This window comes from Pantoea sp. SOD02 (assembly GCF_024707505.1).
Taxonomy (GTDB): Bacteria; Pseudomonadota; Gammaproteobacteria; order Enterobacterales; family Enterobacteriaceae; genus Pantoea; species Pantoea symbiotica.
In genome coordinates, this window is sequence record NZ_CP102604.1 from 3,393,205 (window position 1) to 3,449,737 (window position 56,533).

At 56.0% G+C, this 56,533-nt stretch carries 57 protein-coding genes and 1 pseudogene (2 of these 58 running past the window's edge); 26 read left to right on the plus strand and 32 right to left on the minus strand.

Going from position 1 to position 56,533, the window contains the following annotated elements:
• The 5 genes from endA to ruvX all read left to right on the plus strand — a co-directional run.
• Positions 1-524, plus strand: the 3' portion of a protein-coding gene (endA, locus tag NR302_RS15630) for a deoxyribonuclease I (RefSeq protein ID WP_258143890.1). 184 nt of this gene lie to the left of the window's left edge; only the last 524 of its 708 coding nucleotides appear in the window; its start codon lies beyond the left edge, outside the window; its stop codon occupies positions 522-524.
• A gap of 74 nt (positions 525-598) precedes the next feature.
• Positions 599-1,330, plus strand: coding sequence for a 16S rRNA (uracil(1498)-N(3))-methyltransferase (gene rsmE, locus NR302_RS15635; RefSeq protein ID WP_008107252.1), 732 nt, complete (start codon positions 599-601; stop codon positions 1,328-1,330).
• A 77-nt stretch (positions 1,331-1,407) separates the two neighbouring features.
• Positions 1,408-2,352 carry a glutathione synthase gene (gene gshB / locus NR302_RS15640; protein ID WP_008107250.1) on the plus strand — a complete coding sequence of 315 codons (945 nt, stop codon included), beginning with the start codon at positions 1,408-1,410 and terminating at the stop codon, positions 2,350-2,352.
• 82 nt (positions 2,353-2,434) lie between these two features.
• The gene (locus tag NR302_RS15645) at positions 2,435-2,998 is read left to right on the plus strand and encodes a YqgE/AlgH family protein (RefSeq protein WP_008107249.1); all 564 of its coding nucleotides are present in this window, start codon (positions 2,435-2,437) and stop codon (positions 2,996-2,998) included.
• A complete protein-coding gene (gene ruvX / locus NR302_RS15650; protein WP_061720236.1) occupies positions 2,998-3,414 on the plus strand; it encodes a Holliday junction resolvase RuvX in 417 nt (138 codons plus the stop codon). The genes NR302_RS15645 and ruvX overlap by 1 nt, the downstream gene beginning before the upstream one ends.
• Positions 3,415-3,498: 84 nt before the next feature.
• Here the strand turns inward: ruvX and NR302_RS15655 are convergent, their stop codons facing one another.
• The gene (locus NR302_RS15655; protein WP_258143891.1) at positions 3,499-4,491 is read right to left on the minus strand and encodes a type IV pilus twitching motility protein PilT; all 993 of its coding nucleotides are present in this window, start codon (positions 4,489-4,491) and stop codon (positions 3,499-3,501) included.
• 16 nt (positions 4,492-4,507) lie between these two features.
• Here NR302_RS15655 and NR302_RS15660 point away from each other — a divergent pair, with 16 nt between their 5' ends.
• The 4 genes from NR302_RS15660 to hemW are packed head-to-tail and all read left to right on the plus strand — an operon-like array spanning position 4,508 to position 7,543.
• Positions 4,508-5,215 carry a YggS family pyridoxal phosphate-dependent enzyme gene (locus NR302_RS15660; protein WP_258143892.1) on the plus strand — a complete coding sequence of 236 codons (708 nt, stop codon included), beginning with the start codon at positions 4,508-4,510 and terminating at the stop codon, positions 5,213-5,215.
• A 12-nt stretch (positions 5,216-5,227) separates the two neighbouring features.
• Positions 5,228-5,782 (plus strand): YggT family protein, encoded by a 555-nt coding sequence (locus NR302_RS15665; protein WP_008107240.1) that lies wholly within the window; start codon positions 5,228-5,230, stop codon positions 5,780-5,782.
• 20 nt (positions 5,783-5,802) lie between these two features.
• Positions 5,803-6,396, plus strand: coding sequence for an XTP/dITP diphosphatase (locus NR302_RS15670; protein WP_154155286.1), 594 nt, complete (start codon positions 5,803-5,805; stop codon positions 6,394-6,396).
• A complete protein-coding gene (hemW, locus tag NR302_RS15675; protein ID WP_258143893.1) occupies positions 6,389-7,543 on the plus strand; it encodes a radical SAM family heme chaperone HemW in 1,155 nt (384 codons plus the stop codon). Before NR302_RS15670 ends, hemW begins: the two co-directional genes overlap by 8 nt.
• Positions 7,544-7,578: 35 nt before the next feature.
• On the opposite strand, the gene NR302_RS15680 is transcribed toward hemW, so the two are convergent.
• The 3 genes from NR302_RS15680 to trmB all read right to left on the minus strand — a co-directional run bounded on the left by NR302_RS15680 (position 7,579) and on the right by trmB (position 9,443).
• The gene (locus NR302_RS15680; protein ID WP_258143894.1) at positions 7,579-8,295 is read right to left on the minus strand and encodes a DUF2884 domain-containing protein; all 717 of its coding nucleotides are present in this window, start codon (positions 8,293-8,295) and stop codon (positions 7,579-7,581) included.
• A gap of 102 nt (positions 8,296-8,397) precedes the next feature.
• The gene (locus NR302_RS15685; RefSeq protein WP_008107231.1) at positions 8,398-8,724 is read right to left on the minus strand and encodes a YggL family protein; all 327 of its coding nucleotides are present in this window, start codon (positions 8,722-8,724) and stop codon (positions 8,398-8,400) included.
• On the minus strand, positions 8,724-9,443 hold the full coding sequence (trmB, locus tag NR302_RS15690) for a tRNA (guanosine(46)-N7)-methyltransferase TrmB (RefSeq protein WP_258143895.1): 720 nt from the start codon (positions 9,441-9,443) through the stop codon (positions 8,724-8,726). The genes NR302_RS15685 and trmB overlap by 1 nt, the downstream gene beginning before the upstream one ends.
• 154 nt (positions 9,444-9,597) lie before the next feature.
• Between trmB and mutY the strand changes: the two genes are divergently transcribed.
• From mutY to mltC, 3 genes are read left to right on the plus strand one after another with little or no spacing between them, the layout of a single operon-like run.
• The gene (gene mutY / locus NR302_RS15695) at positions 9,598-10,683 is read left to right on the plus strand and encodes an A/G-specific adenine glycosylase (RefSeq protein ID WP_258143896.1); all 1,086 of its coding nucleotides are present in this window, start codon (positions 9,598-9,600) and stop codon (positions 10,681-10,683) included.
• Positions 10,683-10,955, plus strand: a complete 273-nt coding sequence (locus tag NR302_RS15700) for an oxidative damage protection protein (protein WP_007890330.1) — start codon at positions 10,683-10,685, stop codon at positions 10,953-10,955. The genes mutY and NR302_RS15700 overlap by 1 nt, the downstream gene beginning before the upstream one ends.
• A gap of 54 nt (positions 10,956-11,009) precedes the next feature.
• The gene (gene mltC, locus NR302_RS15705) at positions 11,010-12,089 is read left to right on the plus strand and encodes a membrane-bound lytic murein transglycosylase MltC (RefSeq protein ID WP_008107227.1); all 1,080 of its coding nucleotides are present in this window, start codon (positions 11,010-11,012) and stop codon (positions 12,087-12,089) included.
• A 92-nt stretch (positions 12,090-12,181) separates the two neighbouring features.
• Here mltC and NR302_RS15710 read toward each other — a convergent pair whose 3' ends face one another.
• Positions 12,182-14,329: an ornithine decarboxylase gene (locus NR302_RS15710; RefSeq protein ID WP_258143897.1), complete on the minus strand. Its 2,148-nt coding sequence runs from the start codon at positions 14,327-14,329 to the stop codon at positions 12,182-12,184.
• A 208-nt stretch (positions 14,330-14,537) separates the two neighbouring features.
• Here NR302_RS15710 and NR302_RS15715 point away from each other — a divergent pair, with 208 nt between their 5' ends.
• Positions 14,538-15,521, plus strand: coding sequence for an MDR family oxidoreductase (locus NR302_RS15715; RefSeq protein WP_179452185.1), 984 nt, complete (start codon positions 14,538-14,540; stop codon positions 15,519-15,521).
• A gap of 76 nt (positions 15,522-15,597) precedes the next feature.
• Here the strand turns inward: NR302_RS15715 and NR302_RS15720 are convergent, their stop codons facing one another.
• The 5 genes from NR302_RS15720 to NR302_RS15740 are packed head-to-tail and all read right to left on the minus strand — an operon-like array spanning position 15,598 to position 21,587.
• Positions 15,598-16,377, minus strand: coding sequence for a heme ABC transporter ATP-binding protein (locus NR302_RS15720; protein WP_258143898.1), 780 nt, complete (start codon positions 16,375-16,377; stop codon positions 15,598-15,600).
• Positions 16,374-17,372 (minus strand): iron ABC transporter permease, encoded by a 999-nt coding sequence (locus NR302_RS15725; protein WP_258143899.1) that lies wholly within the window; start codon positions 17,370-17,372, stop codon positions 16,374-16,376. The genes NR302_RS15720 and NR302_RS15725 overlap by 4 nt, the downstream gene beginning before the upstream one ends.
• Positions 17,365-18,186, minus strand: a complete 822-nt coding sequence (locus NR302_RS15730; protein WP_258143900.1) for a hemin ABC transporter substrate-binding protein — start codon at positions 18,184-18,186, stop codon at positions 17,365-17,367. Before NR302_RS15730 ends, NR302_RS15725 begins: the two co-directional genes overlap by 8 nt.
• On the minus strand, positions 18,183-19,205 hold the full coding sequence (locus NR302_RS15735) for a hemin-degrading factor (protein ID WP_258143901.1): 1,023 nt from the start codon (positions 19,203-19,205) through the stop codon (positions 18,183-18,185). Before NR302_RS15735 ends, NR302_RS15730 begins: the two co-directional genes overlap by 4 nt.
• Before the next feature lie 48 nt (positions 19,206-19,253).
• Positions 19,254-21,587 carry a TonB-dependent receptor domain-containing protein gene (locus NR302_RS15740; protein ID WP_258143902.1) on the minus strand — a complete coding sequence of 778 codons (2,334 nt, stop codon included), beginning with the start codon at positions 21,585-21,587 and terminating at the stop codon, positions 19,254-19,256.
• A 221-nt stretch (positions 21,588-21,808) separates the two neighbouring features.
• On the opposite strand from NR302_RS15740, the gene NR302_RS15745 reads away from it, so the two are divergent.
• Positions 21,809-22,096: a SelT/SelW/SelH family protein gene (locus NR302_RS15745; protein WP_154192485.1), complete on the plus strand. Its 288-nt coding sequence runs from the start codon at positions 21,809-21,811 to the stop codon at positions 22,094-22,096.
• A gap of 57 nt (positions 22,097-22,153) precedes the next feature.
• On the opposite strand, the gene NR302_RS15750 is transcribed toward NR302_RS15745, so the two are convergent.
• The 3 genes from NR302_RS15750 to NR302_RS15760 form a co-directional block, all read right to left on the minus strand.
• Positions 22,154-22,693, minus strand: coding sequence for a PadR family transcriptional regulator (locus NR302_RS15750; protein WP_154155262.1), 540 nt, complete (start codon positions 22,691-22,693; stop codon positions 22,154-22,156).
• Positions 22,694-22,782: 89 nt separating this feature from the next.
• Complete coding sequence (locus tag NR302_RS15755; protein WP_258143903.1) at positions 22,783-23,565, minus strand: siderophore-interacting protein; 783 nt, start codon at positions 23,563-23,565, stop codon at positions 22,783-22,785.
• Between the two features lie 243 nt (positions 23,566-23,808).
• Positions 23,809-23,952: a hypothetical protein gene (locus NR302_RS15760; RefSeq protein WP_162129952.1), complete on the minus strand. Its 144-nt coding sequence runs from the start codon at positions 23,950-23,952 to the stop codon at positions 23,809-23,811.
• Here NR302_RS15760 and NR302_RS23740 point away from each other — a divergent pair, their 5' ends adjacent.
• The gene (locus NR302_RS23740) at positions 23,953-24,009 is read left to right on the plus strand and encodes an SEC-C metal-binding domain-containing protein (RefSeq protein ID WP_137386906.1); all 57 of its coding nucleotides are present in this window, start codon (positions 23,953-23,955) and stop codon (positions 24,007-24,009) included.
• Positions 24,010-24,203: 194 nt separating this feature from the next.
• Here NR302_RS23740 and NR302_RS15765 read toward each other — a convergent pair whose 3' ends face one another.
• The 4 genes from NR302_RS15765 to NR302_RS15780 all read right to left on the minus strand — a co-directional run bounded on the left by NR302_RS15765 (position 24,204) and on the right by NR302_RS15780 (position 27,891).
• Entirely contained in the window at positions 24,204-25,070 is an 867-nt protein-coding gene (locus NR302_RS15765) for a helix-turn-helix domain-containing protein (protein ID WP_008107201.1), read from the minus strand.
• Between the two features lie 224 nt (positions 25,071-25,294).
• Complete coding sequence (locus NR302_RS15770) at positions 25,295-25,462, minus strand: DUF2474 domain-containing protein (protein ID WP_008107199.1); 168 nt, start codon at positions 25,460-25,462, stop codon at positions 25,295-25,297.
• A 1-nt stretch (position 25,463) separates the two neighbouring features.
• Positions 25,464-26,468 (minus strand): cytochrome d ubiquinol oxidase subunit II, encoded by a 1,005-nt coding sequence (gene cydB, locus NR302_RS15775; RefSeq protein ID WP_008107197.1) that lies wholly within the window; start codon positions 26,466-26,468, stop codon positions 25,464-25,466.
• A 1-nt stretch (position 26,469) separates the two neighbouring features.
• Positions 26,470-27,891 (minus strand): cytochrome ubiquinol oxidase subunit I, encoded by a 1,422-nt coding sequence (locus tag NR302_RS15780; protein ID WP_176971509.1) that lies wholly within the window; start codon positions 27,889-27,891, stop codon positions 26,470-26,472.
• A gap of 564 nt (positions 27,892-28,455) precedes the next feature.
• Between NR302_RS15780 and yghX the strand changes: the two genes are divergently transcribed.
• Positions 28,456-29,346 carry a YghX family hydrolase gene (yghX, locus tag NR302_RS15785; protein WP_258143904.1) on the plus strand — a complete coding sequence of 297 codons (891 nt, stop codon included), beginning with the start codon at positions 28,456-28,458 and terminating at the stop codon, positions 29,344-29,346.
• 77 nt (positions 29,347-29,423) lie between these two features.
• Here yghX and NR302_RS15790 read toward each other — a convergent pair whose 3' ends face one another.
• Positions 29,424-29,786: a helix-turn-helix domain-containing protein gene (locus tag NR302_RS15790; RefSeq protein WP_008107191.1), complete on the minus strand. Its 363-nt coding sequence runs from the start codon at positions 29,784-29,786 to the stop codon at positions 29,424-29,426.
• 97 nt (positions 29,787-29,883) lie between these two features.
• Here NR302_RS15790 and NR302_RS15795 point away from each other — a divergent pair, with 97 nt between their 5' ends.
• Complete coding sequence (locus NR302_RS15795; protein WP_258143905.1) at positions 29,884-30,738, plus strand: SDR family oxidoreductase; 855 nt, start codon at positions 29,884-29,886, stop codon at positions 30,736-30,738.
• A 323-nt stretch (positions 30,739-31,061) separates the two neighbouring features.
• Complete coding sequence (treF, locus tag NR302_RS15800; protein ID WP_052026007.1) at positions 31,062-32,720, plus strand: alpha,alpha-trehalase TreF; 1,659 nt, start codon at positions 31,062-31,064, stop codon at positions 32,718-32,720.
• 87 nt (positions 32,721-32,807) lie between these two features.
• Here the strand turns inward: treF and NR302_RS15805 are convergent, their stop codons facing one another.
• Positions 32,808-33,626, minus strand: coding sequence for an alpha/beta fold hydrolase (locus tag NR302_RS15805; protein ID WP_258143906.1), 819 nt, complete (start codon positions 33,624-33,626; stop codon positions 32,808-32,810).
• A 216-nt stretch (positions 33,627-33,842) separates the two neighbouring features.
• Here NR302_RS15805 and NR302_RS15810 point away from each other — a divergent pair, with 216 nt between their 5' ends.
• Positions 33,843-35,432, plus strand: a complete 1,590-nt coding sequence (locus NR302_RS15810) for an MFS transporter (RefSeq protein ID WP_258143907.1) — start codon at positions 33,843-33,845, stop codon at positions 35,430-35,432.
• On the opposite strand, the gene NR302_RS15815 is transcribed toward NR302_RS15810, so the two are convergent.
• Positions 35,433-36,341: a LysR family transcriptional regulator gene (locus NR302_RS15815; RefSeq protein ID WP_258143908.1), complete on the minus strand. Its 909-nt coding sequence runs from the start codon at positions 36,339-36,341 to the stop codon at positions 35,433-35,435.
• Positions 36,342-36,487: 146 nt separating this feature from the next.
• Between NR302_RS15815 and NR302_RS15820 the strand changes: the two genes are divergently transcribed.
• Entirely contained in the window at positions 36,488-38,356 is a 1,869-nt protein-coding gene (locus NR302_RS15820) for an amidohydrolase (protein WP_374990630.1), read from the plus strand.
• 90 nt (positions 38,357-38,446) lie between these two features.
• Here the strand turns inward: NR302_RS15820 and NR302_RS15825 are convergent, their stop codons facing one another.
• Complete coding sequence (locus tag NR302_RS15825; protein ID WP_008107179.1) at positions 38,447-39,394, minus strand: sensor domain-containing diguanylate cyclase; 948 nt, start codon at positions 39,392-39,394, stop codon at positions 38,447-38,449.
• Between the two features lie 352 nt (positions 39,395-39,746).
• Here NR302_RS15825 and NR302_RS15830 point away from each other — a divergent pair, with 352 nt between their 5' ends.
• From NR302_RS15830 to NR302_RS15845, 4 genes are all read left to right on the plus strand, one after another.
• Positions 39,747-42,971, plus strand: coding sequence for a response regulator (locus tag NR302_RS15830; RefSeq protein ID WP_258143909.1), 3,225 nt, complete (start codon positions 39,747-39,749; stop codon positions 42,969-42,971).
• A complete protein-coding gene (locus NR302_RS15835; protein ID WP_258143910.1) occupies positions 42,968-43,672 on the plus strand; it encodes a response regulator transcription factor in 705 nt (234 codons plus the stop codon). The genes NR302_RS15830 and NR302_RS15835 overlap by 4 nt, the downstream gene beginning before the upstream one ends.
• A gap of 131 nt (positions 43,673-43,803) precedes the next feature.
• A complete protein-coding gene (gene uxuA / locus NR302_RS15840) occupies positions 43,804-44,868 on the plus strand; it encodes a mannonate dehydratase (protein ID WP_008107171.1) in 1,065 nt (354 codons plus the stop codon).
• 153 nt (positions 44,869-45,021) lie between these two features.
• Positions 45,022-45,435, plus strand: coding sequence for an ester cyclase (locus tag NR302_RS15845; protein WP_154155238.1), 414 nt, complete (start codon positions 45,022-45,024; stop codon positions 45,433-45,435).
• On the opposite strand, the gene NR302_RS15850 is transcribed toward NR302_RS15845, so the two are convergent.
• The 11 genes from NR302_RS15850 to NR302_RS15900 all read right to left on the minus strand — a co-directional run bounded on the left by NR302_RS15850 (position 45,418) and on the right by NR302_RS15900 (position 54,757).
• Positions 45,418-45,840 carry a MarR family winged helix-turn-helix transcriptional regulator gene (locus NR302_RS15850; protein WP_179452167.1) on the minus strand — a complete coding sequence of 141 codons (423 nt, stop codon included), beginning with the start codon at positions 45,838-45,840 and terminating at the stop codon, positions 45,418-45,420. The two genes, NR302_RS15845 and NR302_RS15850, sit on opposite strands and share 18 nt — an antisense overlap.
• Positions 45,841-45,958: 118 nt before the next feature.
• A complete protein-coding gene (fabF, locus tag NR302_RS15855; protein ID WP_258143911.1) occupies positions 45,959-47,221 on the minus strand; it encodes a beta-ketoacyl-ACP synthase II in 1,263 nt (420 codons plus the stop codon).
• 36 nt (positions 47,222-47,257) lie between these two features.
• A complete protein-coding gene (locus NR302_RS15860) occupies positions 47,258-47,800 on the minus strand; it encodes a helix-turn-helix domain-containing protein (protein ID WP_036649142.1) in 543 nt (180 codons plus the stop codon).
• 127 nt (positions 47,801-47,927) lie between these two features.
• Positions 47,928-48,620, minus strand: coding sequence for an amino acid ABC transporter permease (locus NR302_RS15865; RefSeq protein ID WP_061720264.1), 693 nt, complete (start codon positions 48,618-48,620; stop codon positions 47,928-47,930).
• A gap of 15 nt (positions 48,621-48,635) precedes the next feature.
• Entirely contained in the window at positions 48,636-49,322 is a 687-nt protein-coding gene (locus tag NR302_RS15870) for an amino acid ABC transporter permease (RefSeq protein WP_154155525.1), read from the minus strand.
• Between the two features lie 100 nt (positions 49,323-49,422).
• On the minus strand, positions 49,423-50,238 hold the full coding sequence (locus NR302_RS15875) for a transporter substrate-binding domain-containing protein (RefSeq protein ID WP_154155229.1): 816 nt from the start codon (positions 50,236-50,238) through the stop codon (positions 49,423-49,425).
• Between the two features lie 20 nt (positions 50,239-50,258).
• Entirely contained in the window at positions 50,259-50,996 is a 738-nt protein-coding gene (locus tag NR302_RS15880; RefSeq protein ID WP_154155227.1) for an amino acid ABC transporter ATP-binding protein, read from the minus strand.
• 10 nt (positions 50,997-51,006) lie between these two features.
• Positions 51,007-51,573, minus strand: coding sequence for a peroxidase-related enzyme (locus NR302_RS15885; RefSeq protein WP_258143912.1), 567 nt, complete (start codon positions 51,571-51,573; stop codon positions 51,007-51,009).
• Positions 51,570-52,052: a CMD domain-containing protein gene (locus tag NR302_RS15890; RefSeq protein WP_258143913.1), complete on the minus strand. Its 483-nt coding sequence runs from the start codon at positions 52,050-52,052 to the stop codon at positions 51,570-51,572. Before NR302_RS15890 ends, NR302_RS15885 begins: the two co-directional genes overlap by 4 nt.
• Positions 52,049-53,503, minus strand: coding sequence for an NAD(P)-binding domain-containing protein (locus NR302_RS15895; protein WP_258143914.1), 1,455 nt, complete (start codon positions 53,501-53,503; stop codon positions 52,049-52,051). Before NR302_RS15895 ends, NR302_RS15890 begins: the two co-directional genes overlap by 4 nt.
• 294 nt (positions 53,504-53,797) lie before the next feature.
• Positions 53,798-54,757 (minus strand): LysR family transcriptional regulator, encoded by a 960-nt coding sequence (locus tag NR302_RS15900; protein WP_258143915.1) that lies wholly within the window; start codon positions 54,755-54,757, stop codon positions 53,798-53,800.
• Between the two features lie 212 nt (positions 54,758-54,969).
• Between NR302_RS15900 and NR302_RS15905 the strand changes: the two are divergent.
• Both NR302_RS15905 and NR302_RS15910 read left to right on the plus strand, forming a co-directional pair.
• Positions 54,970-55,114 (plus strand): annotated as a pseudogene (locus NR302_RS15905) (tartrate dehydrogenase); the annotation flags it as partial.
• Between the two features lie 414 nt (positions 55,115-55,528).
• Positions 55,529-56,533 carry the 5' portion of an MFS transporter gene (locus tag NR302_RS15910; protein ID WP_258143916.1) on the plus strand. 402 nt of this gene lie beyond the right edge of the window, so 1,005 of the gene's 1,407 nt are visible here — the first part of the coding sequence; the start codon lies at positions 55,529-55,531; its stop codon lies off the right edge, out of view.

Consider the following 56,533-nt stretch of genomic DNA (forward strand, 5'->3'; position numbering starts at 1 on the left):
GCGTGCCCGATTTAAACAGCTGCGGCTACAGCGTGCGCAAAAACGCCAATCGCGCCGAACGTATTGAGTGGGAACATGTGATGCCCGCGTGGGAGTTCGGTCATCAGCGTCAGTGCTGGCAAAACGGCGGCCGCAAAAGCTGCAGCAAAGATGCCGATTACCGCCGCATCGAAAGCGATCTGCATAACCTGCAACCCGCGATTGGTGAAGTGAACGGCGACCGCAATAACTTCCAGTACAGCCAGTGGAACGGCGGCGAACAGCAGTACGGTCAATGCGGCATGAAGGTCGATTTTAAGCAGAAACTGGCGCAGCCGCCGGAGCGTGCGCGTGGTGCCATTGCCCGCACTTACTTCTATATGCGCGACCAATATCATCTGCGCCTGTCGCGTCAGCAAACTCAGCTGTTTACCGCGTGGGATAAGCAATATCCGGTGACGACGTGGGAGTGCGAGCGTGACAATCGCATCGCTAAAGTGCAGGGAAATCATAATTCCTACGTACAGCAGGCTTGCCAGCGCTAAAAGCGCTACCCTACACTAGCTTTTTTTCGATTGCGCCGTGTCTGCTGACACGGCATAACGCTGGCAGGAACCGCATGCGTATACCTCGCATTTATCATCCCGAATCTCTCGAAGTTAACAGTGAAGTCTTCCTCGACGAGGATGCCGCTAACCATGTCGGACGCGTGCTGCGCATGACGGCCGGTCAGCAAATTGAGCTGTTTGATGGCAGTAATCTGACTTTTAGCGCCGAAATCACCCAGGCTGATAAAAAGCGTGTAAAAGTAAGGGTCCTTGCCAGTCAGGCTGATGACCGTGAATCCCCGCTGCATTTACACCTCGGCCAGGTGATGTCGCGCGGTGAAAAAATGGAATTCACTATCCAGAAATCGATCGAACTTGGCGTGAATGTGATTACGCCCTTGTTTTCTGAACGCTGCGGCGTAAAGCTGGATGCCGAGCGACTGGCGAAAAAAATTCAGCAATGGCAGAAAATCGCGATTGCCGCCTGTGAACAGTGCGGCCGTAATCGTGTGCCGGAAATTCGCGAACCGATGACGTTACAAGCCTGGTGCGCGGAAGCCGAAGACGGTTTGAAGCTCAATTTGCATCCGCGCGCCAGCCACAGCATCAATACGCTGCCGCAGCCGGTTGAGCGCCTGCGCTTACTGATTGGGCCGGAAGGTGGCTTAACAGCCGATGAAATTGCCATGACCGCGCAGCAGGGTTTTACCGATATTCTGCTTGGACCACGCGTGTTGCGCACCGAAACCACCGCACTCACCGCCATTACGGCACTTCAGGTGAGGTTTGGTGACCTCGGTTAAGCGATACTTTCGGGTTCGAACGTAACTTCACAGCACAACGCTTTCGGGGTAGTTGCTTCCCCATTTAGGAGAGAATAATGATTAAGCTTGGCATCGTTATGGACCCAATTTCGTCCATCAACATTAAAAAAGACACCAGCTTCGCCATGTTGCTGGAAGCACAGCGCCGTGGTTACGAAATTCATTACATGGAGATGAGCGATCTCTCCCTGCGCGGTGGCGTGAGCTATGCGCGCACCCGTCTGCTGAGCGTTGAGCAGAACTACGACAACTGGTACACGTTTGGCAGCGAGCAGAATATCCCGCTGGCCGATCTCAACGTGGTGCTGATGCGTAAAGATCCGCCGTTCGACACCGAATTTATCTACGCCACTTACCTGCTGGAACGCGCAGAAGAGCAAGGCACGCTGATCGTCAACAAACCGCAGAGCCTGCGCGACTGCAACGAGAAGCTGTATACCGCGTGGTTTGCCGACCTGACGCCAGATACGCTGGTCACGCGCAATAAAGAGCAGCTGCGCGCCTTCTGGCAGGAACATGGCGACGTGATCCTGAAGCCGCTGGACGGCATGGGCGGCGCATCGATCTTCCGCGTGAAGCAAGACGATCCCAACTTTGGCGTGATCACCGAAACTCTGACCAATCACGGCCAGAACTTCTGCATGGCGCAGAACTATCTGCCAGCGATCAAAGATGGCGACAAACGCGTATTGGTGGTGGATGGCGAACCTGTGCCGTACTGCCTGGCGCGTATTCCGCAAGGTGGCGAAACGCGCGGCAACCTGGCGGCCGGTGGCCGTGGTGAAGCGCGTCCGCTGAGCGACAGCGACTGGGAAATTGCACGTCGCGTCGGCCCAACGCTGAAAGCTAAAGGGCTGATTTTTGTCGGCCTGGATATCATCGGTGATAAACTGACTGAAGTTAACGTGACCAGCCCAACCTGCGTACGTGAAATCGAGGCCGCGTTCCCGATATCGATCACTGGCATGCTGATGGATGCCATTGAGAAACGCCTGGGCTGATGCCGTCGGAGTCTCCACTCCGTGAACACCCAAAACCGGCGCTGCCGCGGCTGCGCCGGTTATTTTTGGTATACGAGTGATAATGAATTTACAGCATCATTTTTTAATTGCGATGCCGTCGCTGCAGGACCCACTGTTCAAACGCTCGGTAGTCTATATCTGCGAGCACAATGAAGATGGTGCCATGGGTTTGATCGTGAATAAGCCGATGGATAACCTGACGGTTGAAGGCATTCTGAAAAAGCTAAAAATTAGCGCATCCGAACGCGATCCTGCCATCAAACTGGACAAGCCGGTGTTCGCCGGGGGTCCGCTGGCGGAAGATCGTGGTTTCATCCTGCACTCGGCGCAGCGCATTTACTCCTCGAGCATTCGTATTTCAGACACCACGGTGATCACCACTTCGCGTGATGTGCTGGAAGCGATCGGTACCACTTCACAGCCCGATAACGTGCTGGTAGCGCTGGGATATTGCGCCTGGGAGAAAGGTCAGCTGGAAGATGAGCTGCTGGAGAATGCCTGGCTCACCTCGCCTGCTAACACCAATATTCTGTTCCAGACGCCCATCGCTGAGCGCTGGCGTGAAGCGGCACGCGGTTTAGGTGTTGATATTCACAATATTGCCACCGATGCAGGACACGCCTGATGGCCAGTGAAACCTTACTGGGCTTCGATTTCGGCACCAAAAGCATCGGCGTTGCGGTGGGTCAGCAGTTAACGGGCACCGCCCGCGCGTTAACGGCGCTCAAAGCGCAGGATGGCACGCCGGACTGGAAGCTGATCGAAAAGTTGCTGAAAGAGTGGCAGCCCGATTATGTGGTGGTGGGTTTGCCGCTGAATATGGATGGCACCGAACAGGAGCTCACCGCGCGCGCACGTAAGTTCGCCAATCGACTGCATGGCCGTTTTGGCGTTCGCGTCGAGCTGCAGGACGAACGCCTGAGCACCGTCGAAGCGCGTGCCGACCTGTTTGAACGCGGCGGCTTTCGTGCGCTGCAGAAAGGCCAGGTCGATTCCCAATCTGCCGTGATTATCCTCGAAGATTGGTTTGATACGCATTAATGCGCACCCTACGGTAAATCCATACACGCTGCCGTTATTGGCTTGTCGTAGGGTCGCCATTCATGGCGACCGTTGCCAACGCCTTCAAATCATCCCCGCTAACTGCCGCGCCTGCTCGCTCTGCGCAAATGTCTGCATGCCCGCCTGCGCACCGGTTTGCAACACGCCCGGCAACTGATGCATCTTGCCCTCGCGAATCAGATTCGCCACCGCCGGCGTCGCCACCAACACTTCAAACAAGCCAATACGCCCGCCCGCTTTCGCCGGCACTAAACGCTGCGCCAGCACCGCTTTCAGGCTGCCCGCTAATTGGGTGCGCACCAGGTTTTTCTCCTCGGCAGGGAACACATCCACCAGCCTATCAACCGCCTGGGTTGCGCCGCGCGTATGGAGCGTAGCCAGCACCAGATGGCCGGTTTCTGCCGCAGTGAGCGCCAGGCGGATGGTTTCGCTGTCGCGCAGTTCGCCGAGCAGAATCACATCAGGATCTTCACGCAGCGCGGCTTTCAGCCCGTGTTGAAACGATGCGCAATGTGCGCCGACTTCGCGCTGCTGAATCAGCGATCGCTGGCTGCGATGCACAAACTCAATCGGATCTTCCAGCGTCAGGATGTGCCGCGCCTGCTGGCGGTTCAGGCAATCCACCATCGCCGCCAGCGTAGTGGATTTGCCGCTGCCGGTGGCGCCGGTAATTAAAATCAGCCCCTCTTCCAGCTGTAACAGCTGGCTCACTACGTCGGGTAAATGCAGACTGCTGAGATCGGGCGCCTGGCTGGCAATCAACCGCAGCGCCAGCGATAAGCCGTGACGCTGCATAAAAAGGTTGGCGCGCAGTCGAATGCCGCTGGCAAGCGTGATGGCAAAGTCAACGTGGCCGTTCTCCTCCAGCTCGGCCTGTTGCGACGCTGTGAGCCACTGCTGCATAAAGGCTTCCAGCCAGCCGCCATCCAGTGCGTTTTGCTGCGGAATCGGCTCCAGCACGCCTTGTCGCCGCCAGTGCGGCAAATGTCCGCTGCAAAGGTGCAGATCGGCGGCGTTATGCTTTACACTAAGGGCCACAATTTCATCCAACTCCATTTAACTTCTCCTGACTATGACTTCCATTGAGCACAACTTACAGCAAGTGCGTGAGCGTATCGCCGCTGCCGCCGCACGTTGCGGCCGCGCGCCAGAAGAAATTACGCTGCTTGCAGTGAGCAAAACCAAACCTGCGAGCGCGGTCGCAGAAGCCATTGCCGCTGGACAACAAGCGTTCGGTGAAAATTACGTGCAGGAAGGGGTTGAAAAAGTGGCTGAACTGGCCGCACATCCTGATTTGCAATGGCACTTTATCGGCCCGCTGCAATCCAATAAAAGCCGTCTGGTAGCGGAAAACTTCGCCTGGTGCCACACCGTTGACCGCCAGCGCATCGCGCAGCGCCTGAACGATCAGCGCCCGGCGTCGTTGCCGCCGCTCAACGTGTTAATTCAGGTAAATATCAGTGACGAGAACAGCAAATCTGGCATCATGCTGGAGGCGTTGCCGGAGCTGGCGCAACAGATCGCCGCACTGCCGCAGCTGCGCTTGCGGGGGCTAATGGCGATTCCGGCACCCGAATCAGACTACGCGCGGCAATTAGCGGTGTGTCAGCAGATGGCCGCCGCGTTTTATGCCTTAAAACAGGATTATCCTGACGTCGATACGCTTTCTCTGGGAATGAGCGACGATATGGACGCGGCTATCGCCGCGGGCAGCACCATGGTGCGTATTGGCACCGCCGTTTTTGGCGCGCGGGATTATGCGCGACCTTCACAACAATAATTGAGGAACCTCATGTTAACACTGACGTTTTTAGTCAAAACGCTGATCGATTTGTACGTGATGGTGCTGCTGCTGCGCATCTGGATGCAGTGGTCGCGCTGTGACTTCTACAACCCGCTGGCGCAGTTTGTCGTGAAGATCACCCAACCGATTATCAAGCCGCTGCGCCGCGTGATCCCGGCGATTGGGCCGATTGATACCGCATCGCTGCTGCTGGCCTTTGTGCTGACCACGCTGAAATATCCGATTTTACTGCTGATTCAGGTCGGCGTGTTCTCGGTTGATCCCACCAACCTGCTGGTTGGTCTGTTGTCGCTGGTGAAATCTGCCGGTTATCTGGTGTTCTGGGTGATCATCATTCGTTCGCTGATGAGCTGGATCAGCCAGGGTCGCGGCCCGGTGGATCAGGTTTTGATGCAGCTGACTGAACCGCTGATGTCGCCAATTCGCCGTATTCTGCCGGCGATGGGCGGTATCGATTTCTCTGCCATGATTGTGATTCTGGTGCTGTACGCGCTGAATTTCCTCGGCATGGACCTGTTCCCAGGTCTCTGGTATTTGCTGTAATTCGTCTATCTGGAACTGTTATGCAAAAAGTTGTTCTCGCTACCGGTAATCCGGGCAAAGTTCGTGAACTGGCCGATCTGTTGGCGGCCTTCGGGCTTGATATCGTGGCGCAAACTGAACTCGGCGTTGAGTCGGCGGAAGAAACCGGCCTGACCTTTATCGAAAACGCCATTCTGAAAGCGCGTCATGCGGCCGAGATCACCGGCTTACCGGCGATTGCCGATGATTCCGGTCTGGCGGTCGATGCGCTGGGCGGCGCGCCGGGGATTTACTCCGCGCGCTATGCGGGCGTTGATGCCAGCGATCAGCAAAATCTCGAAAAGCTGCTGGTAGCATTAGAAAAGGTGCCGGATGGGGAACGTCAGGCGCAGTTCCACTGCGTGCTGGTTTACGTGCGTCACGCCGCCGATCCAACGCCGCTGGTGTTCCACGGTAGCTGGGCCGGCGAAATCACCCGCGCGGCAGCGGGCGCAGGCGGTTTCGGTTACGATCCCATCTTTTATGTACCTGAATTAGGTAAAACGGCGGCAGAGCTGAGTAAAGACGAAAAGCGCGCCGTCTCTCACCGTGGAAAAGCATTGACGCTGCTGCTGGAAGCGATGCGCAATGCCTGATTTTTTACCTGAGTTGCCGCCATTAAGCCTATACATCCACATTCCGTGGTGTGTGCAGAAGTGTCCGTATTGTGATTTCAACTCTCACGCGTTAAAAGGCGAGGTGCCGCACATTGAGTATGTGCAGCACCTGCTTAACGATCTCGAACAGGATTTGCCGCTGACCGGTGGGCGTGAAGTGCGCACTATTTTCATCGGCGGCGGTACGCCAAGCCTGCTGAGCAGCAATGCAATGCAGATGCTGATGGACGGCGTGCGTGCGCGTTTGCCGCTGGCGGCCGATGCGGAAATCACCATGGAAGCCAATCCAGGCACCGTGGAAGCCGATCGCTTTAGCGGCTACCAGAAAGCCGGTATTAACCGTATTTCGATTGGCGTGCAGAGTTTCAGTCCCCAAAAGCTGGAGCGCCTTGGCCGCATTCACGGGCCGGAAGAAGCGGTGCGCGCTGCACAGCTGGCGGAAGGTTTAGGTCTGCGCAGCTTTAACCTCGACCTGATGCACGGCTTGCCGGATCAGTCGCTGGAAGAAGCGCTGGATGATTTGCGCCAGGCGATTGCGCTCAACCCACCGCATCTGTCGTGGTATCAGCTGACGATTGAGCCAAATACCTTATTCGGATCGCGTCCGCCGAAACTGCCGGATGACGATGCGCTGTGGGATATCTTTGAGCAAGGTCATCAACTGCTGAGCGCTGCGGGCTATCAACAATATGAGACATCGGCGTATGCCAAACCGGGTTATCGCTGCGAGCACAATCTCAACTATTGGCGCTTCGGTGATTACCTCGGCATTGGCTGTGGCGCACATGGCAAGCTGACGCAAGCCGATGGTCGCATCGTGCGTACGGTGAAAACCCGTCATCCGCGCGGCTTTATGAAAGGCAACTATCTCGATAAGCAGCACGACGTGGCTGAGAACGACAAGCCGTTCGAGTTCTTTATGAACCGTTTCCGTCTGCTGGAGGCAGCACCGCGTGCCGATTTCCGTCGCTATACCGGCATGGATGAGCAGGTGATTCGCCCGCAAATTGAGGCGGCGATAAGTGCGGGATATGTGGTGGAAACCACGGAGAACTGGCAGATTACCGAGAAAGGGAAACTGTTCCTGAACTCGCTGCTGGAGCTGTTCTTAAGCGAAGATGAGTGAGTAAAAAAGGCCGGGAAACCGGCCTTTTAGTTTTTTTAACCTTTAACGCCCTGCATCAAGCCTTTGCGCTGATCTTCAAGTACGGTAACGCGGTTACACACTTCGTGGCCGAAGTTATGGAAATCCTGCTCCTGCTTATTCCATTCCGCCTGCACCGACTGCTGTAAGCCACCAAGGTTGCCCATGATTGCCTGCAATGGATTGCTGCCGTTTGCCGCCTGGCTGCTGCCCATTTCGTTGAGGCTATCCTGCATGATGCCGCCGAGCGTGCTCTGTACCAGCTTCTCGCCTTCCGCGCGCACCTGATCGATAGCCTGATGATGGAAGGTCAAGCCGTCTGGACGATGCTCAATAATGCGGTTCATTTGCTGCTTGAGCTGACCATCCAGCTTGGTGAGGCGATTACGCACGTTGCTATTCTCGCCGAGCTTTTCGACAATCACTTTATCCAGCGCCACGCGGCTGCGCTCCAGACGCGAGGTCGCGCCGCTATCGATCCACGGCAAATCGCGACGCAGCGCGGTTTGATAATCGATGGCTTTCTGGCGCGCGGCGTTATCCACGTTGACCTTCTGGCCATTAAACTGCACATCGCCCTGCGGAGTGATTTCGAGGTTGCCGTTGGTTCCCACCACCTGCACGCTCTGCGGTTTAATGATCACATCATCCTGTGGCTTGACGCTGCACTCGTATGCAGCCTGAGCCTGAGTTGCCGCCAGCAGCAGCGCGGCGATAAGTGCCTTACGAACCATGAAATCTCCTGAGCAATAAAAAGGTCGCCATAAATGGCGACCCTACGAATTCCGTTGTAGGGTGGCCATTTATGGCCACCTTCCCGCATCAACCACTAAAACTTAGTCCCACCAAACGTCGAAGAGTTCAGTCACCTGCACATCTGTCAGGTTGTGGGCTTCCAGCCACTTGCGCACCAGCTCGCGATGTTCATCGGTGCATTTGCCGGTTTCCTGCAAGCACACCAGACCTTCCCACACCAAATAACCGCTGCCGTCATACGCCAGACCATTCGGCGCGATCACTTCATTAATGAACTGATCAACAGTGGCGTCGATTTGCTCCTCGGTGGTGCCTTCGGCAAAACGCCATGCGACGGAGAAGCCTAATTCCTGAAACTCATCAATATGCAGTTTTTTACGCAAACGACGGCTACGCTGTACGGCCATTATTTCACCCTCTCAAACATCAGATCCCATACGCCATGGCCCAGTCGCTGCCCGCGCTGCTCAAACTTGGTTAACGGACGCGTTTCTGGACGCGGCACGTAATTATTACTTTCCGACTGATTTTTATATCCGTCGATGCTGCTCATCACTTCTAACATGTGTTCGGCGTAGGCTTCCCAATCGGTCGCCATATGGAACACGCCGCCCAGCTTCAATTTGCGCATCACCAGCTCAGCAAACGGCACCTGTACGATGCGGCGTTTGTTATGGCGCGCTTTGTGCCACGGATCCGGGAAGAACAGCTGCACCATGCGCAGCGAGTTATCCGGAATCATCTTCTGCAGCACTTCCACCGCGTCGTGACACATCACGCGCAGGTTTTCCACGCCCGCTTCCTTCGCCGATGCAAGGCAAGCACCCACGCCCGGCGCATGCACTTCCAGGCCGAGGAAGTTCTGATGCGGATTATTCTGCGCCATGGTCACCAGCGAGGCGCCCATGCCGAAACCAATTTCCAGCACCACCGGCGCGTCGCGGCCAAACAGCTTCACCAGATCCAGCGGCTCCTGCTGGAACTCCACGCCCATCTCCGGCCATAAATTATCGAGCGCGAGCTGCTGTCCTTTCGTTAAGCGCCCCTGACGGCGCACAAAACTGCGGATACGGCGTAATGGCCGCCCGTTCTCATCAAATTCTGGGGTGATGACGTCATTAATCATGTTGAAGCCTGCTGGTTAGCCTGTTCTGGGAAACGGGCATTATGCAAAGTTAGGAAGCAGAAGCAAGCCTTTGCAATGTTCCGGTTTACACCCTGAGGTCTCTGTGCTGGAATTCCTGCCTGATTGTAGAGTAAACACGGAAAATTTCCTTCTTATGATGCAAGCGCCGACGTTCGCGCAACAAGTGCTGGATTGGTATCAGCGCTTCGGTCGCAAAACCCTGCCGTGGCAGCAGGAGAAAACGCCGTACAAGGTATGGCTCTCTGAAGTGATGCTGCAGCAAACCCAGGTTGCTACCGTCATTCCCTATTTTGAACGCTTTATGGCGCGTTTCCCAACTGTGGCCGATCTGGCGGCTGCGCCGCTGGATGAAGTGCTGCATCTGTGGACCGGTCTCGGCTATTACGCGCGTGCGCGTAATCTGCACAAAGCCGCGAAACAGGTGGTGGAGATGCATGGCGGCGAGTTCCCGCGTAACTTTGACGATGTTGCAGCGCTGCCGGGCATTGGTCGTTCTACTGCGGGCGCGGTGTTATCGCTGTCGCTCGGTCTGCACTTCCCGATTCTGGATGGCAACGTAAAACGCGTGCTGGCGCGCTGCTACGCGGTGGGCGGCTGGCCGGGTAAAAAGGACGTTGAAAAACGGCTGTGGCAGATCAGCGAAGAAGTCACGCCAGCGGCAGGCGTCAGCCAGTTTAATCAGGCAATGATGGACCTTGGCGCGTTAGTATGTACTCGCTCACGCCCTAAATGCGAAATCTGCCCGCTCAGTAGCGGATGCGTCGCTTATGCCAACAGCAGCTGGGCTGAATATCCAGGTAAAAAACCCAAGCAGACCTTGCCAGAACGTAGCGGCTGGATGTTGATGATGCAGGATGGCGATGACGTGTGGTTAGAGCAGCGTCCACCGGTTGGCCTGTGGGGCGGATTGTTCTGCTTCCCACAATTTACAAGTGAGCAAGCGCTAACTGACTGGCTAACCGAGCGCGGCATTCATGCCAAACCGAAGCAGCTCACCGCGTTCCGCCATACCTTTAGCCATTTCCACTTAGACATTGTGCCTATGTGGCTAGCATGGCCTTCGGCTGGGTCGCTGATGGATGAAGCGGGCGGTCTCTGGTATAACTTAGCGCAACCACCGTCAGTGGGTTTGGCGGCGCCGGTTGAGCGCTTGCTGCATGAATTGCGCCATCCCCAGCAGCTTACGCGTCGAGCAGACGTGACCGAAGAGGAAGAGTAATGAGCCGCACCATTTTTTGTACTTATCTGCAACGCGACGCTGAAGGTCAGGACTTTCAGCTCTATCCTGGCGAGCTGGGTAAGCGCATCTTTAATGAGATCTCCAAAGAAGCCTGGCAGCAGTGGATGTCCAAGCAAACCATGCTGATCAATGAGAAGAAATTGAGCATGATGAACCCGGAAGATCGCAAAGTGCTGGAGAAGGAGATGATCAATTTCCTGTTCGAAGGCAAAGATGTGCACATTGAAGGTTACACCCCGCCAGAAAAATAACCGTTCAGGGCTTCCCTTTGAGGCCCTCTTTTTCGATTCAGGCACGCATTAACAATGAATAAAAAACTGATAGCGCTCTTGGTGATTGCACCACTTTTGGTCTCCTGCTCCGGACAAAAAAAATCGCAGTACCATGAAGAGTGGGTCAAGGACACCAACGGTTTTGATATTTTGATGGGTCAGTTTGCCCACAATATTGAAAACATTTGGGGAATCAATGAAGTTCTGATCGCCGGACCGAAAGATTACGTCAAATATAGCGACGGCTATTACACCCGCAGTCACATCAACTTTGACAGCGGTAGCATCACCATTGAGACCATTTCCGGCACCGATCCGATGGCCAGCCTGCGTCAGGCGATCATCACCACGCTGTTGATTGGCGAAGATCCGGGCAATGTCGATCTCTACTCCGATGCCAACGATATTCAAATCAGTAAAGAGCCGCTGCTGTACGGCCAGGTGCTGGATAATACCGGCCAGCCGATTCGCTGGCAGGGCCGCGCCGGTAGCTTTGCTGATTATCTGATTCAAAACAAACTGCAGAAACGCACCTCCGGATTGCACGTCATCTGGTCGGTTACCATTCCGATGGTGCCAAACCACCTCGACAAACGTGCGCACAAATATCTGCCGATGGTGCGCAAAGCCGCTGAGCAATATGGCGTCGATGCGTCATTGATTCTGGCGATTATGCAGATTGAATCGAGCTTCAACCCGTATGCGGTGAGCCATGCTGATGCGCTGGGACTGATGCAGGTGGTGCAGCATACTGCCGGTGTCGATGTGTTCCGCATGAAGGGCAAAGGCGGCAAACCGAGCCGCAGCTATCTGCTTGATCCTGAGAATAATATTGATGCGGGCACCGCGTATTTGTCGCTGCTGCAGAGAAGTTATTTAGGTGGGATTCAGGATCCGACATCACGGCGTTATGCGGTGATTACGGCGTACAACGGCGGTGCGGGCAGCGTGCTGCGCGTGTTCTCCAGCGATAAGGATCGCGCGTTCTCGTCAATAAATAGTATGTCGCCGACGGAAGTTTACCAGACGCTGACCACCAACCATCCATCGGCGGAATCGCGGCGTTATCTGTATAAAGTGAGTCAGGCGCAGCGCAGTTATCGTCGGTTTTAAGATAAGGTATTGATTTAAAAAGGTGGGCATAAATGCCCACCCTACGTGTAGGGTCGCCATTCATGGCGACCTTTTTAATGACGAATCAAATCTCACACCATCATATTCGCCACTAAACACAAACGCCCGCTCTCATCTTCTTCGGTGTAAACCCCTTGCAGCTCCGGCGAGAAGCCCGGCAGCAGGTTGATGCCCTCTTCCAGCGCAAGGAAATAGCGCTGCACCGCACCGCCCCACACTTCGCCAGGCACCACGCACAGCACGCCTGGTGGATACGGCAAGGCGCCTTCGGCCGCAATGCGCCCTTCGGCTTTGGCAATCGGCACCAGCTCCACTTCGCCACGAATATAGGCCTGATGCGCATCCTGCGGATTCACTTTCACCGGCGGGAAACAGGCTGAACGGAACATCGCTTTCTGCAGATCCTTAACGTCGAAACTGACGTAGAGATCGTGCATCTCCTGACACAAGCGGCGCAGCGTGTAACCCTTGTAGCGTTCAATATTCTTGCGATACACGCTCGGCAGCACTTCCGCCAGCAGCGCATCCTCGCGCACGTGCTGCTCAAACTGCACCAGCATCGCCACCAGATGCGCCATCTTCTCCGGCGTTTCTGCTGGCGTCAGCAGGAACAGAATCGAATTAAGGTCGCACTTCTCCGGCACGATGCCGTTCTCGCGCAGATAGTTGGCCAGAATAGTCGCTGGAATACCGAAGCTGGTGTACTCACCGCTGGCGGCGTCAATGCCCGGCGTGGTAAGCAGCAGCTTGCAGGGATCAACCAGATACTGTTGTTCAGCGTAACCTTCAAAGCCGTGCCACTTCGCGCCCGGTTCCAGGCTGAAGTAAGCAGGATCGGCGGCGATAGCTTCCGTTTCCGCCGCTTGCCACAGCTTGCCGTGGACATTCTCCGGCAGGAACGGCTGAATCATCTCGCAACGTTCGAGAATCGCTTTGCGCGCGTCAATGCCGATAGTGACGCACTCGTGCCACATGCTGCGTCCCGCCTCGCCTTTATGCATGCGGGCGTTGATATCCAGCGCGGCAAACAGCGGATAGAACGGGCTGGTTGAGGCGTGCAGCATAAACGCATTGTTGAGGCGCTTGTGCGGACAGAAACGCTTCTGCCCACGGATGTGATTGTCTTTCTTGTGGATCTGCGACGTCTGCGAGAAACCGGCCAGCTGCTTGTGCACCGATTGCGTGACAAAGATGCCCGGATCGTTCTCGTTCAACTCCAGCGTCAGCGGCGAACAGCCCGCCATCAGCGGAATAAATTGCTCGTAGCCAACCCACGCCGAATCGAACAGGATGTAATCGCACAGATGACCGATGCGATCGACCACCTGACGCGCGTTGTACACCGTGCCATCGTAGGTGCCGAGCTGAATGATCGCCAGGCGGAATGGACGCTGTTCGTTGGCACGATCGGGAGCCACTTTGGCGATTTCTTCACGCAGATAAGCTTCGTCAAAACAGTGCGCATCAATGCCGCCGATAAAGCCAAACGGATTGCGCGCCGCTTCCAGATAGACCGGCGTTGCGCCCGCCTGAATCAGCGCGCCATGATGGTTGGATTTGTGGTTGTTGCGGTCAAACAGCACCAGATCGCCGCGCGTTAGCAGCGCGTTGGTCACCACTTTGTTGGCGCTGGACGTGCCGTTGAGTACGAAGTAGGTTTTGTCGGCGTTAAACACTTTCGCCGCGAACTTCTGCGCATCTTTGGCTGAACCTTCGTGGATCAGCAGATCGCCGAGCTTAACGTCGGCATTGCACATATCAGAACGGAAGACGTTCTCACCGTAGAACTCATAGAACTGACGTCCCGCCGGATGTTTGCGGAAAAAGGCGCCACCCTGATGTCCCGGACAGGCAAACGTGCTGTTCTGCATATCGACGTAGCGCGTTAACGTGTCGAAGAACGGTGGCAGCAACTCGGCTTCATAGGCCTGCGCGGCGTCTTCCAGCGCGTCCCACTCTTCTGGCGCGCCGTTGATTTCACCGGTGACGCCGGGCAGCTTCAGCACTTCTTCATCGAACGCATTGGCGACAAACACCGGCAGATTAAAGCCGATTTTGCGTAACAGCGTCAGCACGCCACTGCGCGTGTCCGACAAGGTGATCACGACCGCCGCGACATCGGTAAAGTCGGTATTGTCCAGCGTCACCACGTCGCGCGCAGTGTTCAGACTAAGGGTTGGCGCTACAGCAACGCTGGCAGCAATTTTCAATGGGTTCATAACACAAATCCCTGAGAGAGGATGAGTGGGTGCCGATGGCACAGCAATGAGGAGGTTTCCTCGGCGAAGTAAATCTGGGAGTTGATCACTAACTGGGGCGCAATAATGTCATCTTTTTTTTGCGGGAACAACCCGCGGCGGGTAAGGGTTGGGTAAGGCAAAAAAAGGAGTACTATTACCCCACTTTCCTCAACCAGCCGGAGGCTGCATGTTCAAGGCATTGGTCATTGAAAATGATGAACAGGGATACCGCACATCCCTGAAAGATCTGTCAGAAAAACAACTGCCCGATCAGGATGTCACCCTCGAAGTAAGCTACTCCACGCTCAACTACAAAGACGCGCTCGCCATCTGCAACAAAGGCCCGATTGTGCGGCAATTCCCGATGGTGCCCGGCATCGATTTTGTTGGCCGGGTGATCAGCAGCCGCCATGCCGAATGGCAGCAGGACGATGTGGCGCTGCTCACCGGCTGGGGCGTAGGTGAAAAACATTGGGGCGGACTGGCGCAGAAAGCCAGCGTCTCGGGCGACTGGCTGGTGAAAGTGCCTGCCGCACTGAGCCCGCTGCAAACCATGGCGATTGGCACCGCTGGCTTCACCGCCATGCTGTGCGTACTGGCGCTGGAAAAACAGGGCATCACGCCGCAGCATGGCCCGGTTTTAGTCACCGGCGCGAGCGGCGGCGTGGGCAGTTTCAGCGTCAGCTTACTAGCACGTCTCGGCTATGAGGTTATTGCTTCCAGCGGTCGCGCCAGCGATAGCGATTACCTGATCAACACGCTTGGCGCCTCGTCGATTATCGATCGCGCAGAGCTGAGCGAGCCGGGCAAACCGCTGGCAAAAGAGCGCTGGGCGGCGGCGATTGATAGCGTTGGCAGCCACACGCTGGCCAATGTGTTAGCGGGCATCAAGCGCGATGGCGTAGTAGCGGCGTGCGGTATGGCGCAGGGTTTGGATCTGCCGACCAGCGTCGCGCCGTTCATTCTGCGTGGCGTGGTGCTGGCGGGCGTGGATAGTGTGATGTGCGCCAAACCGCTGCGTCAGCAGGCGTGGCAGCGACTGGCGGAACTGGTGGATGGCGACCTGTTGCAACAGTTAACCAAGGTGATTCCGCTGAGCGAAGCGCGTGAAGGTGCTGAGCAGCTGCTGGCGGGTAAAGTACGCGGACGTTTAATCGTCGATTGCCGCTGAGTAGGGCCGCCATTCATGGCGACCTTATACACATCAATCACGGCCAGGTGGGCATGAATGCCCACCCTACGAAACATCATGCGCGCAGCTGAATCTGCGGCCTGCCCTTCTCATCCTGCAGCACCACATCCAGTTCCGCCTGATACCAGCGCGTCAGCGTGTGTTCAGTCATCACTTCATGCGGCGCACCTTCTGCCACCAGCTTGCCCTGATGCAGCAACAGCACGCGATCCGACCACAGCGACGCGAGATTAAGATCGTGCAGCACGGTACAGACGCTGAAGCGCCCGTTGCGCGTCAGGCGATGCAGCAAACGCAAACTGTGCTGCTGCCAGAACAGATCCAGCGCAGATGTGGGTTCGTCGAGAAACAGCCAGCCGCGCGGACCATCGTCGTGCCACAGCTGAGCCAGCACGCGCGACAGCTGCACGCGCTGCTGTTCACCACCGGAAAGCGATCGATAATCGCGCTTTGCCAGCTCAAGGCTGCCGGTAATCTGCATCACTTCTTCTATTACCGCTTTGGATTGACCGCCCGGCCAGGGCGCACGCCCCATCGCCACCACATCGGCAGCAGGCAGTGGAAAACTCACGCTATTTTGCTGACGCATCACCGCGCGGCGCTGCGCCAGCGGTTCGCGCGGCCAGCTGTTTAGCGGTCGATCGCCAAGCCAGCACTCGCCCGCTTCAGGCGTGAGAAAGCCGGTAAGCAAACGCAGCAGCGTGGATTTCCCCGCGCCGTTGGGACCGATCAGCGCAATCATTTCGCCAGGCTGTAAAGTCAGGGAAACGTCGTCGATCAAGGCGCGTGAGCCGTGGCTAAAACGCAGTCCGCGCGCCTGCATGCAGTCACTCATTCATCCCCCTTGGGCTCACGCAGAATCAGCCAGAGAAACCACGGGCCGCCCAGCAGGCTGGTTAATAAGCCAACCGGCATTTCCGCCGGCACCACCACCGTGCGCGCCAGCGTATCGGCCAGCAGCAGTAAAATCGCGCCAGCCAGCGCCGAACCCGGCAGCATCCAGCGATGATCGCTGCCGAGACAGAAGCGCATCAGGTGCGGTACCACTAAACCGACAAAGCCGATAATGCCGCTCACCGCGACGGCGGTGCCTACCAGCAAAGCGCTCAGCACCAGCAGCTGACGCTGCGTGCGCTTAACGTCGATGCCCATGTAATGCGCATCCTCTTCGCCGAGTTGCAGCAAGTTGAGACGACGCGCGCGCAGCTGAATCGCCATTAATGCAGGCAGAATCAGCACTGCGCACACCAGCAAACTCGGCCACTGCGCCGCGCTCAAACTGCCCATGCCCCACAGCGCCAGCTGACGTAGCTGTTGATCGTTACTCAGCCACGACAGCACGCCAACCGCCGCACCGCACAAGGCATTGATGGCGATGCCGACCAACAACAGGCGCGAGAGATTGCCCAGCGCCAGACGGCTAAAACTGAAGATCAGCAGCGTCACCACCAAACTGCCCATAAAGGCAGCGAGGGTTGGCAGCCACAGCGCCAGCAACGGCGGCAAGCCGAGCGGTATGACAATCGATATCGCCACCGCCAACCCCGCTCCGCTGCTGATGCCAAGCAAACCGGGATCGGCCAGCGGATTACGAAACAATCCCTGCATCACCGCGCCGGATACCGCCAGCGCCATGCCGAGCAGCACCGCCAGCAGCACGCGCGGCAGGCGGATGTTGATCCAGATTTGCCACGCCATATCGCTAAGCGGCGCACGCAGCAAGGTGCGCATTGAAAGCGGCATCGCGCCGAAGTTGGCGGCCATCAGCATTAATATCAGCGTGCTGATGGCCATCAACAGCAGCCAGCGCATCACCGATGCATTAGTCATGTTTTATAGCTTCAGCGGCACGGCGCAACTTCACAATCGCGCCCGGTGTATCAAGGCCAAAGCTCAGCAGCGCCATCTCATCCACCACCAGCAAAGCGCGATGCTGACCGGCTGGCGTCAGTGCCAAACCGGGCAGCGCCCACACTTTCTCTTCGCCGCCCAGCGTGCGCAGGCCATCTTCACCCACCACGATCAAATCCGGTGCGGCGGCGACCACGCCTTCCTGCGACAGCTGCTGATAGTGCGGCACCGCCGCCATCGCGTTGATCAGACCAGCGCTGCGAATCGCGCCGTCCGCGCCGGTTTGCGCGCCTGCCGCCTGGGTGCGCATGCCGCCGTGCGCCATGATAAACAGCACTTTAACTGGCAGAGATTGTTGCGGGATCTGCGCGCGCTGTTTGTTGACCTTTTCAATCAACGCGTTGGCTTCATCTTCACGATGCAGCGCCTTGCCGATGGTGGCGATTTTTTCCGGGATGGCGTCGAGGCTGTTTTTGCCGGTGACATCCACCACCTTCACGCCCGCCTGCTCCACCTGCTGCAACACCAGCGATGGTTTTGCCAGCTCGCTGCTCAGCACCAGCGTCGGTTTCAGCGCCAGAATCCCTTCGGCATTTAGCTGACGCATATAACCGACATCCGGCAGCTTGTTGGCCTGCGCCGGATGCTGGCTGGTGCTGTCTCGCGCCACCAGATCCTGCTGCGCATCCAATGCGTAGATGATCTGCGTGACGTCACCGCCAATCGAGATCACCCGCTCGGCCGCTAAAGCCGGCAGCGCCAGCGCAGTCAGCAGCAACAGAAGTTTTTTCATGCTAACGCCTCCAGCGACATCACCTGCTCACGCCAACGCGCCTGCTCCGGCGTGCCTTCGCTGCGCTGACCGTACAGCTGCGCGATTTGCGTGCCGTCGGCGGCAAACAGTTCCAGACTGGTGACGAAGCCGTCGCCGCTCGGTTTGCGCGTCACCCAACTTTCGCTGATGTGATCCGCCATCAAATGCAGCGTGAAGGTGGGATTGAAGATGTTGATCCAGTTATCCATCGGCATCAGCTTCTCTACCGCGCCGGTAAAGATCTGCGTGCAGCCACGGTTACCGATGAAAATCATGATTTCGTTGCCATCCTGCTGCGCCAGATCCAGCAACTGCGCCAGCGCGTCATTGCTCACCTGGCGTGCCAGATCGTCCGCCACCGCGCGGAACGCCTGCGGGCGCGAAATGTTGTGGCGCTTCAGCAGACCAAAGAACTGATGCACATCAGTGATGGCGCGCCATTCGGCTTCCACTTTGCTGGCATCAATCGCGTTGCTGTATTGCGGCGCGCTGGCGGGTTGCGGATCTAACGCCGCCGCGTTCTCTTGCACGAACTCCGCAATCAGCGCATCCCACGCGGCGAAATCGGTGTTGTCGGTGGTGTAGATTTTCAGCACCGCATCAGCGTGGCGATCAAAAATCTGGATGCTTTGACGTTCTCCATGAGCGCTCTGCTCCCGCAGGAAGAATGCGCTGTGCCACTGACTCGGGAACAGGCGCTGATCGAGCGCACGCGGGTTGAGAATCAGTCCGGCGTGTTCGCCGAGGTGCAGGTTTTCATATTTGCCCACCTGCTCGTGGACTGCATATTCATTGCGGGTGATGCTTTTGGTTTCACCTACCGCCGCCAGTGCCGCCAGCAGCGTAGGGAAATCGGCTTTTAACGCTTTTGCATCATGGCCGACACGCGCTTCACACAGCTGCGCTTCGCCAATGCCCATCAATGCCGCGAGATCGCGGGCGTACTTTTTCGGATGCTCGCCTTTCAGCGCCAGATAGTGATCGTAACGTGGGTTCATTGCCTTGCTCCATGAAAATGCCCTGCGCTGCCGCAGGGCGAAAAGTGATTAGAAATCGACGTTTACACCCAGCTGGAAGGTGCGGCCTGGCATCACCGCCAGGTTGATGTCGTTGCGTTCCTGGGCATTGCTGCTGGTCAGCGTTCGGCTGCTGGTGTAATCCCAGTATTTGCGATCGGTAATGTTGTAGATGCCGCCGCTCAGCTTGACGTTTTTCGTCGCCTGCCAGTAAGCCGTCGCATCTACCATGCCGTAACCCGGTACGCGCATATATTCCGAGGTGGAATCGGTGATTGCCGTGCCGGTGTTGGTGTAGCTTTCGCGGTTGGTCGCCGTGGCCTGTTTGCCTTTCACGAAGGTGGCGGTCAACGCTGCGCCGTAGCCGCGCGCTTTGTCATCCCACGCCAGACCCACAATCGCTTTCAGTGGCGCGACGCTATCGAGATCAATGTACTTGTCACCGGCGTAGCTGGACTTTGATTTACCTTCGTTGTAGCCCAGCGCAAAGGTGCTGCTCAGGCCATCCACTTGCGGGAACCAGGTGCCGTAATTCACTTTGGTTGAGATCTCAGCACCATAAATGTAGGCCTTATCGCGGTTTTCAGCCTGATAGCTGGTGTAGATGTTGCTCGGGACGTTGACGAACATCTCCGGATTGGCCGAACGACGATAGCGGGTGTAAGCGATGAAGTTTTTGTACTGGTTGTAGAACACCGAAGTGTTAACCGTCACGCCTTCTGTCGCCTGGCCTTTCAGGCCCCACTCGAAGTTGTTGCTGGTTTCGGTTTTCAGATCGGTGTTACCAATCAGCGCATACTGCGCGCTCCCCGCGTAGCTGGAGCCAAGGTTCCATGATCCATACAGCTGGCTGGTGGTAGGGAACTGCACGCCGCGTTTGTATTGCAGATAGGTGGTCAGCGCTGGCGTTAAGTCGTACTGGAAGGTCAGCGATGGCAGCACCTGGGTATCGGAGTTGGTTTTGCCGTACAGCGCATCAACCTGCTCTTCGGTCAGCACTGTGCTGCCGTTAGTCAGATCGCCCAGATCCTTGGGTTTGGTACTTTGATACATCACGCGCACGCCGGGAATAACCGCGAAGTTGTGGCTATCAAGATCGAAATTGATCTTGTCTTGCAGATAACCCGCCACCGCGAAGGTGCGGCTGTCAGATTGTGGCTGCGTGATGGCGCTGAAGGTGCTCGGCGTTGGTTCCTGACGGAATGGACGCTCGCTGTTATCCAGGCGGGCGTTGACACCGGCACTCAGCTCATGGCGGCCCAGCGTTTTGGTGCCGCGCGTGTCGAAACCGTAGGTATCGACATTGAAATCAGAGTAAACAAAGCCGTACTGGCTGGCACTGGTTGGCAAATAGGTATTGTCGTGCGCCTGCGTTTGCTGCCAGTAAAGGCGCGTGGTCAGCGTATCGATAAAGTCGTTGTACGGCGTCCACTCATCCGCCAGATTGATGCCCCAGCGGCGCGTATCACTCTGCTGCTGCGCGGTGCCCCAAACGGTGTTGCCGCTGGTGTCCCAGGTATCGTAATGGCTGTGATTGGTTTTGTGATAGTAATCGAAAGTAGCGCTCAGCTTGTGCTGATCGTTCGGCTGCCAGATTCCGGAGGTCATAAAGGCATCCGAGTGCCAGTTGGCCGGATAAGCATCGATCACGCCGCTGTTGTTCTCGGTCTCCTGACCGTCGCGACGACTGTAAACAAACAGGCCACGCAACTCGTCATCGCCGGCGGCAGCGGTGATGCCGTTGTGCCAGCTACGATTCGATGAGTCGTAACCGCTCTGATAACCGAAGTAAGTGTTTTTGTCGCTGCTAAGGTAATCGTCGGCGCTTTTGTTATGGAACGAGACGTTACCGCCAATCGAGGTATTCGGCTGATCCACCGCCGTGGCGCCCTTCTCGATATCAACGCTGCCGAACATGTAGGGATCGATGTAATCGCGGCCAATACCAAAGGTGTTGTTGCCGGTGCGGCTGACGTAAGGACGTCCGGTGGCATCCGGAATCGGAATGCCGTCGATATCCATGCCGACGCGGTTACTCTCCAGACCACGAATGTTGTAACCGGTATAGCCCGCGCGGTCGAAACCGCTTTTGCCGGCCGAGGATCCACCACTCGAACCGGTGGCGCTGATCAGCGGCTCATAACGCATGATCGAACCGAAATCATTCGCACCGCGTTTTTGCAGCTCTTGTGCCGTGATGGTGGTTTTATTGCCGGCCTGCTGTTTTGGCGCGGTGACGGTGAGTACCGGTTCATTGCTGGTGCTGTCGCTGGCGGCAAAGCTGCAAGCGGCATGTATGGCTGAAGATAAGATGGCAACTTTGAAAAGACGTTGCTGGGCCGTTCCCTGAAAGAGTGAAGACATGCGCGAAATACCTGGTTAATTGTTAGTATTCGCTCACTTGCTTGCTGCCTGAAAGTACGGGCTTTGGTTAAAAGACCGTAAAAAAATATGGACTTATTTTATGTAATAAATGATGTCGACAGGAATGTAATGCAAGTGGTAATCATTATCAACTAGCAGTAAGCTAAGATGTATCTTGGACCGCACATTTTGTTAACTTCATTATCTAAACGAGACAGGTTATGTCACAAAAACCAGCGATTACCATTCATTACTGCACACAATGTAACTGGCTGCTGCGTTCCGCCTGGATGGCGCAGGAGCTGCTGCATACGTTTGCCGAGGATTTAAGTGCAGTGACGCTGAAGCCGGGAACCGGCGGCGTGTTTGAAATCACCATTGATGGTCAGGTGATTTGGGAGCGTAAGCAGGAAGGCGGCTTCCCGGATGCGGCTGCGCTGAAGCAGCGCGTGCGCGATATTTGCTGGCCGGACCGCGCGTTGGGGCATGTGGATAAAAAGAAGAGTTGATTTTGGTTGGTGCGGTTTTCTGGACGGTCGCCATGAATGGCGACCCTACATTCGGCGTTAACTGTTCGCGATTTTCTCGGCCGCCTGATGCAACGCTTCAATCACGATTTCCAGCGACTCTGCAGAAATATCTTCCTGCGCCAGACGATGATTCAAGGTGTGTTTGATCAGGTGAATCGCCTGCTCAACCTGCGGAATGCTGCGGTTATTCACCAGAATCGCCAGCGAAGTTAAGCGCTCGATAATCGCATCCACATTGTCACGATTCTCCGCCAGCAGCGCCACACCGCTCTCATTCAGCGCATAGGCTTTACGTGATGCCTGCGCATCGACCACGCGAATCGCATCCATCTCTTCGAGCAGCGTCAGGTTGGGATAAATAATGCCGGGACTCGGGGAATATTCCCCTTTGGAGAGCTCTTCAACCGATTTGATCAGCTCATAACCGTGCGCAGAACTGTTGGCCAGAAAGTGCAGCATTAACAGGCGGATATCGCTGGCATCTAGCATCCGCTCCCGACGCTTCTTACGTGCGCCTGCACAGACGGTACGCTGTGCGTGATCGGACTGCCATGGAAAATCCCGCTGCTGTTTCATTGCCTTCCTGAGCGCTAATTAAGGGAGGTTGATAGTAGTCTGCCACCTGGCAAAATTCAACACAGGCGGCAGCGCGCGCGGCATTACCGTTATTTCTGATGCCAATAAGCTACGGCGCGCACGAAATCGGTATTTGCACCGCGTCCCTGGGTGAAGTAATCGCTCAGCGATTTCACCGCTTCGCCCTCGCCGGTCAGCCAGATGAAGTATTCAGTGGCAGGCAGCGCAATCTTATCCAGCTGCGCCATTATCGATGCCAGGTTATCGGCCTGCATGTTGCCGCTTCCCAACCAGCTCACCTGCACATTCGGCAAATCACCGAGATAATCGCGCCCGGTGGCTTCATCGGCATAGGCCAGCAGGTGAATGTCCTGCGCCTGGATTTCGCTGTAACGACGTTTAAAGGCCGGCAAACCGGTCTCATCGCAGACGTAAATCTGGCAGGCATAATCCGTTGGTATCACCAACGAACCGCGCGGGCCGCCCATCGCAATTTGATCGCCCACTTTGGCTTCGCTTGCCCAGCTACTGGCAACGCCGCCATCGTGGATATAGAAATCGATGGTCAGAGAATCGACGCCGTTAAATTCCAGCGGCGTGTAATCACGCGCGGCAGGACGCACGCCATGCGGCCAAACGATGCCTTCGTCGGTGATTTGCGGCAGCGCCAGTTCGGCGCCGGCATGTTCCGGGAAAAACACTTTGATGTGATCGTCAAACGATGGCGAGTTGAAGCCAGCAAGATCGCTGCCGTTGAAAACAATGCGCCAGAATTCACCGGCAATCAGCGTCTTGCTTGCCACGGTGATATGGCGGAAACGCAGTTCATTGCGCACGCGGCGTGGCGCGCGTTCGGAAGGGGTAGTTTGCAAGTGGTGTCTCCCTAAAAGATAGTGAAAGTCATTCTCATCTGATGGGGAGAGAATAGTTATGATATATCTTCGATGCAATGCCGAAAAATGCTATCTGTGTGTTTGGTCGCCAGAATGGTACGCGCCATCGCAAAGGTCGCCATGAATGGCGACCCTACGGAAGGCATGTGCGAATGTAGGGGCGTCATTTATGACGACCTTCATAAAGGATGTAGCAGAATGGAATTTTGTGGCGGGACGAGATTAAGCCTGGTGATTGCCGCAGGTAACGAAACTGCCATCATCCTGGCTATGTTTCGGCAGCACATTGTCGCCGAGAATTTCATGCTGCGCACAATGCGGTTGATGCGGATGCAGTCCGCCCGGCGGTGAAAAAGGCTCAGCCATCTGTGCACTTGCCAGCGAAGAAAACGCTACAAGCGCTGTCATGAGGAACAACGGTAGAAGTCGCATAATTTTTTGTCTGTTCACTATAGCGGCCCGGAATGGACCAGAAATGCAGGTGATTATCCAGCCTGATGCGTGGCGGCTGGTGATTTACGCGGCCAATCAGGTTTCGATGAAGAATTTTACGCCGATTAACGCCTTGAGTTTATAAAATCGTGCGGTTTGTCACGGTTTACCGCACGAATTATGCATTACTTATCCGCCACCGGAATATAGAAGGTGCCCTGCAGCAGATCGGGCGTGCTGTATTTCAGATCCAGCTTGAGCAGATCTTTGCCCGCACGGCGTGCTACGCCCAGCGCTGGCAAGTGGTTGTAGTAAATCTCCGCGGTAAACGCGTTAATCTCTTCCGGCGCGCCGTGCCAGTCAATCTCCGCATACAAACCACTTTCGCCGGTCCAGTTCTGCACGTTGCGCGGCAGCACATCGGCGTACTGACTTTCCAGCGCCTGGAACAGGCTGATGTGCTGCTGATCGGCAGAATGAACGCCTGGACTGAACTGGAAGCCCAGCCAGCCGCGATTCACATGCTGACCAGCAAAAGCGATGAAGTCACGCGTGTGCTGCGCCACCACATGGTTGTGGTGATCGATGTATTCCCCGAAGCGACATTCCCACTCAATCACTTCACCACACAGTTGAATCTCCGGCTTCTGCGCCAGACGCGCATTGACCCACTCACGCTGCGTGGAGATGCGGCTGTGGAAATCCTTCATCAGCATCTCCGGAATGCGGCGATAGGCACCCGGCGTCATTGAGAAGTGACTTTTAAACACGCGGGTAAAATTCTGCTGATTATCAAAGCCAAAGCGCACCGCAATATCGATCAGCGGCATGCTGGTCAAACGCAGCGCCATCGCCGCCATAGTCAGGCGACGTTTGCGCGTGTAGGACGCCAGCGTTTGCCCGGTCATCTCTTTGAACATGCGCTGCATGTGCCATTTGGAGTAACCGGATTTCAGGGTAATCAGATCGATGTTGAGCTCGTCGGTCAGGTTCGCTTCTATCCAGTCCACCAGATCGTTGATGTACTGTTTTTTTACATTCAGGCTGAGCATGATTTTGATGGTCGAATGAGGTGGTTAACGTAATGAATTTGCGTTATTCGTCACATAAATATAACAAAAACGTATTACTAACGTAAGGAAGAGTAAACGTACCGAAGCGGGAAAAGCATTAATTGCTTAGGTTACTAACGTTTTTTTGAATGCGGAAAAGAAAAAGGTCGCCATGAATGGCGACACCCTACGGGGATATCAACGGATGCGATTAATGTGCTGACTCAATGCGAACGCATGCCCGCTGCCGTCATCATCATACGAAACAGTGATGCCACCACACCGAGTGCCAGCACGCTTGCGCCGTAAATGACCACCAGCCACATCAACTGCTTCCACCACGGAATCTTCGTTTCAGAGTGAGTTTTCATGTTGCTGACCTCGGTTTTCATATCAATGGTATCCTTCGTCGGCTTTGATTTTTCCGCGGAACACGTAGTAACTCCAGAAGGTGTAACCCAGAATGACCGGAATAATCAGCAAGCCGCCCACCAGCATAAACGCCTGGCTGCTCGCCGGAGACGCCGCCTGCCAGATGGTGATTGACGGTGGAATGATGTTCGGCCAGATGCTGATGCCAAGGCCCGAAAAGCCAAGGAAAATCAGCGCCAGCGTCAGGATGAAAGGCGAGTAATGCGCTTCACGTTTGATGGCACGCACAATCCCCCACGAACACAGCACCACCAGCACCGGAACCGGCAGGAACCAGAACAGGTTCGGACGCGAGAACCAGCGCTGCGCGATGTCCGCATGCGTCAGCGGCGTCCAGATACTGATAATGCCCACCACCAGCAGCAGCGTCAGCGTCAGCGGTGTCGCCAGCGCAGACATCTTACGGTGCAGGTCGTGTTCGGTTTTCATGATCAGCCAGGTACAACCCAGCAGCGCATAGGCGATCACCAGACCAACGCCGCAGAACAGCGGGAAAGGTGCTAACCAGCTCATCGCTGAACCCGCATATTCACGGCCAACCACCGGGAAACCATTCAGGATGGCGCCAACCGCCACGCCCTGACTGAAGGTGGCCAGTAGTGAACCGGCAATGAACGACTTATCCCAGAACGGACGGTGTTCTACCGTAGCTTTAAAGCGGAACTCAAAAGCGACACCACGGAAGATCAGGCCAATCAGCATTGCCGTCAAAGGAATCGACAGCGCATCCAGCAGCACCGAGTAGGCCAGCGGGAACGCGCCGTACAGCGCTGCGCCACCCAGCACCAACCAGGTTTCGTTGCCATCCCAAACCGGGGCAACGGTGTTAACCATCATGTCGCGTTCGATGGGATCTTTATTGAACGGCAGCAGCAAGCCAATGCCAAGATCGAAGCCATCCATCACGATGTACATCAAGGTGCCAAACACGATGATGGCAAACCAGATAATTGAAAAGTCGATCATCTTAGTGCTCCCCACTCTTTTCGCTATGGGTTTTGGCCGCCGACAACGGACGCGCTGGCGTGTGATGCTGACCCGGACCACCGTGATCAACCTCTTTACCTTCGCCGGTCACCGGACCCTCTTTGATCAGACGCATCATGTAGAGGTAACCGACACCAAACACCGACGAGTAGACCAGAATGAACGCCAGCAGGCTGATGCTCATGTGCATATCGCCATGTGCGGAGACCGCATCAATGGTGCGCTGCACGCCATAGACCACCCAAGGCTGACGCCCAATTTCGGTAGTAAACCAGCCAGCCAGAATGGCGATCAAACCGGATGGACCCATCAGCAGCGTGAACCACAGGAACGGACGCGAGTGATACAAACGGCCTTTGAAACGCAGCCACAAAGAAACCACGCCGAGCGTAATCATTAACAGGCCCAGCGCCACCATCACGCGGAATGACCAGAAGATGATGGTGGAGTTCGGACGGTCCTCTTTCGGGAAGCTCTTCAGCGCCGGAATTTGCTTCTCCAGGCTGTGCGTGAGAATCAGGCTGCCAAGGTATGGGATTTCCAACGCATACTTGGTGCGCTCCTGCTCCATATCCGGCACACCGAACAGAATCAGCGGCGAGGCTTCACCCGGCTTGTTTTCCCAATGTCCTTCAATTGCCGCGATTTTCGCTGGCTGATGCTCAAGGGTGTTCAGGCCGTGCGCATCACCGATCATTGCCTGAATCGGTGCCACAATCAGCGCCATCCACAATGCCATCGAGAACATCTTACGAATCGCTGGATTGTCGTTACCGCGCAGCAAATGCCATGCGCCCGACGCGCCGACAAAGAAGGCGCTGGCGAGGAAAGCACCCACCGACATGTGGAACAAGCGATAAGGGAACGAGGGGTTGAAGATGATTTTCAGCCAATCTTCCGGTACCACGATGCCGTTCTGGATGATGTAGCCCTGCGGCGTATGCATCCAGCTGTTCGACGCCAGAATCCAGAAGGTGGAGAAGATGGTGCCGAGCGCGACCATGCAGGTTGCGAAGAAGTGCAAGCCTGGACCGACGCGGTTCCAGCCAAACAGCATTACGCCAAGGAAGCCCGCTTCAAGGAAGAACGCGGTTAACACTTCATAGGTGAGCAGCGGGCCGGTAATACTGCCAGCAAACTGTGAGAAACCACTCCAGTTAGTACCGAACTGGTACGCCATCACCAATCCGGATACCACGCCCATGCCGAAGTTAACGGCAAAAGCTTTCGACCAGAAATGGTAGAGATCGCGATAGGTCTCGTTACGGGTTTTCAGCCACATCCCTTCAAGCACCGCCAGGAAACTGGCGAGACCGATGGTGATGGCTGGAAAGATAATATGGAAGGAAACAGTAAATGCGAACTGAATCCTGGCCAGATGAAAGGCGTCTAATCCAAACATTGCTTACCTCATTGCCACAAATTACACCGAATTTTTACTTATAATTAACAAGCAGAGCGCAGCGGTTATTTCGCCGTGCTTAAAGAAATGTCGCGCCAATGTAAAAGGAAGTGGTGCGAACGAAAAGATACAGGGGAAGTCGGTAAAACTATAACAGTGTTTTTTGATTTCGATCATTGTTTTCAGCAGAAACTAATACTTTAAAATCACTATGTTAAGGTTAATCACCCTCACTCATTGTGACAATATTGTTATTATTTTACGTTTATTCCCGCTGTGCTTATCAGGTAACCACTTCATTTATTTATTTTTTAGTGCGCAGAAAAAAGGCGTTATTTACTGCTCCTCATTAGAGCATGTAAATATTTCCGGACAGCTCGGGATGATCAGAATTGTTAATTAAAAGATAATTAATTTAAAACGAAAAGCGTAATTCCTGCTGCTTATTGGTGACGTGATGTAAACGTGGTTACGTTAACCTGCTGCGGCATGGCATTTGCCAGCGGCGACAAGCTGTGCTTTTTTAGAGCAGTAATCAACCAGTTAAACAGCGAAGGAGAGGTTATGGCCCGTCTTACTGCACAGGATTTCCCTCAGGAACTGCTCGAGCTTTACGATTACTACGCCCACGGCAAAATCAGCAAACGCGAATTTATCTCGATGGCGGCGAAATTCACCGTTGCGGGCATGGCGGGCGCAACATTATTGAGCGCGATGAGCCCTAATTATGCGCTGGCGCAGCAGGTGGAATTTACCGATCCGGCGATCAAACCGGAGTACATTCACTATCCATCACCGCAAGGCCACGGCGAGGTGCGCGGCTATCTGGTGCGACCGGCCAATGCAACCGGCAAAGTGCCTGCAGTGGTGGTGGTGCACGAGAATCGTGGCCTTAATCCCTATATCGAGGATGTGGCGAGACGCGTAGCGAAAGCCGGTTATATCGCGCTGGCACCGGATGGCCTGAGCTCGCTGGGCGGTTATCCGGGCAATGATGATGAAGGCAAAACGATGCAGGCCAAAGTCGATCCGACTAAGTTGATGAATGACTTCTTCGCCGCGATTGATTTCCTGATGCATCACGAGGAAGGCACTGGCAAAGTGGGCATCACCGGCTTCTGCTACGGCGGCGGCGTAGCCAATGCGGCTGCGGTCGCTTTTCCCGATTTAGCCTGCGCGGTGCCGTTTTATGGCCGTCAGCCTAAAGCCGAAGATGTGCCGCGCATCAAAGCGCCGCTGCTGTTGCACTACGCCGCGCTGGATAAAGGCATCAACGAAGGCTGGCCTGCCTATGAAGAGGCGTTGAAAGCTAATCACAAAGTCTACGAAGGCTATGTTTATCCCGGCGTGAACCATGGCTTCCATAATGATTCGACGCCGCGTTATGACAAAGCCGCCGCCGAATTAGCCTGGAGCCGCACGCTGGGTTGGTTTGAGAAGTATTTGCGGGCGTGATGGCTGCGGTCGCCATAAATGGCGACCCTACTAATTCCACTGCATCGTTTGTAGGGTCGCCATTCATGGCGACCTTCTCAATGCGCCTTCAATATCCGATGCACATTGCTCTCCAGCCAATCCGCCAGCCCTGTCACCTGCCCTTCCACTTCGCGGCCTAATGACGTCAAACGATACTCGACGTGTGGCGGCACCACTTCATAGGCAATGCGCTCAACAAAACCATCCTCTTCCATATAGCGCAGCGTCTGCGCCAGCATGCGTTCGCTCACGCCGCCAATCTTGCGACGCAGCTCGCTAAAGCGCAGAGTTTCTTCGCGTAGCGCCAGCAAAATCAGTACGCTCCAGCGGCTGGTAATGCGTTTCAGCACTTCGCGCGACGGGCAGTTCACGTTAAGCAACTCACCGCGCGTAAATTTTTCACTCATCTTTTCAGACATTTAACTCACCCATCTCAAACTAACAAATCTGTAAGTACTTACTAAAAGTTAGTTTATCGCTTAGGCTGTTTTCATACCAGTTCAAAAGGAGAACATCATGATTGCGATTACAGGTGCCACAGGCCAACTTGGCCGTTTGGTGATTAACGAGTTACTGAAAAAAGTGCCGGCTAGCGAAATCATTGCAGCGGTGCGTTCGCCGGAGAAAGCGGCCGATCTGCAAGCATTGGGCGTGACACTGCGTGCGGCGGATTACAGCAAACCGGAAACGCTGCAGAGCGCCTTTGCTGGTGTCGATAAGCTGCTGCTGATCTCTTCGAGTGAAGTCGGCCAGCGTGAAGCGCAGCACAAGGCGGTGATCGATGCGGCAAAAGCCGCCGGCGTTGGCTTTATCGCCTACACCAGCTTGCTGCATGCCGATACATCGCCATTGGGATTAGGCGTTGAGCATCGTGCGACTGAAGCGCAGCTGAAAGCCTCCGGCATTCCGTTCGCGCTGCTGCGTAACGGCTGGTACACCGAAAACTACGCGGCGAGTATTGCACCAGCGCTGGCGCATCATGCCTTTATTGGTGCGGTGGGTGAAGGTCGCATCGCCTCTGCGGCGCGCGCTGATTATGCGGCTGCAGCAGCCGAAGTGATCAGCCGTGACGACCAGGCTGGCAAAGTGTATGAACTGGCTGGCGATGACAGCTACACGCTGGCGCAGTTCAGCGCCGAGATTGCCAAACAGTCGGGCGAGCAAGTGGATTACATCAACCTGCCACAGGCGGAATTTGCCGCCGCGCTGAAAGGTGCTGGTTTGCCAGACGGTTTGTCCGAGATGCTGGCGGATTCCGATGCCGGTGCTGAAAAAGGTGGATTGTTCGATGATAGCCATACGCTGAGCAAACTGATTGGGCGCCCAACCACACCGTATGCGGAAGTGATTAAGGCGGCGTTACAGAAGTAAAGTTAACCAGGTTGGCATTTATGCCAACCTGGTCAATCACCGCTGCGTTTGCCATCAATTGATCAAGCCATCCCACGCTTTTTCACGCAAATTTTAGCGATTTTCTTAAATACAGATAATTCTGCGTAGCTATTTAAACATCCATCCTAAACGCCGCTTTCATTTCCTGAAATATAGTCCGTTGTAATCGCTGAAAAATCATAAAAACACCGGATCCATCGACATGATTTATTACGTTCATAGATAAATCGCATTGTTGTTTCGCCCGTTCAGAGCTCTATAATTTGTTCTTTACGCATTCAAGAATTTACCAGGAGGCTGCTATTAATACTAACCAACAGCAATATAACGCTTTCGAGGATCGACGCGCTGATGCTGAACTGGAGTATCAATATAATCCTCATGAGTTCGTTCGCGAAGGTATGCAGGATTCGGAGCCGGAACCCGAGCTGATTGAAGGTCTGCCCGCGCCGGATGCGCTGACGCCTGCCGATCGCTACATGGAACTGTTTGAGCAGGTGCAGACATCGCACATATTTGCCGACAGCAAAACGTTCCCGGACTGCGCACCAAAATTCGATCCGCTGGATATTTTAATTCGTTTTCGTCGCCGTAAACGCGCAGCGGATTTTGATCTGGAAGCATTCGTGCACGAACATTTTTATTCGCCTCAGGTGAATGAGAGTTTTTATGTTTCCAATCCAGATAAAACTTTAACTGAACACATTGACGATCTGTGGCCGGTGTTAACCAAAATGCCGCAGCAACATTTAGCGCACTCATCGCTGCTGCCGTTGCCAAAACCCTATGTGGTACCCGGTGGTCGATTTGGAGAAACCTATTACTGGGACTCCTACTTCAGCATGCTCGGTCTGGCCGATGCAGGTCGCGATGATTTGCTGCGTCACATGGCGGATAACTTCGCCTGGCTGATTGATAACTATGGTCACGTGCCGAACGGCAACCGGACTTACTATCTCAGCCGCTCGCAGCCGCCGGTATTCGCGCTGATGGTCGAACTGTTTGAAGAGGATGGCATTCGCGGGGCGAAACGCTATCTCGATCAGCTGATGAAAGAGTATCAGTTCTGGATGGACGGCGCAGGCGAGCTGATGCCGCATCAGGCCTATCGCCACGTGGTGCGCATGCCAGATGGTTCGCTGCTCAACCGTTACTGGGACGATCGCGACACGCCGCGCGATGAATCGTGGCTGGAAGATATTGAAACCGCGAAGAAATCAGGTCGTCCGGCGAATGAGGTTTACCGCGATCTGCGTGCCGGTGCCGCATCGGGCTGGGATTACTCTTCACGCTGGCTGCGCGATCCGCAGCGTCTGGCGAGTATTCGCACCACGCAATTTATTCCTATCGATCTCAACGCGTTCCTCTACAAGCTGGAGCTGATGATTTCGACGCTGTCCCATGCCAAAGGCGAAGAGCTAACGGCGCTGGCGTGGCAGAAAAAAGCCGATGCGCGTAAGCAGGCGATTCACCGCTATCTGTGGGATAACACCGCCGGTGTGTACCGCGATTACGACTGGCGTCGCGAGCGCTTTGGCGCCTTTACCGCTGCTGCCGTGGTGCCGCTGTTCCTTGGCCTTGCCTCACCCGAGCAGGCGCACTTGCAGGCCGTTGCGCTGCGTCATCTGTTGTTGACGCAAGGCGGTTTGCTGACCTCGATGGTGGAGAGCGGCGAACAGTGGGATAAACCCAATGCATGGGCGCCGCTGCAGTGGATGGCGGTAGTCGGTTTGAATCACTACGGTGAAGAGACGCTGGCGACAGAAATTGCCGTTAACTGGCTGAATACGGTGAACAATTTCTACTCACTGCATCATAAGCTGGTGGAGAAGTATGACATCAGCGGCGATCGCGCCCGTCCGGGTGGCGGTGGTGAATATCCGCTGCAGGACGGCTTCGGCTGGACTAATGGCGTGACGCGCAGATTGATGACCATGTATGGGCATTTGCTGGCGGATTGATTAATACGCACCGTAGGGTCGCCATTCATGGCGACCGTTTCACATATTGCGCATTTGGTCGCCATGAATGGCGACCGCTAACGACTTCTACTTCTGCAAAAACGCCAACAAATCCGCATTCAGCTGATCCTGATGCGTCACCGCAAATCCATGCGGACCGTTCTCATAAACCTTCAGCTCCGATCCTTTAATCATCTCATGCGCCAACTTACCGGTGGCTTCAAACGGCACGATCTGGTCGTTGCTGCCATGAATCACCAACGTCGGCACATCAACTTTAGCGATATCCGTGCGGAAATCGGTCTCAGAGAAGGCCGTGACACAATCAATCGTGCCTTTCAGCGACGCCAGCAGCGCGATGTTCAACGTCTGCGTCAGCACGCCATCAGAAACGGTTTGCCCGGCGTTAATGCCATAGAACGGCGTGGCGAACTCTTTGATAAATTGCGCGCGGTCTTTACGCAAACCCTCTTTAATGCCATCAAACGCGGCCTGCTCTACGCCTTCTGGATGATCGGCAGTCTTGCCGAATATCGGTGTCACCGCGCCCAGCAACACTAATCCTTTCACTTTCGCCGTGCCGTAGCGGCCGATATAGCGCGTCACATCGCCGCCACCCATTGAGAAGCCCACCAGCGTCACGTCGTCTAATTGCAGATGCTCAATCAGGCCATGAATATCATCGGCAAAGGTATCGTAATCGTAGCCTTCCCACGGCTGTTCAGAACGGCCAAAGCCTCGGCGGTCAAAGGCAATCACGCGGTAGCCGCGCTCAGCAAGGAAATTGAGTTGGCTATCCCACATATCGGCATCCAGCGGCCAGCCGTGGCTAAACAGCACCGGTTGGCCCTTGCCCCAATCTTTGAAGTAAAGGTTCACGCCGTCTTTAGTCTTGAAAGTGCTCATGTTTTTGCTCCGTTAGTGAGTGATGTTGTGTCTGTCAATCAAACTACATCGAGCTATGGGAAAAACCTAAAGCAGAGATTTTGACAACTTGTTCAAGGTTTTTGATGCTGCAAAGCTGTCAAAAAAGCCTGAACAAGTTGAGGAATTTTTTCCGCTATCAAGCACGCGGCGGGATTCGTAAGGTGCTTACATCGCCTCTCTTACAGGAACATGATGATGAGCCAGCCCACTTCCGCTACGTCGCGCAGCAGCGCTTTCTCACCCTTTGGTTACGGGCTGTTTGCCCTGATCTGGACCGCTTCAGTGCTCGGCAACACCGGCAGCTTTATCCGCGATGTCGCCAGCGCCTGGCTGGTGACCGGACTCTCCGATAACCCCACGGCGGTGGCGCTGATGCAAACCGCCGCCACCTTGCCGGTGTTCCTGCTGGCGCTGCCGGCTGGCGTGCTATCGGATATCGTTGACCGCCGCCGCCTGCTGATTGTAGTGCAAATACTCATGGCCAGCGTCAGCGGTACCTTGCTGCTGCTATCGCACAATAACTGGCTCACGGTGGAATGGTTGATCGGCCTGACCTTCGTCGGCGGCATTGGCGCAGCGCTGTTTGGTCCCGCCTGGCAGGCGATTGTGCCGGAGCTGGTGCCGCGTCATGAGTTGAAAAATGCCGTGGCGCTCAACTCACTCGGCATCAATATCGCGCGCGCCATTGGTCCGGCGACCGGCGGTTTGCTGCTGGCAAGTCTGGGAGCGATGGCGGCTTATGGCGCCGATGTGGCGAGCTACTTTTTCGTCATCGCCGCGCTGCTGTTGTGGAAGCGCCCGGCGAAAGCCAAAACCGAACTGAATGAACACTTCTTTGGCGCGTTTCGTGCCGGGCTACGCTATGTGCGGGCCAGCCACGATCTGCATCGCGTGCTGCTGCGTGCCGCGCTCTACTTCGCTTTTGCCAGCGCTATTTGGGCGCTGCTGCCGCTGGTGGCGCGCAACATGCTGCACGGCACTGCAGGCTTCTACGGCCTGCTGCTCGGTGCGGTCGGCGGCGGTGCGATTGCCGGTGCGCTAATGCTGCCGCGCCTGCGCAGCGTGCTGAGTAACGATGGCTTGCTGCTGCTCTCGGCGCTGCTGAGTGCGCTGGTGATGCTGGCGCTGGCGTTCAGTCCGCCGCAGTGGCTGGCGCTGGTATTGATGCTGGTGCTGGGCGTGGGCTGGATCATCGCGCTAACCACCTTAAACGGCGTGGCGCAGGCGGTGCTGCCGGATTGGGTGCGCGGTCGCGGATTAGCCGTCTATTTGATGGTGTTCAACGGCACGCTGGCGGGCGGCAGTTTGGCGTGGGGCCTGATTGCGCAGCATGCGGGACTCGGCAATACGCTGCTGATTGCCGGTGCGGGATTGATTATTAGCGCGCTGCTGCTGAAGCGTCTGGTGTTGCCCGCCGGTGAAGCCGACCTGCAACCGTCGCTGCACTGGGCGGAACCGCAGCTGGATGCCGATACCGATGTGCGTCGCGGGCCGGTGTTGATTCAGATCCGCTATCGCGTGCTGCCGGAAGATCGCGCTGCCTTCAAACAGGTGATCCACAAGCTGGCGCATGCACGTCGTCGCGACGGCGCGTATTCATGGGGATTGATGGCGCAAACCGACGATCCCAACGCGTTGCTGGAGTGGTTTTTGGTTGAGTCGTGGCAGGAACATTTACGCCAGCACCAGCGCGTTTCCCACGCTGATGCCGAGTTACAGCAGACGGTGCTGCAATACCATCAGGGCGAGGAAGCGCCGTTGGTCAGCCACCATATCGCCATCTGATTAAGCCGGCAGATAGACATCGCGCAAACCTGGCAGCGTGAGTAAGCGCTCGCGCCACCAGGTTGCCGCATTACCGCAGGCGCTTTCGCTCCACGCCAGATACGCCATATCGCGGCGGCATTCGCTATCCAGCTGACGCGCCACCAACGCCCCGCTTGCCAGATGTGGACGCGCCAGATAAAGCGGCAGATAGCCGCAGCCAAGGCCATCCAGCTGTGCCTGCAGTTTGGTAGGGAAATCATGCACGCTCAGGGTTTTCTGCTCATCCAGCACGCGTAAATCAATGCCAGTGCCGTGGCGCGAAGAGTCATGCACCGTAACGGCGCGATACTGGCGGATCTGCTCGCGCGGCAGCGGTTCCGGCGCGGTAGCGAGCGGATGATTAGGCGCGACGGCAAACACATATTCAAGCCAACCCAGCGGCTGGCAGACAATCTCTTTGCGCGTGGCGGGTTCCTGCACCGCGCCAAAGACAATGTCCGCTTCGCCGTAGTTGAGCGCTTCCCAGCAGCCGGAAAGGACATCCTGGCGGAATTGCAGTTGGGTGTGCGGATGCTCCTGATAAAACTCATCGATCAGCGGCGTCAAAATGCTAAACGGCACCGATGCATCTACGCTTATTACCAGCTGGCTCTCCCAACCGCTCTCCACGTAGCGCGCCTGCTGTTCCAGCTCATTCACCGCACGCAGCAGCGTGCGCCCTTTCTCCAGCATCAGGCGGCCGGTGGGCGTAAAGGTGGCGCGATGGCCGGAACGATCGAGCAGCGTGATTTTGAGATCGCTCTCCATTTTCTGCACGGTGTAGCTCAATGCAGACGCGGTTTTGAACAGCCGCGCCGCAGCGGCAGCAAAGGTGCCGTGGCGATCCAGTGCGTCCAAAATCAACAGCGCCTCAAGGTTTAAACGCATGGCCAATCCTCCCCAAAAATTGTTGAACAACAACCCAAAAACAATCCGTTATCAATAACTGCTCTCATTTCGTATTTTTTTAACCAACGAAGCAAGCGCTTTAACACTGACTCAGCCCGCAACGCGAAATCTTTTGGAGAATGATGATGACAACGGCCTCACTGATTTTTACTAACGGCAAGTTTCACACCGTCGATCGCACTAATCCGCTGGCAACCGCCGTGGCGATTAAAGACGGCAAATTTCTTGCCGTAGGCAGCGAAGCCGAGGTGATGCGCTTCGCCGGCAATGACACGCAAATTATTGACGCCAAAGGCCATACCGGCATTCCCGGCCTCAATGATTCGCACCTGCATCTGATTCGCGGCGGGCTGAATTACAACCTTGAGTTGCGCTGGGAAGGTGTACCGTCGCTGGTGGATGCGCTGCGCATGCTGCGCGATCAGGCGCTGCGTACGCCGTCGCCGCAATGGGTGCGCGTAGTCGGCGGCTGGAGCGAGTTCCAGTTTGCCGAACGCCGCATGCCGACGCTGGATGAGATCAACGCCGCCGCGCCGGACACGCCGGTATTTATCCTGCATCTCTACGATCGCGCCCTGCTCAACCGTGCGGCGCTGCGCGTGGTCGGCTACACCAAAGACACGCCGAACCCGCCGGGCGGCGAGATCCAGCGTGACAACAATGGCAATCCTACCGGCATGCTAATCGCCCGCCCTAACGCCATGCTGCTGTACGCCACGCTGGCAAAAGGGCCAAAATTACCGCTGGAACAGCAGGTTAACTCCACGCGTCAGTTTATGCGCGAGCTCAATCGCCTCGGCCTGACCAGCGCCATTGACGCAGGCGGTGGTTTCCAAAACTTTCCAGATGATTACGATGTGATTTCCGAACTGCATGCCAAAAAGCAGCTGACGGTGCGCATCGCCTACAACCTGTTTACCCAGAATCCCGGCCACGAACTGCAGGACTTCGAGAAGTGGACCGATATGCTGAAACCCGGTCAGGGCACCGATTTCCTGCGCCATAACGGCGCGGGCGAAATGCTGGTGTTCTCAGCGGCAGACTTTGAAGACTTCCTCGAACCGCGCCCCGATCTCGCGCCGGGCATGGAAGATGAGCTGGAACGCGTGGTGCGACATCTGGTAGAGCATCGCTGGCCGTTCCGCCTGCATGCGACTTACAACGAATCGATCAGCCGCATGCTCGACGTGTTCGAAAAAGTGAACCGCGACATTCCGTTCAACGGCCTGCACTGGTTCTTCGATCACGCAGAAACCATCACCGAAGCCAATATCGAACGGGTTAAAGCGCTGGGCGGCGGATTGGCGGTGCAGCATCGTATGGCGTTTCAGGGCGAATATTTTGTTGATCGCTACGGCAAAGAAGCCGCTAAACAGACGCCGCCGGTGGCGCGCATGCTGGAAGCCGGCGTGCCGGTGGGATTGGGCACCGATGCTACCCGCGTTGCCAGCTACAACCCGTGGACCGCGCTCTACTGGTTGGTCTCCGGGCGCACCGTCGGCGGCATGCAGCTGTACGATGACAATGCGCGTATTGACCGCGAAACCGCGCTGATGCTGTGGACCAAAGGCAGCGCCTGGTTCTCGAACGAGCAAAGCGCTAAAGGCGAGATTAAGGTCGGTCAGCTGGCGGATCTGGTGCTACTGTCGAAAGATTTCTTCAGCGTGCCGGAAGAGGAGATCAAAGGGATTGAGTCGGTGCTGACGCTGGTGGATGGCGAAGTGGTGTATGCCGCAGGCGGATTTACGCCGCTGTCACCGCCGCCCGTGCCGGTGCTGCCTGAATGGTCGCCGGTAGTGACGGTGCCAGGCCACTATCGCAGCGCACCGCCGCAGGCCAATGGTCGCGCCGCGATGATGCCGAAAGTGCACCAGTGCAGCGGACCGTGCGGCGTGCACAGTCACTCGCACGATGTTGCGCGCCAGTCATCGGTGCCGGTATCGGATAATCATGCGTTCTGGGGTGCGCTGGGCTGCTCGTGTTTTGCGTTTTGAGTGAGAGGCCAAACCGTTGTCGTAGGGTCGCCATTTATGGCGACCAAAAGTGCGCTATGTGAAACGGTCGCCATGAATGGCGACCCTACATCAACCCGCCAACCCAAAACCCTGCTTACCGTTCTTCTTGATCTGATACATCGCCTCATCGGCGCGCGTCAGCGCCTCATCGAAGCTGTCACGTTCCTGTACCTGGGCAATACCAATCGATGCACCAATCTGCGCGTGGCCGTTATCAATATCAAACGGCGTCAGCGCGGCATCCAGCACCGCCTGCAGCAAAATGCGTACTTTCGGATAGTCGATCAGGAACGGCATCAGCAGCACAAACTCATCGCCGCCAAGTCGGCCAATCACTACGTTTGGCGGCAACACGTCGGTAATGCGCTGACTCAGCTGAATCAACACCTCATCACCGCTGCGATGTCCCAGCGTATCGTTAACGTGTTTGAAATTATCGAGATCAATGAATGCCACGCACAACGGTCCCTGTGCTTTCATCTTGCTGAACTGCGTGTGCAGCGCATGGCGGTTGGTCAGTCCGGTAAGCGGATCGTGATGCGCCAGCGATGAGAGCTGCGCTTCATACTGCTTCTCTTTGGTCATATCGATGTGCGTGCCGGTGACTTTAATCGGATTGCCCGCTTCATCCCATTCGGTGACGCGTCCGCGATCCAGCACCCATTTGATGTTGTCGTTCTTGCCCAGCATGCGGTGCAGCGCTTCGTAGTAAGGCGCGCGCCCTTCTATATGATCGTAAAAGGCTTTCAGCACTTCGTCGGCATCATCCGGATGCAGGCGATCGCGCCACACATCAAACTGGGCTTTGGTCTCTTTCGGCTGAAAGCCCAGCATCGCGCCCCAGCGGCGGTTAAAAATCACCAGTTTGCCGCTGGGAATATCCAGCTGCCACAAACATAAACCGGTTCCATCCAGCGCTGCACTCAGCTTATTACGCGCGTCATGCGCTATACGCTTTAATCGCGCATTATGCTTTTTCAGGTTCTGAATCTGCTGACGTAGCGCTTCTTCTGACATGGTCGGCTGATGGAGAGGAAATAAGCGCTATTTTGCCTGCCAGGAAGTTTCTGTAAATAAAACAAATGAAAAGCCGATTAGCAGCGGTAAATTGGAGAAACTTCAGGAGTTACGTCGAAAGTTTCCAGTGAAAACAGCTGACTAAACTTACTTAAGTGCCAGCCTTTAGTAAGCCCTACCTACAAACGTAAGAAATTTCTTAAAAAGCATTTAATAACCGTTTAGTTTCGTGCCGCTGTGAGAAGTCAACTGGCACATCAAAGCGCAGCCAGAAGGCCGAACCGCCGCACGGCAGTGCCTGACGCAGCGCTAGAAAACTGAGAATTAATTCGTGGGCAAACGCATTCTAAGCATGATTTTTCTGTTGGGCTTTTGCCTGTCGTCCTGGGGCGCCACCACCTTAAAATTCACGCCGCGTTATGGACTGGTTTCCCCCGAAGTGACGCTGGATGCTGAAAGCCAGCGCTGGCTACAACGCCATCCTGTGCTGCGTGTTGGCGTGTGGATCCACACGTTACCGCCCTATTCAGTTGAATTTGAAGAGGATAGCTTTGAAGGTTTGTCCGCTGACTATCTGGCTATCATCGCTAAGACGCTGAATCGTCCCGTCGAAGTAAAACGCTATAAAACCCGCATCGAACTGGTTAACGCGCTCAATGACAAGCAAGTCGATTTAATTCCTTACTACCCGCAGGCCGCCAATCACGAGACCAAACTGGCGCTGAGTACGCCCTATTCACTGGCGCAAAGCGTATTGATCAGCCGTCGCCAGGCAAAATTTGATCGTCAGCTAAACGACAGCAACTATCGCCTGATGTACTACGGGGACGACGAACTCAAAGCGTTGCTGCATAAACGCTATCCTAAAGCGACCCTTGAACCTGCCTCGCCGCCGCTCTGGGCGTATACCGATACCGCGTTTAACGAAAACACCGTGTTCTGGAGTAACTCCGCCACTCAACGCTATCTGTCGCAGCGCGGCTTGCAGAACATCATTGAAGGGCACAGCACGCCTTACATGAATGATGTGGATGCGCGCTTTGCCGCCCGCGCGGACAATCAATCACTGATTGATGCCATCAATGAAATCCTCAAAAACATCCCGTTACGCAACGCCGTACAAATCGCCGAAGCATGGGGGTTGGATTATCAATCGGTGGTAAAGAACCATCCGCTGGATCTTACCGAAGCGGAAGCGAGCTGGCTGGAGCAGCACCGCGATATCACGGTGAATTACGATGCCACACATCTGCCTTTCACCTTTCTGGATGGCAAACAGCGCGTCGCCGGATTGAGTGTCGAGCTGCTGAATCTGATTTCGCAACGCACCGGGATCCGTTTTCATTACAATGAGATGCATAGATTAAGTGCTATGCGTGATGCGCTGGTTAATCAACGTAATTCACTGATTGTAGTGAGTGACGGTGCGTCAAAACAGAATCCTCAGATTCAATACACGCGTTCTTACGTCTATTCGCCTTGGGTAGTGATGACGCGCAGCGACAGTCACTGGCGCAGTTTCGATGAGATGGCAGGCAAACGCGTTGGCATTTACGAGCGATCCTATTATCGCTTTGATTTGCGTCGCCGCTGGCCAACCATCGATTTTAATGAAAATGCCGTTTCTATTGATTCGCTAGGCCAACTGCAGGATAAGCAGGTTGACGGCTTTATCGTGCCTTATGAATCCGCGCAATATTTGCTGAATAACCACTTCAACGATCGCTTCAAAGTGGCGTTTGTCGCGCCGTTGCCGATGTTTCGCATGGCGATAGCGACCAATGCTGCCGATGACCATCTGAATTCGATTCTGAATAAAGCGCTATCCGATATTCCACAGCCGACCATGCAGTCGTTGATGGAACGCTGGATCAAGTACACGCCGCCCGCCACCAGCACCTCATGGCAGAGCTATCGCAGCTACGTGTTGCGCATTGTCGGCATTGCCGGCATTTGCCTGCTGTTTTTCCTGTGGCGTAACCATCTGCTGAAATCGTCGCTCGCAAAGCAGCGTCAGCACGAACGCGAGATCAGCAACCAACTGCACACTATCGAAACGCTGCTGGAAGATGTGCACAAAGCAAAACGCGCTGCGCTGCGCTCCAGCGAGGCCAAAAGTACTTTCCTTTCCCATATGAGCCACGAAATCCGCACGCCGCTGGCGGCGCTGATTGGCCTGCTGGAAATCGAACATTTAGGCCAAAGCGACGAACCGCAGCGGCAGAAGAATATCGATCTGGCGTGGGAATCCTCACGTTCGCTGCTCTCGCTGGTGGGCGATATTCTCGACCTGGCGAAAATCGAATCCGGCCATTTCAGCATTCGCCCTATGCCGATGTCGCTGAGCGATGTGGTGCACGACACCGAAGCGCTATTTCGTCAGGTGGCCCATAACAAAGGGTTGTCGCTCAATGTGATGCTGGAAATTGATCAGGATTGCGTGCTGTTTGATCCGGTGGCGCTGAAGCAGATCCTCGCCAACTTAGTGAGTAATGCCATCAAGTTCACCGCTCAGGGTGAAGTCGAAGTGGCGCTGTATCAGGCTGATATCAGCAAACCTGAATATGTGCTGGAAGTGTGTGATAGCGGAATTGGCTTAACGCCGGCGCAACAACAGGCCATTTTTGAGCCCTTTATTCAGGTGGAGCAAAGCAGCAATCGCGTCAGCGGCACCGGGCTGGGGCTCAATATTTGCCGCCGCCTGGCCGGCATGCTGGGAACCGAACTGCACGTAGAGAGCGCACCCGATGAGGGCAGCGTGTTTATGCTGCGCTTTGTCGCCCAGCCCGCCACGCTGATTGAAGCGGAAGTGAAGCCGGTTGATGAAAGTGCGCAGGTGTCATTAAGAATGTTGATTGTTGATGACAACGCTACGAATCGGCAGCTTCTGGCGCAGCAGCTGCGCTACGCCGGGCATCATGTGCTGGTGGCGGAAGGTGGCGAAGCGGCGCTGGCGCTGTGGCGTGAACATGAAGTCGAACGCGTCATCACCGACTGCAACATGCCCGGCATGGATGGCTTCGAATTTACCCGCCAGCTGCGTATCGAAGAGAAATTGCTGAACCGTCGTGCGGTACCGATTTACGGCTTGACGGCGATGGCAGAAGAGCGCGTCGCGCAACTGGCGGCGCAGGCTGGCATGGATGGATGCCTGTTCAAACCGCTGGAGCGCAGGCAACTGCTGAAAGTGGTAACCGGCGTGGCGAATAGCCAGGCGCGTACCGACACCTTACTCACGCTGGAAAATCTGGCGGCTAATGATCCGCAAGCATGGCGCGATCTGGTGACCACCGCTCAGCAACAGAATGCGCGCGATCTGGCCCAGCTTCAGCAGGCCGTGGAAGAGATGCATTTCGTCGGCGCGCGCCATGCCGCACATCGACTGCTTGGCAGCGCGAAACTGCTGTATGCCGATGCCTTACAACAATGCTGCCTTGCGGCCGAACACGCCGCAGAGCGTGAAGATGCTGCCTTGCTGCAACAGCAGCTGCCTGCGATCGTCACGGCAATCAAAGAGCTGGAAGCGATCTTCCAGCGCGCACTCGAAAATAATACTCCTGATGAGGTGAGAACATGAAACAAGACGCCATCTGGCAAGTTGCCGTATTAGACGATCATCCCTTGATCAGCAAAGCGATTCAGTATCGTCTGTCGCAGGAAGCGGATTTGGAATTAGCGGGTACTTTTTGCCAGCGCCAGCAACTGATGACATTTTTGCGCAGCAACAGCGTAGACGTGCTGGTACTGGATTATCTGCTGGGCGAAGACGAACTCGACGGTCTGCAAATGGTGAAACAGCTGCGGGTGCAATATCCCCAACTGAAGATTTTAGTCTCCTCATCAGTTGAGAAACCGGCGATCGTCAAGCTGCTGCTTAAAGCCGGCGTGCATGGATTTGTCGGTAAAAGCCAGGATCAAGAGGTGCTGATTAAGGCGCTGTACGAGGTGTGCCACAACAAGCATTTTCTCAGCGCCGAGATGTTGTTAGAGATGGATAAGTTCAAGGAAAGCGACCGGGAAATGCATGATTACCTGCTGCCGCGCGAGCTCGGCGATGACATTGCATTGCTGCTACGTGAGCTAAGCCCGCGCGAGCTGGAAGTGATCCGCTGCTATCTTGACGGCTTAAGCGTCACGCAAATCGCCGGTAAATACGCGCGCAGTCGCAAAACCATCAGCGGGCAAAAGCAGACCGCTCTGCGCAAACTGGGGCTGCGATCCGATCTGGAACTCTTCAAATACAAAGAGCATTTCAGCGATTTGGCCGTGCATCTCTGAGCCTCGCTTAATGCGGATAAATTGTGTTCTGTGACGCGGATCAAGGCTTATTGAACGCACCGCGCTGTCATGATGTTTACTAGAATGGTAGTTTATCAGTTATCACAGACACGATAACGGTGGATGACATTATGCAACTGACAATGCGTTGGTTTGGTCCGAAAGAAGATAAAGTTTCGCTGGAATATATTCGTCAGGTGCCGGGCGTGCGCGGCGTAGTGGGCGCGCTGTATGACGTACCGGTGGGCGAAACCTGGCCGAAAGAGAAGATTAACGCGCTGGTTGAGCAGGTGCATGCCGCCGGGCTCACCGTGGAAGTGATTGAAAGCGTCAACATTCACGACGACATCAAAATCGGTCTGCCGAGCCGCGATCAATATATCGAAAATTATAAGCAGAGCATCCGCAACCTGGCCGAGGTTGGCGTGAAGGTGATTTGCTACAACTTCATGCCGGTGTTCGACTGGATGAAGACCGACATGAACTACGTGCTGCCAGACGGCTCGCTCACCATGGCGTTCGAGAAGAAAGGCATCGATAAGAGCCTCGACGAGGTGGTGCAGGAAGTGCTGGGCAACTCCAACGGTTTCGCCCTGCCGGGCTGGGAACCGGAACGTCTGGCAAAAGTGCAGGATCTGTTTGCCCAATACAAAGATGTTGATGACGCGAAACTGCGCGAAAACCTCGCTTACTTCCTGAAAGCGGTGATCCCGGTATGTGAAGAAGTGGGCGTGAAGATGGCGATCCACCCGGACGATCCACCGTATTCGATCTTCGGCCTGCCGCGCGTGGTGAAGAACCGCGACGATCTCGACTGGATCTGTAACGTGGTCGATTCTGAGGCTAACGGCATCACGCTGTGTACCGGATCGATTGCCGAAGATCCGAGTAATGATGTGTACGCTATTCTGGCTGAATTCTCGCGCCGCAAACGCATTCCTTTTGCCCATGTGCGTAACATCAAGATTATTCAGGATAAAGATTTCTACGAGTGCGCGCACCCAACGGAATACGGTTCGCTGGATATGTATAAAGTGCTGCAGTCGATGCATGATAACGGCTTCGATGGCTACATCCGTTCGGATCACGGCCGCTTTATCTGGGGCGAAACCGGCCGTCCGGGCTACGGCTTGTACGACCGCGCGCTGGGCACCACCTATCTGCTGGGATTGTGGGAAGCGCTGGGTAAGCGCTGAGTTTTACGCGGTGCGCACATTTGCGCCATCGTAGGGTCGCCATTCATGGCGACCTTCCCAACCAAACACACCGCACAAGCTATCAAACTCCCCCTTCCAACTTGCCGTTAAATATATACAGTTAAACTGTACATATTCAGCGGAGACTTCCCCATGTCAGAACTCAACAAAGCCGTTGTACGTCGCTTCAATCAGCAGGTGATTGCCGAAGGCGACCGCCAGGCTTTCGATCAACTCGTTGCCGAAAACTTCATTAACCGCTCAGCGCCAGCGGGCGCACCCAGCGATCGCGAAAGTCTCTGGCACACTTTCGATCAGATCCTGCGCCCCGCTTTCTCCGATCTACAGGTGCATATCGAAGATCAAATCGCCGAGCGCGATTGGGTCACCACGCGCAAAACGATAACCGGCGTACACAGCGGATCGCTGATGGGCATCGCACCCACCGGTTTACCTGTAACCATTGCGGTGATTGATATGGTGCGAATTGAACAGGGAAAATACGCGGAGCATTGGGGCATGAACACGCTAGCGGCGGTGATGACGCAGCTAAAGCAATTTACGTAACGCAGCCAGCCCTTTTTGCAGATCGTCGCGATCCTGCTGCCCGAGCGTTGCATCGATGCGCGCCGCAATCCACGCTGCGCGCTGTTCACGTGCGTCGGCCAGCGCAGCGCGTGCCTGATCGCTCAACACGATCACCTGCGCCCGCGCGTCATGCGCGCTTTTTTGCCGCAGCACCAAACCTTGCGCCTCCAACTCGTTGATCACTAAACGCATGCTTTGATGCTTCACGCCGCGCAGACGCGCGAGATCGGCGATAGAGAGCGCGTCATGGCTATCGAGCAGATCCAGGGTTTCATATTGCGAGGTGCGCACGGTCGCGGTGCTGACGCGGACGTTGCGTACGAAGTGACTAATCAGCTGACGGAGCTCTTCCGCCAGCTGCTGGGTTGCAATTTCAGTGCTCAAAGGGGGCGATTCCTGCGCGCTATCGTTGCCGTATTATATGAAGGTGCGCATGAATGCGCACCCTACGAAAACCTGTCCAAACAACCGTTTTACGCTTAACTGACGTGCATCAGGAAACCTATTGCCAGGCTTTAAACAACAAACTGGCATTCACACCGCCGAAGCCAAAACCGTTGGAGAGCGCATATGTCATCGCCGTTGGCTGCGGTTTTAGCGCCACCAGATTCAGCCCAGCTGCCGCTTCATCCGGATGCTGCAGATTGAGCGTCGGCGGTGCAATCTGGTCGCGCAGCGCCAGAATCGAGAAGATCGCTTCCACGCCGCCCGCCGCACCGAGCAAATGTCCGGTGGCCGATTTGGTGGAAGTGATCGCCACCTTGCTGCCAGCGAACAGCGAACTAATTGCTGCCAATTCGCCCTTGTCGCCGACCGGCGTCGACGTGGCATGCGCATTAATATGCTGCACCTCTCTCGCCGTAATGCCCGCCTGCGCCAGCGCGGTTTCCATCGCGCGGCGTGCCCCTTCACCATTTTCCGGACCGGCAGTGAGATGGTAAGCATCCGCGCTGGTGCCGTAACCCACCAGCTCCGCCAGCGGTGTTGCGCCGCGCGCCTCTGCATGTTCCAGCGATTCAATCACCAGCAATCCTGCGCCCTCGCCCATTACAAAGCCGTCGCGGTCACGATCAAACGGACGTGAAGCCTGCTCAGGACGATCGTTAAAACCGCCCGACATCGCCTTCGCTGCGGCAAATCCAGCCAGGCTCACGCGATGGATCGCCGCCTCGGTGCCACCGCACAGCGCGATATCCGCTTCGCCGCTGCGAATCATTCGTGCCGCATCGCCAATCGCCTGCGCACCCGCCGCACAAGCCGTTACCGGCGCGCCAATCGGCCCACGAAAACCGTGCGCAATCGAAACGTGTCCGGCCGCCAGATTGGCGAGAAAAGAAGGAATGGTAAACGGCGACAAACGACGCGGCCCACGCTCGGCGGTGGTTTCAACCGCGTTGGCGATCTCATTAAAACCGCCGATGCCGGTGGCGATCACCGTGGCGGTGCGCTGCTGCTGCGCGCTATCTTGCGGGAACCAGTTAGCCTGCGTCAGCGCTTCATGCGCCGCCACCAGCGCGAACTCGATAAAGCGATCCATCTTCTTGCGATCTTTGGCGGCAATAATGCCTTCGGGATTAAAGCCGTGCAGCGCATCCTGCTCCAGCGTCGGCACCTGTCCCGCCACTTTGCAGGCGATATCCTGCACCATCTCCGGCGGCAAGGCGCTAATGCCCGATTTTCCCGCCAGCAGCGACTGCCAAACCGCTTCCGTGCCGCAACCCAGCGGCGATACCAGCCCCATGCCGGTAATGACAATTCGTTTCATCTTTAACTCCTTAATCTGCAGGTGCTGAGTTGCACCTCAGCATGATGATTGCAGCGCTGGCGGCGCGAATTTCTGGGTGTTATCTCCAGCGCGTTTTTTCTGCAGATAATCATGGCGATAGTGCATCATCGGCTCCGCTGCCGGGCCGGGCACCATCTGATATTTATCCAGCGTCAGCGGCTGACCGTTTTCGCTATCGACCATCTGCATCTTCACCGGACGCTGCGTGGCGGTTTCCACCAGCTGCATCTGACGACCTTCCGGCGAGAAATGGGTGCTGCCCCATTCGGTCAGCGCCAGAATCACACCGCGAAAATCGCGGCCAACAGCCGTCAGGTGATATTCGAAGCGTGCCGGGCTGGTGCTGTAACACACCTTCTCCAGCAAGCCATCGTCCACCAGCTCTTTCAGCCGCCGCGACAAGATGTTGGGCGCCACGCCGCTGCTTTTCTGGAATTCATCGAAGCGGGTAAAACCGGCCAGCGCATCGCGCATGATCAGTATGCTCCAGCCATCGCCAATGCGGCCAAGGCTGCGCGCGATGGGACAAGGCATGTTGTAGAGCGGTTGGTTTTTCAAGGTTGGTTATCCGACATCGGTGTGATGGCGGATACTGTTGCAGAGTGACTTTCATTTTGCAAGTTACTTGCAGAATGAAAGTTTGTAATGCAGTTTATGTAGGGTCGCCATTTATGGCGACCTGGGTTTACGTTCGCACCCGCAATCTCGCCTCGATCTTGTCGGCGATCTTGGTAACCACATACGCAATCACCATATAAAACACCACCGCCACCAGGAAGGCTTCGAGATAGTAGAAATTCAGCGCCGCCGTCAGCTGCGCCTGAGCAAAGATATCCACCACTTCGATGGCAAACGCCAGCGACAGCGCTTTCATGATCACCATAAAGGCGTTGGCCAGATCGGGGATCGCCGCCACGATAATCTGCGGGAACATCACGCGGCGGAACAGCTGGCCGCCGCTGTAACCAAGCGACAGCGCCGCATCCGATTGTCCGCTATCAAACGAGTTAAGCGCGCCCTTCCACACTTCCGCCTGAAACGCCGCGACGCAGGCGCTCAGGGCGACGATGATGATCACCCAGTTCGGCAGCGAGTGCGCATTCACTTTCACGCCGAACAGTGTGGCAACGAAGTCCAGCGCCGGTGGCAAACCGTAATAGGCGAGGAAAATTACCACCACCATCGGCACGCCTTTGAAGGCAATCTTGTACGCGATCACCAACTGGCGCAGCACTGGAATGCGGCGATGTTCAATAAAGGCAAACAGCCCGCCGAGCAGCGTCGAGCAGATAAACACCGTTACTGCCATCAGCAACGTCACCGGCACCGCATCGAGAATGCTCCAGAAGTCCGGCAGCAAAACCTCAAGATCAAACATGGTTTCTCTCCCTCATCAGACGCTGGTGAATTTGACGCGTGCAGCGGTTTTCGAGCTGTACTTCGCGTGACGTTGTTCGAAGAAACGGATAATCAACCACGCCACGCCGCACAGCAGCGAATAGAGCACCGCCAGCACCAGATAAGTGCCGAACTGATATTGGTTGTAGTCGCGTTCCATGATCAGATGCGCAGTCGCCATCACATCCGCCGCACCGATGTACATCACCAGCGCCACGTTATGAATCAGATAGATAATCGCATTGCCGTAGCCCGGCAGCGCATAGTGCACCGCTTGCGGACCGACAATGCGCAGCATTTTCTGGCGGAAGCTGTAACCCATGCTATCGGCGGCGTCGTGCTGGCCGCTCTCCACGGCGAGAAACGCCGGGCGCATCACTTCGGAAAGATAACCGCCGTGATACAGGCTCAGGCCAATCATCGCCGCGATATTGGCGGTGACAAAATCGCTGAAGCCAAACTGCTCGGCCACCAGCGGCAAGCCATAAAAGGCGACAAACAGCTGCAGCACCACCGGCACGCTGCGCGCGTACGAGACGTACAAATCGACAAACTGGCTGATGACCGGGATGCGGCGCACGCGGAATACGGTGGCGATCAGCGCCAGGAAGAACCCGACGATCATCGCGACAAACATTATGCCAAGCGTCAACGGCAGCGCCGAGAGCAGCTCGGGAATCATCGAAGTCAGATTCACGGTGAAACACTCCTGCTAAAAAAGAGCCGGTGAATGCGTCGTAGGGGCGGCCCCTTCCAACGCATCATCGAGCACAGTGAATCGCTTACTTCATATACTTAGAAACGTCTTCGCCAAACCACTTCTGCGCCAGCTTATCCAGCGTGCCGTCGGCTTTCAGCTGTTGCAGCGTTTTGTTGATGTCATCATTCAGCGCCTGGTTCTCGGCCGAACGGTGAATCAGCACGTAGGTGTTGTTGATGGCCACCGGCTCGCTGGCTTTGATTGCCAGTTTCTGGTTGTCGATCACCGTTTGCTCGCCGAGGTTCGAAGGCAGGATCAGCGCATCATATTTGCCACGCTGCACCTCTTTCAGACGGTCCGGATAAGGCACGCCAGCGCTCGAGGCTTTGATCTCAACCTTGTCGTTCGGGTTTTCCTGCTGCCACTGCGTCACGAATTTGTACACGCCGCCGCCGGCGGTGACTGGAACGATGTTCTTGCCAACCAGATCTTTCATGCTGTTGATGGTGCTATCGCTGCGGCTGTAGATCTTCATCAGGCTGGCACCGATCGGCGCATCCGGGATCAGGAACTGTTTGCTACGCGTTGGCGCTTTGTAGTAACCGCCGGTTGCCATGTCATATTTGCCAGTCGCGAGGCCGGTTTCCTGGGCGATATCCGCCGCACCTTCCATCACGAATTTGTACTGCGGCAGTTTGGCGTTGATGGCTTTCAGCACGTCCGGCTCGTAGCCCTGCGGCTCGTGACCAATCGCGCCCCACGACAGCGGTTTAGATTCCGCTGCAGTAGCGATTTTAATGGTGCGCACCGCGTCAGCGAAGCTGTTACCGCTGATCAGTGCCAGTGCGATGATGCCAGGCGCGGCCAGGCGACGTAAGGTGGTTTTGATTGCAGGCATGTCGTTGATTCCTTTAATTATTAGAATACGCGTTCTGAATTGAGGAACTGAGCAAGTCGCGGCAGGGTTGGATTATCGAACATCTCAGTCGGGCTGCCCTGCGCGGCCACCACGCCCTGATCCATAAAGACGATGCGGTTCGAGATGCTTTTGGCGAACTGCATTTCGTGCGTCACCAGCAGCGAGGTAATGCCGGAGGACGCCACATCTTTAATCACTTTCAGCACCTCACCCACCAGCTCTGGATCGAGCGATGAGGTTGGTTCATCAAACAGCATCACATCAGGGCGCACCGCCAGCGCGCGGGCGATGCCGGTACGCTGTAGCTGGCCACCGGAAAGCTGCGATGGATAGTGATCGAGCTTGGCGCCCAATCCCACGCGCTCCAGCTCCTGCACGGCGATATCGCGCGCTTGCTGTTTGCTTTTGCGTTGAATGACGATCAGCGGATCCATCACGTTTTCCAGCACCGTCATGTTTTTGAACACGTTGAACTGCTGGAACACCATCGCGGTACGCAGGCGGATCGCCTGGATCGCCGCTTTATCCGGTGACTGATAATCCATGCGGATTTGATCGAGCTGAATGGTGCCCGACGCCGGTTTGGCCAGATAGTTAATGCAGCGCAGCAGTGTGGTTTTACCGGTGCCACTTGGCCCGATGATCGACACCACATCGCCGCGTTTCACCGACAGATCAACACCTTTCAGGATCGGCGTGCTGCCGTAAGAGAGCTTAATATCGTTGAGTTCTAACATGCAGCAGCCCTTATTTGTTCAGGTCAGCATGGCCAAGCACATGCATCAGACGGTTGGCCCAGCCAAAAATGGCGATGGCGTGGATCAGATCGATAATCTCCTGATCGTTCATGCCGACCGCGCGCAGTGCCGCCATATCCTCGGCGCTGGCTTCGGACGGCGTCACCGACAGGCGACGGGCAAAACGGTAGATCGCCGCATCACGCTCGCCGAGCACATCCGCGCGATCAAAGTAGATGGCGCTCACCACCGCATCACTCTCCGCCAGCTGCGCATGGCGACGCGCATGTACCACCGCGCAATATTTGCAGCCGTTGACGATCGACGCACCCAGCGCACCGAGTTCACGATCCGCACGATCCAGCCCGCCATCGACATACATAATGGCGTTGAACAGCACGGTACGCGCCAGGTAGCTGTCGGGATCGTGGGCTAACGTGCGCACATATTCGGAGATCTTCTTGTTTGATGGCGTCACTTTCATCGCATCAAGCTGCGCGGGCGTGGCGTCTTCCACTTCCACCGGCGCGATATACGGATGCCAATGCAGCGGCTTGAGATTAACCGACGGAATCATGCAGACCTCAACAAACGTAATCCGGTCGCGACGCGCGTCTGGAAGTTAACAAAAGCGATCAGCTCGGAGAGCGCCACAATCTGCGGATTGCTCAATCCAGCCTGTTCCAGCAAGCGAATGTGCTGCTCGGTGGCATTCATTGGCTGCTGGGTAACAAGATCGGCGTGGCGCGCAATCGTCGCCAGCGGTTCTGGCAGATCGCTTACGCCTGTCGCCAGCGCCAGCAGCGCATCTGAAGGCTGCAACGCCGCCAGCTGCGCCTGATAATCCTGTTGCAGCTCGGCTTCATGATTGAGCTGCGCCATACGCTGCGCCAGCGCCAAACGCACATCCGGCGCTAAGCCCTGATCGTCGTTTGGTGCCATCACCGAGATGCGGCACTGTTCCGCGCCGTCAACAAATTCCGGGCGCAGGCGGCGCGTGCCGTACAGCGCATCTTCAGCGTTTAAGCCGACTGCGCGATCAATTGCGTCACTCACTGCGCGTTCTCCTGGTTGAGTAAGGGCGTGGAATCCACCCATTCATCGCCCTGCAATTCAGGGGTATCAAAAGCCTGTAAGTTGGCGTAATGCTGCTCGACGTCTTCGGCAAACAACGAAGCGGTAATGCCGCGCACCAGACGATCGGCACCGGCGCTCACCGCAGGAATATCGCCGGAGACTTTGCCGTGCGTCAGCATCGCCGCATCGTTGAAGCAGTGAATGTGCGCCAACAGCGGACATGCGCCTGGCGTCAGTTCGCGGAATTCAAAAGCGGGGCCGAGATCCGGCGCTTCCAGCAAACCGGGACGCGGCGCGCCCATTTGTGGCTGATAGCGTCCGTCGCGCCAGCTGCGGATATGCGGCGCGATGGCGGCAAACTCCGGGCGACCGTGGAAATCATTGCTAAAACCGGTAGCAGCAATCAGGAAGTCATAGCAGAACGGGCCTTGTGTGGTTTCGATCAGCAGGCCATCGGCTTCTTCTTTCACCGCTTTGATGCCGCAATCAAGCAAGAAGCGCGCATTGGCATGGCGCGACACGCGCAGCGTTGAGGAGCGCGGCGGCGGCGTTTGCGTGGTGGCGGTGTAATCGACAAACTTCCACTTCCACGCGTCCGGCAACTGATGCATGCCGTGCACCACGCCCTGGCTGCCGATGCCGGTCATTTTGTTGATGCGCGGCATCTGCTTACGACGAATCAGCAAATCTACCGCGCCCGCGCCGTGTTCCAGCGCGGTGGCGGCGTTATCCATCGAGGATGCGCCCGCGCCAATCACCGCAATGCGTTTGCCTTTTAGGGCAGAGAAATCAATGTCGTCGGCGGAGTGCGCCCAGAACTGGCGGCTAATACCTTGCAGGAAATCCGGCACGGCGAAACCGCCCAGGCCAGAACGTCCGGTGGCCAGCACCAGACGGCGGGTGTAAATGCGGCCGGTTTCGGCACCGCTGAGATCGAGGGCAATCAGATCATCGGCAAAGGCAATGTTGTTGACGCGCACATTGTTGCGCACCGGCAGATTCAACACCTTGCGATACCAAATCAGGTAATCCATCCACTGCGCTTTGGGAATTTTATCCAGCTCTTGCCAGGCTTCTTTGCCCCACTGCGCGGTGAACCACGCGCGGAACGTCAGTTGCGCCATGCCGAGCGCCGGGCCGTGCAGTGATTTAGGTGAACGCAGCGTTTCCATGCGCGCAAAAGTCACCCACGGACCTTCCAGCCCGGCGGGTGCGGCGTCATACGCCACCACATTGCAGATGCCGGTGAACTGCAATTTCGCCAGCGCCGCCAGCCCGCACATGCCCGCGCCGATTACCACCACGTCACGCACCGGCGCGCCATCCTGCGTGCGCTCGGGCACCCAGGATTTCGCGGGCAGTTCAAGATATTCCAGATCCTGCTGAAGCTGAGCTTCCAGCGCGGCAAGGCCATCGGCGGCATAAGTCATACACGTTTTCCCAGAAATAAGCGGCAGCCAGAATGCGGACGAAACCACTAAAGCGCGTTAGTGACTATGCATTTCCATTATCCTCATAACACATAGTTAATGGGTAATAATCATCAATACGCATAGTAAGAGCTAAGGCTTCGCATAATCCTCTTGCCCTAAAACAGAGTCAATATTCTCGCTCAGCTTTTGACCAATGGATTTCTTATATCTTATGCCGAAAATGTTATAAGCGGATTTGACGTTCATACGTAGGGTCGCCATTCATGGCGACCTTGCTAATAACCGGAATCTTTAATCCTGATTAATCAGCCGCATAATACGCGGATGCTCGCTGGCGGGCAGACGCTCAAAACCCGGCAGCAGAGTGGCGGCAGCATCCGCCAAAGCCTCAACCAAGGCCTGCGCAGCCGTTGAAATTTGCCGTCCCTGCGGCGTAATCACGCCAAAGTAGTAAGGAATATCCTCCTCCAGCGGACGGATCGCTACACCGGCCAGCGGCATGCCCCACGCGGTGACCGGTTCGAGAATCGCTACGCCAAGCCCGGCACGCACGCAGCCAAGAATATTGGCGGAGGAGTTGGTTTCGATGGTTTCGTGCAGCGGCGTTTTGACCTTTTTCAACGCTTTTTCGTAGCGTCCGCGCAGCCGCTGCGGGCTCCACGGCGCAATCAACCGCCGTCCCGCCAGGCTGCTCAACGACAGCTGAGATTGCGCCGCCAGCTCGTCATTTTCCGGCAGCGCCACCACGCACTGCGACTGCCCAATCCAGTGCAGCTCCACCGCGTGATGCTCCAGCGGCAAACTACATAAACCGAGATCGGCTTCGGCAGTGATCACCGCATGCGCCGTCTGCACTGCAGATTCGCTGATGATCTGCACTTTGTTTTGCAAATTGAGCGCGGCCAGCGCCTGCGGCAGCAAACCCGCCGCCAGTGCAGGCGTGGCGGCAATGCTCAACGGGCGATGTTGCTGATGGGCGATCTCCTGCGCACGCAGGCGAATCTGCTGCAGTGAGAGCAGCGCTTTCTGCACGTATTGATGCAGTTGCAGCGCTTCTTCGGAAGGATGGATGCGCGGTCCGTTGCGGATAAACAGCGGATAACCCAGCGATTGTTCCAGCTCCTGAATCAAACGCGACACCGCCGGCTGCGAGCGATTGAGCGCCTTCGCCGCCGCCGTAACGCTTCCGGCAGAGATCACCGCCGAGAAGGCTTCCAACTGCCGCAAATCCAGGTCGTTTAAAATGGTCATCGCACGATTTTTCCCTAACTCATTGATCGTTCCCGACATTGGCGCGGGAAATATTTCATCATAGAGAGAGTCGTGGGAATTAGCCACCGGCTGGATGAGGCTATAATTTCGCCGTCAGCTCACGCTGATGCTCCTGCAGCAAACCCAGCATATCCAGTAGAAAACTATCTTCGTTGCCCTTCTGCCAGGCAATACTCAGCGGCAAACCTTTTTACTTTGGCGCGGTGGGCACGCCCGACGTGCCGGATCACATCACGCTGTGGGGTTTGGGTTTGCCGATTTGTCAGGGCTTTGACCAGTACACCAGTGCGTCCAACCAAAATTCTGCCCGGCGTCACCTCACCGCTGCGCCATCGCGTCCGCGCAAGCTGCTAAAGGTGGTCACCAAATCCAACGCCCAGCGGCACGGCAAATACCGCAGGGGTGATGCAAGCGATGGTGGCGTTTATTAAGGCAAAAGCTGCCGTAATGCCGCTCAGTTAAGCATTAATTTGCATATGTATGCAGGTGCGCATGAATGCGCACCCTACGAAAAACGCCCCAGTCCTTTGTAGGGTCGCCATTTATGGTGACCGAAAGACGCTTAACTGACGAGCATTAGGCAAAAGCTGCCGTGGTTGAAGCCGTCTGATTTAACCAGGTGCGCATTGTTGTGGTCGCCATGAATGGCGACCCCACGACGGCATCAACATTTTGCTAAACAATTCGGTTTGCACCTGCCGCGCTTTTCATTAAAAGTCTTTGCATCCTTCTGTTTTCGCAGGTCCTCGCATGATCGACTCAGGCAGAGAAGCCAAACCGAATTCCCATCGCACCCTGCTGTTAGCGTTATTGGTCGCAGTAACCTTCTTCATGGAAAACCTTGATGCCACGGTGATCACCACCGCGATTCCGCAGATGGCGCGGGATTTCGCCTCCAGCCCGGTGGCGCTGAACATTGGCGTCAGCGCCTATTTACTGGCAGTGGCGGTGTTCATTCCGATGAGCGGCTGGCTGGCGGAGCGCTTTGGCGCGCGTACCGTTTTTGCCAGCGCCATCCTGATTTTCACTCTCGCCTCGATCCTATGTGGCTTAAGCGACACGCTCGCCATGTTCACGCTGAGCCGCATTCTGCAAGGCATTGGCGGCGCGATGATGGTGCCGGTCGGTCGCATGGTGGTGCTGCGCGTCACTGAGAAAAAGGAGATGGTGAAAACCATCGCCTTTATTACCTGGCCGGGTTTGATTGCGCCGGTGCTCGGCCCACCGCTGGGTGGTTTGATTGTCACCTACGGCCATTGGCCGTGGATTTTCTGGCTCAACATTCCGCTCGGCATCCTTGCCATCATCGCCACCGCTTATCTGGTGCCACAGTTCAAAGCCGAACAGCGGCGGCCGTTTGACGTGCGCGGCTTTGTGCTGACCGCCACCGCCTGCACCTCATTGATTATCGCGCTGGAAGCGCTCGGGCAGATGCATCTCAATGTTGGTATTCCGTTGTTGATGCTGGGCGTGTTGTGCAGCTGGCTGGCGTATCGTCACAGCTTCCGCCATGCGCAGCCGCTGCTGCCGTTTAGCGCGATGAAAATTGCCACCTTCCGCAATGCGGTAATTGGCGGCTCGTTCTTCCGCGCCTCAATCAATGCAGTGCCCTATTTACTGCCGTTGCTGTTTCAGCTTGGCTTTGGCTGGAGCGCGGCGCAGGCCGGAGCCACGGTGCTGTGGGTATTTGCCGGTAATCTGGCGATGAAACCGGCGACAACCTGGCTGATGAAACGCTGGGGTTTTCGTCGCGTG

Excerpts from the sequence above, each read along its gene's own strand:
- NR302_RS15665 (WP_008107240.1), top strand. The coding sequence starts at position 5,228 with ATGTTAACACTGACGTTTTTAGTCAAAACGCTGATCGATTTGTACGTG.
- NR302_RS15875 (WP_154155229.1), bottom strand. The coding sequence starts at position 50,238 with ATGCCTGCAATCAAAACCACCTTACGTCGCCTGGCCGCGCCTGGCATC.
- NR302_RS15670 (WP_154155286.1), top strand. The coding sequence starts at position 5,803 with ATGCAAAAAGTTGTTCTCGCTACCGGTAATCCGGGCAAAGTTCGTGAA.
- NR302_RS15745 (WP_154192485.1), top strand. The coding sequence starts at position 21,809 with ATGTCACAAAAACCAGCGATTACCATTCATTACTGCACACAATGTAAC.
- NR302_RS15770 (WP_008107199.1), bottom strand. The coding sequence starts at position 25,462 with ATGAAAACCGAGGTCAGCAACATGAAAACTCACTCTGAAACGAAGATT.
- NR302_RS15885 (WP_258143912.1), bottom strand. The coding sequence starts at position 51,573 with ATGATTCCGTCGGTTAATCTCAAGCCGCTGCATTGGCATCCGTATATC.
- ruvX (WP_061720236.1), top strand. The coding sequence starts at position 2,998 with ATGGCCAGTGAAACCTTACTGGGCTTCGATTTCGGCACCAAAAGCATC.
- cydB (WP_008107197.1), bottom strand. The coding sequence starts at position 26,468 with ATGATCGACTTTTCAATTATCTGGTTTGCCATCATCGTGTTTGGCACC.
- NR302_RS15830 (WP_258143909.1), top strand. The coding sequence starts at position 39,747 with ATGATTTTTCTGTTGGGCTTTTGCCTGTCGTCCTGGGGCGCCACCACC.
- NR302_RS15815 (WP_258143908.1), bottom strand. The coding sequence starts at position 36,341 with ATGCGTTTAAACCTTGAGGCGCTGTTGATTTTGGACGCACTGGATCGC.
- NR302_RS15715 (WP_179452185.1), top strand. The coding sequence starts at position 14,538 with ATGTTCAAGGCATTGGTCATTGAAAATGATGAACAGGGATACCGCACA.
- uxuA (WP_008107171.1), top strand. The coding sequence starts at position 43,804 with ATGCAACTGACAATGCGTTGGTTTGGTCCGAAAGAAGATAAAGTTTCG.
- NR302_RS15835 (WP_258143910.1), top strand. The coding sequence starts at position 42,968 with ATGAAACAAGACGCCATCTGGCAAGTTGCCGTATTAGACGATCATCCC.
- NR302_RS15725 (WP_258143899.1), bottom strand. The coding sequence starts at position 17,372 with ATGACTAATGCATCGGTGATGCGCTGGCTGCTGTTGATGGCCATCAGC.
- NR302_RS15865 (WP_061720264.1), bottom strand. The coding sequence starts at position 48,620 with ATGTTTGATCTTGAGGTTTTGCTGCCGGACTTCTGGAGCATTCTCGAT.
- trmB (WP_258143895.1), bottom strand. The coding sequence starts at position 9,443 with ATGATTAATGACGTCATCACCCCAGAATTTGATGAGAACGGGCGGCCA.
- NR302_RS15735 (WP_258143901.1), bottom strand. The coding sequence starts at position 19,205 with ATGAACCCACGTTACGATCACTATCTGGCGCTGAAAGGCGAGCATCCG.
- NR302_RS15730 (WP_258143900.1), bottom strand. The coding sequence starts at position 18,186 with ATGAAAAAACTTCTGTTGCTGCTGACTGCGCTGGCGCTGCCGGCTTTA.
- fabF (WP_258143911.1), bottom strand. The coding sequence starts at position 47,221 with ATGAAACGAATTGTCATTACCGGCATGGGGCTGGTATCGCCGCTGGGT.
- NR302_RS15720 (WP_258143898.1), bottom strand. The coding sequence starts at position 16,377 with ATGAGTGACTGCATGCAGGCGCGCGGACTGCGTTTTAGCCACGGCTCA.
- NR302_RS15900 (WP_258143915.1), bottom strand. The coding sequence starts at position 54,757 with ATGACCATTTTAAACGACCTGGATTTGCGGCAGTTGGAAGCCTTCTCG.
- NR302_RS15870 (WP_154155525.1), bottom strand. The coding sequence starts at position 49,322 with ATGATTCCCGAGCTGCTCTCGGCGCTGCCGTTGACGCTTGGCATAATG.
- NR302_RS15710 (WP_258143897.1), bottom strand. The coding sequence starts at position 14,329 with ATGAACCCATTGAAAATTGCTGCCAGCGTTGCTGTAGCGCCAACCCTT.
- mltC (WP_008107227.1), top strand. The coding sequence starts at position 11,010 with ATGAATAAAAAACTGATAGCGCTCTTGGTGATTGCACCACTTTTGGTC.
- NR302_RS15760 (WP_162129952.1), bottom strand. The coding sequence starts at position 23,952 with ATGGCTGAGCCTTTTTCACCGCCGGGCGGACTGCATCCGCATCAACCG.
- NR302_RS15655 (WP_258143891.1), bottom strand. The coding sequence starts at position 4,491 with ATGGAGTTGGATGAAATTGTGGCCCTTAGTGTAAAGCATAACGCCGCC.
- NR302_RS15820 (WP_374990630.1), top strand. The coding sequence starts at position 36,488 with ATGACAACGGCCTCACTGATTTTTACTAACGGCAAGTTTCACACCGTC.
- NR302_RS15750 (WP_154155262.1), bottom strand. The coding sequence starts at position 22,693 with ATGAAACAGCAGCGGGATTTTCCATGGCAGTCCGATCACGCACAGCGT.
- NR302_RS15795 (WP_258143905.1), top strand. The coding sequence starts at position 29,884 with ATGATTGCGATTACAGGTGCCACAGGCCAACTTGGCCGTTTGGTGATT.
- NR302_RS15825 (WP_008107179.1), bottom strand. The coding sequence starts at position 39,394 with ATGTCAGAAGAAGCGCTACGTCAGCAGATTCAGAACCTGAAAAAGCAT.
- NR302_RS15880 (WP_154155227.1), bottom strand. The coding sequence starts at position 50,996 with ATGTTAGAACTCAACGATATTAAGCTCTCTTACGGCAGCACGCCGATC.
- NR302_RS15660 (WP_258143892.1), top strand. The coding sequence starts at position 4,508 with ATGACTTCCATTGAGCACAACTTACAGCAAGTGCGTGAGCGTATCGCC.
- gshB (WP_008107250.1), top strand. The coding sequence starts at position 1,408 with ATGATTAAGCTTGGCATCGTTATGGACCCAATTTCGTCCATCAACATT.
- NR302_RS15810 (WP_258143907.1), top strand. The coding sequence starts at position 33,843 with ATGAGCCAGCCCACTTCCGCTACGTCGCGCAGCAGCGCTTTCTCACCC.
- NR302_RS15790 (WP_008107191.1), bottom strand. The coding sequence starts at position 29,786 with ATGTCTGAAAAGATGAGTGAAAAATTTACGCGCGGTGAGTTGCTTAAC.
- NR302_RS15685 (WP_008107231.1), bottom strand. The coding sequence starts at position 8,724 with ATGGCCGTACAGCGTAGCCGTCGTTTGCGTAAAAAACTGCATATTGAT.
- NR302_RS15645 (WP_008107249.1), top strand. The coding sequence starts at position 2,435 with ATGAATTTACAGCATCATTTTTTAATTGCGATGCCGTCGCTGCAGGAC.
- NR302_RS15780 (WP_176971509.1), bottom strand. The coding sequence starts at position 27,891 with ATGTTTGGATTAGACGCCTTTCATCTGGCCAGGATTCAGTTCGCATTT.
- NR302_RS15680 (WP_258143894.1), bottom strand. The coding sequence starts at position 8,295 with ATGGTTCGTAAGGCACTTATCGCCGCGCTGCTGCTGGCGGCAACTCAG.
- rsmE (WP_008107252.1), top strand. The coding sequence starts at position 599 with ATGCGTATACCTCGCATTTATCATCCCGAATCTCTCGAAGTTAACAGT.
- NR302_RS15740 (WP_258143902.1), bottom strand. The coding sequence starts at position 21,587 with ATGTCTTCACTCTTTCAGGGAACGGCCCAGCAACGTCTTTTCAAAGTT.
- mutY (WP_258143896.1), top strand. The coding sequence starts at position 9,598 with ATGATGCAAGCGCCGACGTTCGCGCAACAAGTGCTGGATTGGTATCAG.
- NR302_RS15895 (WP_258143914.1), bottom strand. The coding sequence starts at position 53,503 with ATGACTTATGCCGCCGATGGCCTTGCCGCGCTGGAAGCTCAGCTTCAG.
- NR302_RS15765 (WP_008107201.1), bottom strand. The coding sequence starts at position 25,070 with ATGCTCAGCCTGAATGTAAAAAAACAGTACATCAACGATCTGGTGGAC.
- NR302_RS15845 (WP_154155238.1), top strand. The coding sequence starts at position 45,022 with ATGTCAGAACTCAACAAAGCCGTTGTACGTCGCTTCAATCAGCAGGTG.
- yghX (WP_258143904.1), top strand. The coding sequence starts at position 28,456 with ATGGCCCGTCTTACTGCACAGGATTTCCCTCAGGAACTGCTCGAGCTT.
- NR302_RS15805 (WP_258143906.1), bottom strand. The coding sequence starts at position 33,626 with ATGAGCACTTTCAAGACTAAAGACGGCGTGAACCTTTACTTCAAAGAT.
- hemW (WP_258143893.1), top strand. The coding sequence starts at position 6,389 with ATGCCTGATTTTTTACCTGAGTTGCCGCCATTAAGCCTATACATCCAC.
- NR302_RS15700 (WP_007890330.1), top strand. The coding sequence starts at position 10,683 with ATGAGCCGCACCATTTTTTGTACTTATCTGCAACGCGACGCTGAAGGT.